Origin of the sequence: Arthrobacter sp. efr-133-R2A-63 (assembly GCF_030209795.1) — a bacterium.
GTDB classification, from domain to species: Bacteria; Actinomycetota; Actinomycetes; order Actinomycetales; family Micrococcaceae; genus Arthrobacter; species Arthrobacter bambusae_A.
This window is the reverse complement of sequence record NZ_JARVRG010000020.1, coordinates 1-57,126: the sequence shown is the minus strand read 5'-3', so window position 1 is coordinate 57,126 and position 57,126 is coordinate 1. Positions and strand designations below refer to the sequence as shown.

General features: G+C 64.5%; 53 protein-coding genes, 1 tRNA gene and 2 pseudogenes (1 of these 56 only partly in view). 17 read left to right on the top strand and 39 right to left on the bottom strand.

Going from position 1 to position 57,126, the window contains the following annotated elements; translation table 11 throughout:
- The 6 genes from ftsL to QRN45_RS20910 all read right to left on the bottom strand — a co-directional run.
- Nucleotides 1-242 carry the 5' end (the start) of a cell division protein FtsL gene (ftsL, locus tag QRN45_RS10550; RefSeq protein ID WP_284763280.1) on the bottom strand. Its footprint begins 424 nt before the window's first position, so the window shows 242 of its 666 coding nt (coding positions 1-242); it begins with the start codon at nt 240-242; its stop codon lies off the left edge, out of view.
- The gene (gene rsmH / locus QRN45_RS10545; protein WP_241710348.1) at nt 239-1,237 is read right to left on the bottom strand and encodes a 16S rRNA (cytosine(1402)-N(4))-methyltransferase RsmH; all 999 of its coding nucleotides are present in this window, start codon (nt 1,235-1,237) and stop codon (nt 239-241) included. The genes ftsL and rsmH overlap by 4 nt, the downstream gene beginning before the upstream one ends.
- A gap of 179 nt (nt 1,238-1,416) precedes the next feature.
- Nucleotides 1,417-1,848, bottom strand: a complete 432-nt coding sequence (mraZ, locus tag QRN45_RS10540) for a division/cell wall cluster transcriptional repressor MraZ (RefSeq protein ID WP_059389147.1) — start codon at nt 1,846-1,848, stop codon at nt 1,417-1,419.
- 377 nt (nt 1,849-2,225) lie between these two features.
- Nucleotides 2,226-2,588, bottom strand: a complete 363-nt coding sequence (locus tag QRN45_RS10535; protein ID WP_241710347.1) for an SCO2097 family morphological protein — start codon at nt 2,586-2,588, stop codon at nt 2,226-2,228.
- 236 nt (nt 2,589-2,824) lie between these two features.
- Nucleotides 2,825-4,027 (bottom strand): DNA polymerase IV, encoded by a 1,203-nt coding sequence (dinB, locus tag QRN45_RS10530; protein WP_284763310.1) that lies wholly within the window; start codon nt 4,025-4,027, stop codon nt 2,825-2,827.
- A gap of 182 nt (nt 4,028-4,209) precedes the next feature.
- The gene (locus QRN45_RS20910; RefSeq protein WP_350309765.1) at nt 4,210-4,509 is read right to left on the bottom strand and encodes a hypothetical protein; all 300 of its coding nucleotides are present in this window, start codon (nt 4,507-4,509) and stop codon (nt 4,210-4,212) included.
- Nucleotides 4,510-4,534: 25 nt separating this feature from the next.
- Between QRN45_RS20910 and QRN45_RS20905 the strand changes: the two genes are divergently transcribed.
- Entirely contained in the window at nt 4,535-4,723 is a 189-nt protein-coding gene (locus QRN45_RS20905; RefSeq protein ID WP_306872086.1) for a hypothetical protein, read from the top strand.
- A gap of 74 nt (nt 4,724-4,797) precedes the next feature.
- Entirely contained in the window at nt 4,798-5,811 is a 1,014-nt protein-coding gene (locus QRN45_RS10520; RefSeq protein WP_241710372.1) for a polyprenyl synthetase family protein, read from the top strand.
- 105 nt (nt 5,812-5,916) lie between these two features.
- Here QRN45_RS10520 and QRN45_RS10515 read toward each other — a convergent pair whose 3' ends face one another.
- Nucleotides 5,917-6,270, bottom strand: a complete 354-nt coding sequence (locus QRN45_RS10515; protein WP_059389151.1) for an Rv2175c family DNA-binding protein — start codon at nt 6,268-6,270, stop codon at nt 5,917-5,919.
- Nucleotides 6,263-6,538, bottom strand: a complete 276-nt coding sequence (locus QRN45_RS10510; protein WP_241710277.1) for a hypothetical protein — start codon at nt 6,536-6,538, stop codon at nt 6,263-6,265. The genes QRN45_RS10515 and QRN45_RS10510 overlap by 8 nt, the downstream gene beginning before the upstream one ends.
- On the opposite strand from QRN45_RS10510, the gene QRN45_RS10505 reads away from it, so the two are divergent.
- Both QRN45_RS10505 and pknB read left to right on the top strand, forming a co-directional pair.
- The gene (locus tag QRN45_RS10505) at nt 6,495-7,871 is read left to right on the top strand and encodes a lytic transglycosylase domain-containing protein (protein ID WP_284763279.1); all 1,377 of its coding nucleotides are present in this window, start codon (nt 6,495-6,497) and stop codon (nt 7,869-7,871) included. The genes QRN45_RS10510 and QRN45_RS10505 overlap by 44 nt on opposite strands.
- 74 nt (nt 7,872-7,945) lie before the next feature.
- Entirely contained in the window at nt 7,946-10,036 is a 2,091-nt protein-coding gene (gene pknB / locus QRN45_RS10500) for a Stk1 family PASTA domain-containing Ser/Thr kinase (protein WP_284763264.1), read from the top strand.
- A 71-nt stretch (nt 10,037-10,107) separates the two neighbouring features.
- Here the strand turns inward: pknB and QRN45_RS10495 are convergent, their stop codons facing one another.
- Both QRN45_RS10495 and QRN45_RS10490 read right to left on the bottom strand, forming a co-directional pair.
- Complete coding sequence (locus tag QRN45_RS10495; RefSeq protein ID WP_502870709.1) at nt 10,108-11,535, bottom strand: class II 3-deoxy-7-phosphoheptulonate synthase; 1,428 nt, start codon at nt 11,533-11,535, stop codon at nt 10,108-10,110.
- Nucleotides 11,536-11,601: 66 nt separating this feature from the next.
- Nucleotides 11,602-12,402, bottom strand: coding sequence for a lysophospholipid acyltransferase family protein (locus tag QRN45_RS10490; RefSeq protein WP_241710271.1), 801 nt, complete (start codon nt 12,400-12,402; stop codon nt 11,602-11,604).
- A gap of 156 nt (nt 12,403-12,558) precedes the next feature.
- Here QRN45_RS10490 and QRN45_RS10485 point away from each other — a divergent pair, with 156 nt between their 5' ends.
- Nucleotides 12,559-13,374, top strand: coding sequence for an alpha/beta hydrolase (locus QRN45_RS10485; protein WP_284763263.1), 816 nt, complete (start codon nt 12,559-12,561; stop codon nt 13,372-13,374).
- Nucleotides 13,367-13,915: a hypothetical protein gene (locus QRN45_RS10480; protein WP_284763261.1), complete on the top strand. Its 549-nt coding sequence runs from the start codon at nt 13,367-13,369 to the stop codon at nt 13,913-13,915. The genes QRN45_RS10485 and QRN45_RS10480 overlap by 8 nt, the downstream gene beginning before the upstream one ends.
- A 74-nt stretch (nt 13,916-13,989) precedes the next feature.
- On the opposite strand, the gene QRN45_RS10475 is transcribed toward QRN45_RS10480, so the two are convergent.
- Nucleotides 13,990-15,105, bottom strand: a complete 1,116-nt coding sequence (locus QRN45_RS10475; protein ID WP_241710268.1) for an ROK family glucokinase — start codon at nt 15,103-15,105, stop codon at nt 13,990-13,992.
- 207 nt (nt 15,106-15,312) lie between these two features.
- Here QRN45_RS10475 and QRN45_RS10470 point away from each other — a divergent pair, with 207 nt between their 5' ends.
- Entirely contained in the window at nt 15,313-17,124 is a 1,812-nt protein-coding gene (locus QRN45_RS10470) for an AMP-dependent synthetase/ligase (RefSeq protein ID WP_284763259.1), read from the top strand.
- A 106-nt stretch (nt 17,125-17,230) separates the two neighbouring features.
- Here QRN45_RS10470 and QRN45_RS10465 read toward each other — a convergent pair whose 3' ends face one another.
- On the bottom strand, nt 17,231-20,626 hold the full coding sequence (locus tag QRN45_RS10465; RefSeq protein WP_284763258.1) for a pyruvate carboxylase: 3,396 nt from the start codon (nt 20,624-20,626) through the stop codon (nt 17,231-17,233).
- A 312-nt stretch (nt 20,627-20,938) separates the two neighbouring features.
- Between QRN45_RS10465 and QRN45_RS10460 the strand changes: the two genes are divergently transcribed.
- Nucleotides 20,939-21,757: a ParA family protein gene (locus QRN45_RS10460; RefSeq protein WP_078105593.1), complete on the top strand. Its 819-nt coding sequence runs from the start codon at nt 20,939-20,941 to the stop codon at nt 21,755-21,757.
- A 143-nt stretch (nt 21,758-21,900) separates the two neighbouring features.
- Here QRN45_RS10460 and QRN45_RS10455 read toward each other — a convergent pair whose 3' ends face one another.
- The 5 genes from QRN45_RS10455 to gcvH form a co-directional block, all read right to left on the bottom strand.
- Nucleotides 21,901-22,494, bottom strand: coding sequence for a MerR family transcriptional regulator (locus QRN45_RS10455; protein WP_078105594.1), 594 nt, complete (start codon nt 22,492-22,494; stop codon nt 21,901-21,903).
- Nucleotides 22,495-22,736: 242 nt separating this feature from the next.
- Nucleotides 22,737-23,240 (bottom strand): bifunctional nuclease family protein, encoded by a 504-nt coding sequence (locus QRN45_RS10450; RefSeq protein ID WP_078105595.1) that lies wholly within the window; start codon nt 23,238-23,240, stop codon nt 22,737-22,739.
- A complete protein-coding gene (ftsR, locus tag QRN45_RS10445; RefSeq protein WP_078105625.1) occupies nt 23,240-23,956 on the bottom strand; it encodes a transcriptional regulator FtsR in 717 nt (238 codons plus the stop codon). Before ftsR ends, QRN45_RS10450 begins: the two co-directional genes overlap by 1 nt.
- Nucleotides 23,957-23,976: 20 nt before the next feature.
- Complete coding sequence (locus tag QRN45_RS10440) at nt 23,977-24,456, bottom strand: FHA domain-containing protein (RefSeq protein WP_241710265.1); 480 nt, start codon at nt 24,454-24,456, stop codon at nt 23,977-23,979.
- Nucleotides 24,457-24,596: 140 nt separating this feature from the next.
- Nucleotides 24,597-24,983: a glycine cleavage system protein GcvH gene (gene gcvH, locus QRN45_RS10435; RefSeq protein ID WP_078105597.1), complete on the bottom strand. Its 387-nt coding sequence runs from the start codon at nt 24,981-24,983 to the stop codon at nt 24,597-24,599.
- A gap of 163 nt (nt 24,984-25,146) precedes the next feature.
- Between gcvH and QRN45_RS10430 the strand changes: the two genes are divergently transcribed.
- Nucleotides 25,147-26,040 carry a DNA-formamidopyrimidine glycosylase family protein gene (locus QRN45_RS10430; protein ID WP_284763257.1) on the top strand — a complete coding sequence of 298 codons (894 nt, stop codon included), beginning with the start codon at nt 25,147-25,149 and terminating at the stop codon, nt 26,038-26,040.
- A gap of 21 nt (nt 26,041-26,061) precedes the next feature.
- Here QRN45_RS10430 and QRN45_RS10425 read toward each other — a convergent pair whose 3' ends face one another.
- A complete protein-coding gene (locus tag QRN45_RS10425) occupies nt 26,062-27,285 on the bottom strand; it encodes an MFS transporter (RefSeq protein ID WP_284763255.1) in 1,224 nt (407 codons plus the stop codon).
- A 174-nt stretch (nt 27,286-27,459) separates the two neighbouring features.
- On the opposite strand from QRN45_RS10425, the gene QRN45_RS10420 reads away from it, so the two are divergent.
- Nucleotides 27,460-27,906, top strand: a complete 447-nt coding sequence (locus QRN45_RS10420; RefSeq protein WP_078105600.1) for a MarR family winged helix-turn-helix transcriptional regulator — start codon at nt 27,460-27,462, stop codon at nt 27,904-27,906.
- 5 nt (nt 27,907-27,911) lie between these two features.
- Here QRN45_RS10420 and QRN45_RS10415 read toward each other — a convergent pair whose 3' ends face one another.
- From QRN45_RS10415 to QRN45_RS10365, 11 genes and pseudogenes are all read right to left on the bottom strand, one after another.
- Nucleotides 27,912-28,262 (bottom strand): zinc ribbon domain-containing protein YjdM, encoded by a 351-nt coding sequence (locus QRN45_RS10415; RefSeq protein ID WP_284763254.1) that lies wholly within the window; start codon nt 28,260-28,262, stop codon nt 27,912-27,914.
- A gap of 604 nt (nt 28,263-28,866) precedes the next feature.
- A tRNA-Pro gene (locus QRN45_RS10410) sits at nt 28,867-28,940 on the bottom strand.
- A gap of 127 nt (nt 28,941-29,067) precedes the next feature.
- Nucleotides 29,068-30,618, bottom strand: a complete 1,551-nt coding sequence (der, locus tag QRN45_RS10405; RefSeq protein ID WP_078105603.1) for a ribosome biogenesis GTPase Der — start codon at nt 30,616-30,618, stop codon at nt 29,068-29,070.
- A 10-nt stretch (nt 30,619-30,628) separates the two neighbouring features.
- A pseudogene (locus QRN45_RS10400) lies at nt 30,629-31,327 on the bottom strand (lysophospholipid acyltransferase family protein).
- 25 nt (nt 31,328-31,352) lie between these two features.
- Entirely contained in the window at nt 31,353-32,066 is a 714-nt protein-coding gene (cmk, locus tag QRN45_RS10395; protein ID WP_284763253.1) for a (d)CMP kinase, read from the bottom strand.
- Nucleotides 32,066-33,172 carry a prephenate dehydrogenase gene (locus QRN45_RS10390; RefSeq protein WP_078105606.1) on the bottom strand — a complete coding sequence of 369 codons (1,107 nt, stop codon included), beginning with the start codon at nt 33,170-33,172 and terminating at the stop codon, nt 32,066-32,068. Before QRN45_RS10390 ends, cmk begins: the two co-directional genes overlap by 1 nt.
- Before the next feature lie 3 nt (nt 33,173-33,175).
- Nucleotides 33,176-34,441, bottom strand: coding sequence for a pseudouridine synthase (locus QRN45_RS10385; protein ID WP_078105607.1), 1,266 nt, complete (start codon nt 34,439-34,441; stop codon nt 33,176-33,178).
- 159 nt (nt 34,442-34,600) lie between these two features.
- Nucleotides 34,601-35,266 carry an SMC-Scp complex subunit ScpB gene (gene scpB / locus QRN45_RS10380; RefSeq protein WP_284763252.1) on the bottom strand — a complete coding sequence of 222 codons (666 nt, stop codon included), beginning with the start codon at nt 35,264-35,266 and terminating at the stop codon, nt 34,601-34,603.
- Entirely contained in the window at nt 35,263-36,192 is a 930-nt protein-coding gene (locus QRN45_RS10375) for a segregation and condensation protein A (protein WP_502870708.1), read from the bottom strand. The genes scpB and QRN45_RS10375 overlap by 4 nt, the downstream gene beginning before the upstream one ends.
- 5 nt (nt 36,193-36,197) lie before the next feature.
- On the bottom strand, nt 36,198-37,097 hold the full coding sequence (locus QRN45_RS10370) for a ParA family protein (protein WP_284763250.1): 900 nt from the start codon (nt 37,095-37,097) through the stop codon (nt 36,198-36,200).
- A 256-nt stretch (nt 37,098-37,353) separates the two neighbouring features.
- Entirely contained in the window at nt 37,354-38,679 is a 1,326-nt protein-coding gene (locus QRN45_RS10365) for a cation:dicarboxylate symporter family transporter (protein ID WP_241710256.1), read from the bottom strand.
- 152 nt (nt 38,680-38,831) lie between these two features.
- Here QRN45_RS10365 and QRN45_RS10360 point away from each other — a divergent pair, with 152 nt between their 5' ends.
- The 6 genes and pseudogenes from QRN45_RS10360 (at nt 38,832) to QRN45_RS10335 (ending at nt 45,617) form a co-directional block, all read left to right on the top strand.
- Nucleotides 38,832-40,499, top strand: a complete 1,668-nt coding sequence (locus QRN45_RS10360; protein WP_284763249.1) for a sensor histidine kinase — start codon at nt 38,832-38,834, stop codon at nt 40,497-40,499.
- A complete protein-coding gene (locus tag QRN45_RS10355; protein ID WP_078105612.1) occupies nt 40,496-41,209 on the top strand; it encodes a response regulator in 714 nt (237 codons plus the stop codon). Before QRN45_RS10360 ends, QRN45_RS10355 begins: the two co-directional genes overlap by 4 nt.
- 118 nt (nt 41,210-41,327) lie before the next feature.
- Nucleotides 41,328-42,009: pseudogene (locus QRN45_RS10350) on the top strand (GntR family transcriptional regulator).
- The gene (locus tag QRN45_RS10345; protein ID WP_078105614.1) at nt 41,978-43,498 is read left to right on the top strand and encodes an MmgE/PrpD family protein; all 1,521 of its coding nucleotides are present in this window, start codon (nt 41,978-41,980) and stop codon (nt 43,496-43,498) included. The pseudogene QRN45_RS10350 and the gene QRN45_RS10345 overlap by 32 nt, the downstream one beginning before the upstream one ends.
- Complete coding sequence (gene prpB / locus QRN45_RS10340; RefSeq protein WP_284763248.1) at nt 43,499-44,407, top strand: methylisocitrate lyase; 909 nt, start codon at nt 43,499-43,501, stop codon at nt 44,405-44,407.
- A 70-nt stretch (nt 44,408-44,477) separates the two neighbouring features.
- A complete protein-coding gene (locus QRN45_RS10335; protein WP_078105616.1) occupies nt 44,478-45,617 on the top strand; it encodes a bifunctional 2-methylcitrate synthase/citrate synthase in 1,140 nt (379 codons plus the stop codon).
- A gap of 83 nt (nt 45,618-45,700) precedes the next feature.
- On the opposite strand, the gene QRN45_RS10330 is transcribed toward QRN45_RS10335, so the two are convergent.
- The 10 genes from QRN45_RS10330 to QRN45_RS10285 form a co-directional block, all read right to left on the bottom strand.
- Nucleotides 45,701-46,204, bottom strand: coding sequence for an 8-oxo-dGTP diphosphatase (locus tag QRN45_RS10330; RefSeq protein WP_264637702.1), 504 nt, complete (start codon nt 46,202-46,204; stop codon nt 45,701-45,703).
- Between the two features lie 47 nt (nt 46,205-46,251).
- On the bottom strand, nt 46,252-47,244 hold the full coding sequence (gene xerD / locus QRN45_RS10325; protein ID WP_502870711.1) for a site-specific tyrosine recombinase XerD: 993 nt from the start codon (nt 47,242-47,244) through the stop codon (nt 46,252-46,254).
- Nucleotides 47,217-47,879: an NUDIX domain-containing protein gene (locus tag QRN45_RS10320; RefSeq protein ID WP_078105618.1), complete on the bottom strand. Its 663-nt coding sequence runs from the start codon at nt 47,877-47,879 to the stop codon at nt 47,217-47,219. Before QRN45_RS10320 ends, xerD begins: the two co-directional genes overlap by 28 nt.
- Nucleotides 47,880-47,906: 27 nt before the next feature.
- Nucleotides 47,907-49,649, bottom strand: a complete 1,743-nt coding sequence (gene pyrG / locus QRN45_RS10315) for a CTP synthase (protein ID WP_284763243.1) — start codon at nt 49,647-49,649, stop codon at nt 47,907-47,909.
- A 211-nt stretch (nt 49,650-49,860) separates the two neighbouring features.
- Nucleotides 49,861-51,600, bottom strand: a complete 1,740-nt coding sequence (gene recN, locus QRN45_RS10310; RefSeq protein WP_284763242.1) for a DNA repair protein RecN — start codon at nt 51,598-51,600, stop codon at nt 49,861-49,863.
- A gap of 3 nt (nt 51,601-51,603) precedes the next feature.
- Nucleotides 51,604-52,626 (bottom strand): NAD kinase, encoded by a 1,023-nt coding sequence (locus QRN45_RS10305; RefSeq protein ID WP_241710245.1) that lies wholly within the window; start codon nt 52,624-52,626, stop codon nt 51,604-51,606.
- A gap of 13 nt (nt 52,627-52,639) precedes the next feature.
- On the bottom strand, nt 52,640-53,452 hold the full coding sequence (locus QRN45_RS10300) for a TlyA family RNA methyltransferase (protein WP_241710244.1): 813 nt from the start codon (nt 53,450-53,452) through the stop codon (nt 52,640-52,642).
- Between the two features lie 2 nt (nt 53,453-53,454).
- The gene (locus tag QRN45_RS10295) at nt 53,455-53,709 is read right to left on the bottom strand and encodes a hypothetical protein (RefSeq protein WP_264637698.1); all 255 of its coding nucleotides are present in this window, start codon (nt 53,707-53,709) and stop codon (nt 53,455-53,457) included.
- A 9-nt stretch (nt 53,710-53,718) separates the two neighbouring features.
- On the bottom strand, nt 53,719-54,708 hold the full coding sequence (locus tag QRN45_RS10290; protein WP_241710242.1) for an HAD-IIA family hydrolase: 990 nt from the start codon (nt 54,706-54,708) through the stop codon (nt 53,719-53,721).
- A complete protein-coding gene (locus tag QRN45_RS10285) occupies nt 54,701-55,564 on the bottom strand; it encodes a hypothetical protein (RefSeq protein ID WP_241710241.1) in 864 nt (287 codons plus the stop codon). The genes QRN45_RS10290 and QRN45_RS10285 overlap by 8 nt, the downstream gene beginning before the upstream one ends.
- A 21-nt stretch (nt 55,565-55,585) precedes the next feature.
- Between QRN45_RS10285 and QRN45_RS10280 the strand changes: the two genes are divergently transcribed.
- Nucleotides 55,586-56,620, top strand: coding sequence for a hypothetical protein (locus QRN45_RS10280; RefSeq protein WP_241710240.1), 1,035 nt, complete (start codon nt 55,586-55,588; stop codon nt 56,618-56,620).
- Nucleotides 56,621-57,126 lie beyond the last annotated feature (506 nt).

Sequence of the window (57,126 nt, the reverse complement as noted above, 5' to 3'; positions counted from 1 at the left end):
ACCAAGTCGTATTGGGCCGTGGAAACCGAGATGTTCAGCACAAGGACCGTCATCAAGGCCGCCGCCAGCACGCCGAAGCAAAAGACGACGAAGGGAGTCCGCCGTCGTCCGGGAACACTCTGCACGAGAGAGAGCGGGGTCCGCGCCTTGCGGGTCGCGTCGCGCTCCGGTCCTCGGGCGGGCAGGGCACGCGCGGTGTTGCCCACAGTGGTCGGCAGGATCTTCGCGGCAGCGGTGCTCATGCTGTTCTCCTCGCTTTGATGCGTTCCACGGCCCGCAGGCGGGCAGATGCCGCACGCGGGTTTTCGGCGATTTCTTCGGGTGTCGGCACTTCCGTGCCCTTGGTCAAGGTTTTGAATTCCGGTTTGTGCTCCTCCAGCTCCACCGGGAAACCGAGCGGGGCCGATGACTTGGACCGGGACTGGAAGACGGACTTGACGATCTTGTCCTCGAGGGAGTGGTATGACATCACCACTACCCGTCCCCCCATCGCTGAGGCTGAGAGAGCGGCAGGAACTGCTCTCTCCAGGACATCGAGTTCCTCGTTGACTTCAATCCGCAAGGCCTGGAAAGTCCGCTTGGCCGGGTGCCCACCGGATTTCGCAGCCGCCGCGGGAACAACCCCGCGGATCTGCTCGACGAGTTCGCCGGTGGTGGCGAATGGCTTGGAGGCCCTCGCCGTGACGATGCGGTTGGCGATCCTGCCCGCAAACTTCTCTTCGCCCCACTTGCGGATGATCCGGACCAGGTCTTCTTCGGAGTAGTTGTTGACGACGTCAGCGGCCGTCTGGCCGCGGCTGGTATCCATCCGCATGTCCAGGGGCGCGTCGTAGGAGTAGGCAAAGCCGCGCTCCCGCTCGTCCAGTTGGAGGGACGACACACCAAGATCCATGAGGATCCCGTGCACTTCGGGGATGCCAAGGTCGGTAAGGACATCTTCGATCTCGTCGTAGACCGCATGGACGAGGTCAGTGCGGGCCGAAAACGGTTGCAGTCGCTCTCCGGCGAGGGCGAGGGCCTCTTCGTCCCGGTCTATCCCGACAAGGTGCAGGTCGGGGAACCGCTGCAGCATCGCTTCGGAGTGGCCGCCCATTCCCAACGTGGCGTCGATGGCCACGGGCGTTTCGCCGCGGCTGCGGGCCGCTTCAAAACCGGGGGCCAACAAATTGATGCACCGGTCCTTCAGGACCGGTACATGTCGCTCCGAGGTTGGTTTTGGGGCGTCTTGCTCCTCCATGCGGCCTCCTCAGAGCTGAATTGTTCGTCTGTCAGTCGGGTGGGTCGCTTCTTGAGCCGGATCCCCATCCGCGCCTATCGCAGCGTCTGCCTGGCTCCGGGGAAGGTGAGCCAGGAAAACAATGTGATGGGCGGCTGGAGATCCCGTCCAAGAAGCATTGCTGTTTCCTGTCCCGGTTTCTAAATGAACCCGGGAAGGTTGTCGTCGTCGGTCTCCGAGAAGGCGGCTTCCTTCTCGGCCAGGTACTCGTCCCAAGCCTGGGCATCCCAGATCTCTGCGCGGGTTCCGGCGCCGATGACCGCCAATTCCCGCTCGAGACCTGCGTAGCTCCGGAGCGCCGGCGGAATCGTCACGCGCCCCTGCTTGTCAGGTACCTCGTCAGAGGCTCCGGACAGGAAAACCCGGATGTAGTCACGCGACTGCTTGGAGGAGATAGGGGCCTCCCGCATGGATTCGTGAATACGTTCGAATTCCCGCTGGCTGAAGACGTAGATGCAACGCTCCTGGCCCCTTGTGAGCACCAAGCCGTCAGCAAGTTCCTCGCGGAACTTGGCGGGAAGGATGATCCGGCCCTTTTCGTCCAGACGGGGAGAATGCGTGCCAAGAAACACTGGCCCACCGCCCCCATCCGTAAAGGTGCCCGTACCTGCCCCACGCCGCCACTACCCTCTTACTTGCTCCACTTTACTCCACAAGCCCCCACAGTCAACGCAATCCGGCGTGTTTCTACCCCACTTTCGAATGCTGGAGCCTGAAAACACAGGGATTCCAGAGGTGGTTGGCAGTGGAGGAGGCTTGGCGCGGCGCTGCGGGCAGCCGCACGACGGCGGCTTCAGGGTCGCGTAGGCAGGCTCGCGAGGCGCGGCCAACCTGGGGTTAAATGCGAAAAGACCCGGTTTTCGGGTCTTTTCGCAATCAGGCCGGAGCCTGGTGGTGCAATGTGGAGGACTCGTCATCCGTGAACGACGAGCCTGCGGATGGAGCGCTCTTACTCCTCGCCGCGGCGGCGCTCGTCCCAGCGTTCCTCGAGGTTGCTCATGAAGGAGTTCCGCGCCTTACCAGGCTTGGCACTCTTCGATTTGCCGCCGGCTGCCCTTCTCAGGGTGGCGAAGTACACGCCGGCGCCCATGACAATGAAGCCCAACACCCCAAGGAAGATGTTCTGCAAGGACACACCTACCAACAACAAGAGAATCCCGGCGATAGTGCCTAGAACGCCAATAACGATGTGCCTGGTCGACCATGAGCGAATGGGGTCAGAGCCCATTGAATTGGCAAACTTCGGATCGTCCTCATGCAGTTGCTTCTCGAGTTGCTCGAGGAGCTTCTGTTCGTGCTCCGATAGGGGCATCGCGACCTCCTTTAGTCGGCCAGCGCCTGGATACGTCGCGGCCGTTGCCTCTGTTCCCTAGAAACGGATGAACCCAAAAAAGGGTTCCCGAAGACCGGGTCTTGTGAACACGGTCTCACGGAACAGACACAACAGAGCAATTTATCCAGACGGTCTAAATCTGTGTATCTCTAGGATAGTTTGTTGGCCGCTGTTCTGAAAGACACGCCGGAGGCACGCGGGAGGCTCATCGCCGCCTAGGGAGAGCCCTCCCCGTCAGGCTCCGCATGCGGTTCCAGAAGTGCAGCCGGAAGGACGGTTTTGTTGCCGAATCGCTCGGCGACACGGTCAAGCGCCTGCTCGGCGGCACGCCAGTTGTCGTCCCTGCGATCGAGGCTCAACTGCAGCGAGGCATGCTCGGCAGGCTCGAGCTGCTCGGCCCGGACTCCAACAAGGCGCACGCTCATGGGCCGCTCCCCCAAGGACGCCAGCAACTGGCTCGCCACCTGATAGATCAACTGGGCGCTGTCCACCGGCGTATGCATTGTCTTGCTGCGGGTGATGGTCGAAAAATCCGCATACCGCAGCTTCAGCGCTATGGTCCTGGCCACCATTCCCGCAGTCCGCAGCCGTGACGCGGTTCGATGGGAGAGCCTGAGCAACTCACGGTGCAGGAGAGCGTCATCCGGGGTGTCCATAGCGAACGTTTCCTCGGAGCCGATGCTCTTTTCGAGGCGCGTGGGCGTGACTGGCCGCGGGTCCAGGCCCATCGACAACCGGTGGACATGCTCTCCCGAAGCGCCGAGGACCTTTTTCAAGGAAGAAGGCGGCGTGGCCGCAACATCGGCCACGGTCCGGATGCCCAATCTCGCGAGCACATCGGCGGTCTTCGCCCCGACGCCCCACAAGGCGTTCACGGGCAGGCTGTGCAGATAGGCCACGGTCTGTCCCGCCTCAACAAGCAGCAATCCGTCGGGTTTGCAGCGTGTAGAGGCAATTTTGGCAACGAACTTATTGGCGGCAATACCCACCGACGCAGTGATTCCCAGCTCTGAGGCAACGCGGCGCCGGATCAGATGGCCGATCTGGAGGGGCGGACCAAGCCTCCTGATGGCGCCGCCGACGTCCAGGAAGGCTTCGTCCACGCTCAACGGTTCCACGAGGTCCGTTATTGATTCGAATATTCCCATCAACTGCCGGGACACCTCGTAGTAGAGGCTGTGGCGGGGCTCGATGATGACCGCCCGGGGGCACATCCGCATGGCGTTGGCCATGGGCATCGCGGACTTCACGCCCAACGCGCGCGCTTCGTAGGAAGCGGACAGGACAACCGAGCGATCCACCGGGAACCCCACAATGACGGGCTTTCCCTTGAGTTCGGGCCGGGTGCGCAATTCCACTGAGACAAAAAAGGCATCCATGTCCACGTGGAGGATGCTGGTGCGCCTCAGTTCCCGCAGGGCAGCGGGATCCGGAGCGACTTCCTGGCGGGGGCCCCGCCCGTTGTCCTCTGCTTGTGGTCTCACAGGGAAATCCTATGCCGCGGCGCTGGTTACTGGACGCCGCGTCCGGCGTCCTAAACTGGAGGCAGCATCCGGCGTCGTCCCCAGGAGGAAATCCCTGTGAAGCTCTTTGGAAAGCCTCAACCCGTCAGCCTGGCCCTGTTGGCCACGGGCGTCGCGTTGACCATATCGGCTTGCGGGTCGTCCCCGGCAAGCACGGCATCCCAAGGGGCGGCGCCAGCATCGTCAGGGGCGGTCACTGCCTCGGCAAGTCCGGCGCCGGCTACCACGTCCACACCCGCGGCCGGAGCTGCGGCGAAAGTCGGCGCCCTGGTCCCTGGATTCCCGCAGCAACTGATTCCGTTGATGCCCCAGGCGGCGGTCGAATCCAGCAGCTTCGACAAGAACTCCTCCCCGGCGTCGGTGGCCTTGGTCGGCACTGTTTCGTCCCCGTCGGACGCAGTCGTGGCCTTTTATACCTCTGCGCTCACCGCGCAGGGCTTCAAGGAAGTTCCCGGCAACACTGTGGGAAGTATCAAATCAAAGGACTTCCTCCGTGGCGACAATGAAACGGTGAATATCTCGGTGGTGGAAACCGCGGGCAAATCCACGTTCACCATCGGTGCCAACGTGGCCGCCGGGTCGATCAAGTGACCCCGGAGAACCTCGGCTCGGAACAAAGCCGTTTCGTGGCCGATGTCGCCGCCAAACTCAACGGCTTCCTCGGTATGCAACAGGAAACCATGGCCACCATCTCCCCCGACGTGGCTCCCCTCATGGGTTCGATCACAAGCCTTGTGACAGGTGGCAAACGGCTCCGGGCCCTGATGTGCTACTGGGGGTGGCGAGGCGCTGGAGGCGAGTCCGCGCATCCGGACATCATCACTGCCGGCTGCGCCTTGGAACTCTTCCAGGCGGCAGCCCTGATCCACGATGACATCATCGACCGCTCTGATACGCGGCGTGGAGGCCCCAGCGTCCACAAGCGGTTCAGCCAGCTCCATGAGGGCGAAGGCTGGGCCTTGGACAGCGAACGGTTCGGTCATGCGGCGGCGATTCTCACCGGAGACCTGTGCCTGTCCTTCAGCGAGGAGGCCTTCACGGAGATTGGCGGCCGGGCCGCCTCCGGTACACCCGCGCGACGGATCTTCAACCTGATGCGCGCCGAGGTCATGGCCGGCCAGTACCTGGACATCCTGGAGGAAGTCGCCGGCCCGGTCAGGGACCGCGCAGGCGCCGTCCACCGTGCCCAGTCCATCATCCGTTTCAAGTCGGCGAAGTATTCGACGGAACACCCCTTGGCCCTTGGAGGCGCCCTGGCCGGTGCCAGCGAGGAACTCCTGCAAGGCTACTCAGCCTTCGCGTTGCCATTGGGTGAGGCCTTCCAGCTGCGCGACGACGTCCTGGGAGTATTCGGAGACCCCGGAACCACCGGGAAGCCCGCGGGAGATGACCTCCGCGAAGGCAAGCGGACCGTGCTGGTGGGCTTCGCCATCAACCAGGCCGGTGCCGCGGATTCGAAGTACATCGATACCATGCTCGGAAGGCAGGACCTTGGCGAGGCCGAGGTTGCCGAGATCAGGCGGATCATAGTGGATTGCGGAGCGCTCGAAGCCACGGAATCAATGATCGAGGAACTGAGCAACGAGGCTTTCGAGGCCTTGGAACGCCTCCCCCTGGCTGAGCTCCCGCTTACCGCACTCAGGCAATTGGCCGAAGCCGCCGTCAGCCGCGCCGCGTGAACTCTTGGATAAATCCAGGTTAAGGTCAGCTTAAATACCCGCCTTAAATACAGTGGTGGCGATCAGCTTGCTGATCGCCACCACTGTATTTAAGGCAGGATTCCCTTACCAGGCCAGCGATTGGGCCCTGCGTCGGATTTCAGTTTTGCGACCTTCGCGGAGCGCATCGACAGGGCGGCCACGCAGCGACTCATCCGGAGTGAAAAGCCACACAATGAGCTCCTCATCCGTGTACCCGGCATCGCCAAGCACTGCGATGGTGCCTTTCAGGCTATCCACCACATGACCGTCCTGGATAAAGAGGGCAGGAATCGAACGGATATTGCGTTCGCCCACTCTCACAGCCACCACTGCACGCTCATCCAGAAGACCGTGGACCTTGGTGATTGAAACGTTCAGCAGCTCTGCCACATCGGGCAGCGGCAGCCATTCGGAAACGAGGCTTTCTACATTACTCACGGATCAAGATTGCCACGCCCTCGCGCTTTGCGCCTAGCCAGACGGGCAGCAGGGGCCGAATTAGTGCCTTCGAATTGCCCAAGAATCGAATGCGCAGTGATTTCTTGTGCGGAATCGAAAAATGTGAGAGATTCACATTGATCACATTTGCATCACTACTCACTTTAGTAACACTGGCAACAGCGGCATTCCCAACGTCCGCTGCTGAGATGAGGATTGCTCCCATGACGACGCCCCGCTCGCCCAAGAAGACAACGAGCATGCCCATAATTGCGGCCACCACAGCGGCGCTGCCCGCCGTCATGCTCTCTTCACTGGCGCTCGCCCAGCCGGCAACCGCGCTTCCGGCGGTACAAACCCAGAAGATCCCCGCATCATTGGCTGCGGCCATCCAGGCCCAGGCTCAGGCGTCGGCCGTGCCTGCGAACGTCATTCCCGCGTCTGCGGTTGCTGCGACCATTCCGGCCGCCATGCAGCCCATGGCACCCGCGGTTCCGGCCACCTACACCATCGTCCGGGGCGATACCATCAGCGGCATCGCGGCCCGCTACGGGTTGAACACCAACACCGTCCTGCAGCTCAATGGGCTCTCGGCCAACACCATCATCTACCCGGGACAGCAGATCAAGTTGTCCGGTTCCGGGGCTGCTCCAAGCGCGCCGGCGCCCGCGCCCAGGCCGGCACCCAGCCCGGCGCCGTCGTCGGCTGCCAGCTACACGGTGGTCCCAGGGGACACCCTGGGCGGCATTGCCGCCCGCCACGGCGTCGCGCTGTCCGACGTCTTCAATTGGAACGGCCTCAACGGCCGCTCCATCATCTACCCGGGACAGAAGATCAAGGTGAGCGCGGGAACGAGCGCACCGGCTCCGGCGGCACCGGCCCCGGCGGCCCCGGCCCGCCCTGCGGCGCCGGCGGCACCTGCGCTTGCCAACACCGGCTCGTACACCATCAAATCGGGAGACACCCTGGGCGGCATCGCGAACCGCCTTGGCGTGTCCCTGTCATCGCTGCTGTCGGCCAACAAGCTGTCGATGAACACCATCATCTATCCGGGGCAGAAGCTCGCCATTCCGGGCGCTCCTGCCGCACCGGCCCCTGCTCCCGTCAGCACCCCGTTGGTCCCGAGCACATTCCTGGGCTACCGGTACCCGGACGCTGTGGTCAGTTCAGCCAACGCGAACAAGGCCCTGCTCAATGCGTCCCCGGTCCCCAGCACCGCCCAGATGAAGGGCATCGTGGCTGACACTGCTCGTCGGATGGGAGTGGACCCGTCGTTGGCCATGGCATTCGCCTACCAGGAGTCCGGCTTCAACCAGCGGGCGGTCTCTCCCGCCAACGCCATCGGCACGATGCAGGTTATTCCCTCCTCCGGCGAGTGGGCTTCCGAGTTGGTGGGCCGCAAGCTCAACATCCTGGACCCGTATGACAATGTGACCGCCGGCGTCGCCATCATCCGGGCCCTCGTCAACACGAGCAAGGACCTGCCCACTGCCATCGCAGGCTATTACCAGGGACAGTACTCGGTGAGCAAGCACGGCATGTACGACGACACCAAGGCCTACGTCGCCTCGATCCTGGCCCTGAAGAAGAACTTCAGCTAAACCACATCGCATAACCCGGGCCCGGATCGCCATGTCGATTCGGGCCCGTGTTTTTGCTCAACTAGGATCGTAGGGTGCAGGAACAAGTTTCGGACCATCTCCTCGGATCCCTCGTGGACGGGCGCTACCTGGTGCGGTCGCGCCTTGCAGGCGGCGGAATGTCAACCGTCTATCTCGCCACCGACGAGCGGCTCGATCGCGACGTGGCGCTCAAAGTGCTGCATCCGCACCTGGCCAACGACCAGAACTTCCTGGACCGCCTGCAACGCGAGGCCCGGGCCGCGGCCAGCCTTTCCCACCCGCACGTCGTCGGAGTCCTCGACCAGGGACAGGACGGCCACATTGCCTACATCGTCATGGAGTACATCAAGGGCCACACCCTGCGGGACGTCCTCAACGAGAAGGCAGCGCTTCCGCCCCGGCTGGCCTTCGCACTGATCGATCCCGTCATCGAAGGGCTGGCCGCGGCCCACTCGGCGGGGCTGATCCACCGCGACGTGAAACCGGAGAATGTCCTCATCGCCGACGACGGCCGCATCAAAGTGGGCGATTTCGGCCTGGCCCGGGCGGTCACCGCGACAACCAGCACCGGTGCCCTGATCGGCACCGTCGCGTATTTGGCTCCCGAGCTCGTCCTCGGCAAGCCCGCCGACGCCCGGAGCGACATCTACTCCACAGGCATCATGCTTTACGAAATGCTGACCGGTGGCCAACCCTACGCGGGCGAGGTTCCCATCCAGGTTGCCTACCAGCACGTCAATTCGGCCGTCGCTCCGCCGTCGCTCGCTGTGCCCGGACTTGCCGCGGACGTGGACGAACTCGTCCAGTGGTGCACCGCGAAGGAACCCGAAGAGCGGCCTGTGGACGGTTCGGCACTCCTGTCGGAACTGCGGCACATCCGTACAACGTTGAGCGACGCGCAACTGGACATCAACCCGCCGGCTGCCAAGGCGGCAATTCCGGAAGGCCATCAGGAAGCGGCCGGGGCAACCGCCGTCGTCGCGCCTTTCCACGCCGAACGCACGGAACCCCTCGAACGGATCGGCCGTCCGACGGAGATCATCTCCAGCCAGCGCAATCCAACCACGGTGCTTCCGCCGTCGCGGTTCTCCCCCGGCGCCACGGCTTTCGACATCCAAGTGCCGCAGGACCGGGAGCCCGAGGCGCCGGACGAAGCCCCGGCGAGCAAGCGCGACGTCAAACGGATGGCGCGCCAGGAAGAGAAGGACCGCGTCCGGGCCGCGGCCACGCCGTCGCGCTCGTTGCGCGAAGGCAATCCGCGCCGCCGGGCGGTGATCTGGACGATTGTCGTGATTGTCCTGGCGATCCTGGCCACTGCGGCAGGCTGGTTCTTCGGGATGGGGCCCGGCTCGCCCGGAACCATTCCGGACACCAAGAACAAGACAGTGGCGGAGGCACAGCAACTGCTGAGAACCGCCGGCTTCCAATCCGAGCCCAAGGATGTATACGACGACGACGTCACAGCCGGGTTGGCGGTTGGAACGGAGCCCGCGTCCGGCCAGGTGGTCCGGAAGTTCCAAGCGGTGTCGCTTTTCGTCTCGAAGGGCCCACAGTTGTTTCCGCTTGCTTCGATGTCGGGATTGACACTCGACCAGGCCAAGAATGCCCTGGGCGTGGCCGGAATGACACTCGGCCAAGTCACCGGGCAGTATGACGACAAAGTGCCGTCAGGCTCGATCATCTCCCAGTCCCCGCCCCAGGACACCGCAGTCCGCCACGGTACCCCGGTAGCGCTCGTGGTCTCCAAGGGACCGCAGCCCCTTCCCGTTCCCGACGTCCGCGGCATGAACCAGCAACAAGCCGTCCAGGCGATCAGCGACGCCGGATTGACCGCGAAAATTGCGCCGGAACCCGTCAATGACAAGAAGGTCCCCGCAGGCGCCGTGGTCAGCCAGAGCCCCGCCAACGGCACTTTGGTCCGGGGTGACTCTGTCACGTTGACCCTGTCCAAGGGACCGAAAATGGTGCATGTCCCCAACTTCATCGGCAAGCAGGCAGACGCCGCCCGCAAGGCCCTGGAATCGCTCGGATTCGACGTCAAGATCAACAACATCCTGGGTGGCTTCTTCGGGACCGTCCGGGACCAGAACCCCGTGGACAGCGATGCGCCGGAGGGTACCGTCATCACCTTGACAGTGGTTTAGGACGCGCGCAGACAGGAAAGGCGATCCGGAATATTCCGGATCGCCTTTCCTGTCTGCCGTGCACGTCTGGACTACCGATTGGTGAGCGCCCCGGCTACGAGGAATGCCATTTCGAGCGACTGCATGTGGTTCAGGCGGGGGTCGCACACCGACTCGTAGCGGTCCAGGAAGGCGTCCTGGTCAATGGGATCGGCGCCACCAAGGCATTCCGCGACGTCGTCGCCGGTCATTTCCATGTGCAGGCCACCCGGTACCGTGCCGAGGGCGTGGTGAACTTCGAAGAAGCCGCGGACTTCATCCACGACGTCGTCGAAGTTGCGGGTCTTGTACCCGTTGGGCGAGGTGACCGTGTTCCCGTGCATCGGGTCCGTGACCCAGAGAACCTGGGCGCCCGAGGCAGTGACCTTCCCGACGACGGCGGGCAGCTTCTCGCGGATGTTCTTGGAGCCCATCCGGGTGATGAAGGTGAGGCGGCCAGGCTCGCGGTTCGGGTCCAGCTTGTCAATGAGCCGCAGCGCGTCGTCTCCCGAGGTCCCGGGACCGAGCTTGACGCCGATGGGATTGCGCACGCGGGACAGGAAATCCACATGCGCATGGTCGAGCTCGCGCGTGCGCTCACCGATCCAGAGGAAATGCCCTGAGGTGTCGTACGGAAGCCCGGTGCGGGAGTCAATTCGGGTCAGGGCCCGCTCGTAGTCGAGCAACAATGCCTCGTGGCTCGCGAAGAACTCCACGCGCTTGAGGGCTTCGAAATCGGCACCGCAGGATGCCATGAATTTGATGGCTCGGTCGATGTCCCGTGCCAGGGACTCGTAGCGCGCATGGGCGGGGTTTTCGGTGAAGCCCTTGTTCCAGAGGTGCACCAGGCGAAGATCGGCGAAACCACCCTGCGTGAAGGCGCGGATGAGGTTCAGCGTGGAAGCCGAGGTGTGGTAGGCCTTCAGCATGCGGCTGGCATCGTGGGCTCGGGATTCCGGGGTGAATTCGTAGCCGTTGACGATGTCGCCGCGATAAGCGGGCAAGGTCACGCCGTCGCGGGTTTCGTCGTTCGACGAACGGGGCTTGGCGAACTGTCCGGCCATGCGGCCCATCTTGATGACGGGCATGGCCGCACCATACGTGAGGACAACGGCCATCTGCAGGATGGTGCGGACCCGGGCGCTGATCTTGTCCGCCGTCGCGTCCTCGAAAGTCTCGGCGCAGTCGCCGCCCTGCAACAGGAATGCCTTGCCCTGGGCCGCAGCCGCCAAACGCTCGCGCAATACGTCCACTTCGCCAGCGAAGACCAGCGGCGGAAGCACGGAGAGTTCTTTGACGGAGGCATCGAAGACACCCCTGTCGGTCCAGGTGGGTTGCTGCGAGATAGGCAGCCGGCGCCAATCGTCCAAGCCGGGATAGTTTGCCGCGCCGCTTTGCGCGGTGCTGGTCAGGGGGCTGCCCAGGGAACTGGTCAAGGGGCTCGTCACGGACGGTGCGGGGTTCGCGGATAGCTCAGTCACTCTCCAAGACTAGTTGCCTTGCCCGCTGTTCGGGGCACGGCTTCCGTAACCCTTATTCCACCGCCGTCACACTTTCCCGGCCACCGCGCCGTCGCCGTCCGGCCCCGAACCGTTGCCGGGGAGCCGCCTCCCCTTTTCACCGCCGTCGCGTGGATTCCCTTCTGACCCGCCGGCCGGCTCCGGAAGCTGCCCGGCGAGCCGCTGCTTGACGACGGCGGCGTACTCGTCCACGTATTCCTGACCGGAGAGCCGCATGAGTTCGTACATGATTTCGTCGGTCACGGCGCGTTGCACGGAATGGTCTTCCTCCTGGCCGTAATACCGGCTGAAGTCCATCGGTTGACCGAAAATGATCCCGATCCGGCGGATATTGGGCAAACGTTTGCCGATGGGCTGGACCTTCTCAGTGCCGATCATCGCCACGGGAACAACGGGCACCCGGGTCTGGAGTGCAAGTTTCGCGACCCCGACCTTGCCCCGGTAGAGCCTGGCGTCGGGACTGCGGGTGCCCTCGGGGTAGATGCCCAGCAGTCCGCCGTCGGCCAGGACGTCCCTGCCTGCCTGCAAGGACAGCTCGGACGCGGCACCGCCCGAACGGTCCATCGGCAACTGGTTGGTGAGCCGGAAGAACAAGGCCGTAAGCCTTCCTTTGAGACCGGTGCCCGTAAAGTACTCGGACTTGGCAAGGAAACTGACGCGCCGGGGCACCATCACCGGCATGAAGATCGAGTCCGAAAAGGACAAATGATTGGAAGCGAGAATCGCGGGGCCATCGTGGGGAACATTGTCGAGGCCCTTGACCCAGGGACGGAACAGCAATTTGAGAAGCGGACCCAAAAAGATCCGCTTCATGACCCAATAGAACACGTTGGTTCCTCTCCGGGGCGGCGTCTGCAAGGCGTCCGGACGGTGCCGGTCTGCATTCAGAAGCCACCCTACTCCAGTGAGAAATGTCCCGAACAGTGACACGATGGACTCATCACGGAAAGCAATGCCGCCAACTTCAGTAGCCTCGGAGTCATTATGAAAACTCTCCCCGATCCCTCGCCGTACGCCAGCGGCTTCACCGGTAGTGGACCCAGCATCGGCGTCGTGATGAGCCACGGCTTCACGGGCAGTCCGCACAGCATGCGCCCTTGGGCGGAGTATCTGGCCGCGGAGGGCTACGCGGTCCGCCTCCCGCTGCTTCCAGGCCATGGGACAACGTGGCAGGACATGGCAACGAGGCACTGGCAGGAGTGGCACCATGCGGTGGATGCCGCTTATCTCGAGCTTCAGGCCGAGTGTGACTTCGTCTTCGCCGCCGGCCTGTCGATGGGAGGAACGCTGGCCCTGCGGATCGCGGCCACGCGGCCCGTGGCCGGCACCGTCGTCGTCAATCCGGGACTGGTGATCGACGACCCGCGCGCCGCCGTGGTCGGCATCCTCAAGCACGTCATGAAATCCACCCCTGCCATCGCCAACGACATCCTCAAACCGGGCATGGATGAAGGAGCGTACCCCAGGACACCGGTTGCCGCCGCGCATGAGTTGAAAAAGATGTACAAGGACACCGTCACCCTGCTGCCCCGGATTTCCGAGCCGGTGCGCGTCTTCCGTTCCTCCGTGGACCACGTGGTTTCGGATCGAAGCATCAGGCAGTTGAAGGAGCGGGTCACGGCTCCGATGGAGTTCAGCACCCTGGAGAACAGCTACCACGTGGCTACGCTGGACAATGATGCTCCGGAGATTTTCCGGGGATCGGCCGAGTTCATCAGGAAGACAATGGCGGGAGTGGCAAGCAGTTCCGCCCCCGCTGGCCAGTCCGGCACCGAGCTCCGGGATTCACCCCATGAATAGGCCGGGGCCCGATTCCCCCGACCAGAGCGCCAACAAGGACGACGACGCCGTCTGGCTCGATCTGGTGGCCCGGCTTGAGTCGATGCCTTCCTCGGCGCTCGACGAAGCGCCGACGGCGGAGACGTCAGCGAGCGATTCCGGAACCGAGACGGGTACGGGTCCGGGTCCGCAGGACGTTCCTGGCCGGTCGTCGTCCCATTCCTTCCAGGACTTCGATCCCCTCGGGTTGTCCAAAAGGGGCGCTGCTGAAGAATCCGGGGGCAGCGGAGCTGCCGGTCCGCGCGACTACGACGTCGACGACGAAAACGGCTTCGTCCCGGAGGAGCCGCCGAGCCTGGCCGGCACCGAACCGCTGACCATGCTCGCTTGGCTCGGAGCCGTGGGCGGCCCGCTTGCCCTGCTGTTCACCGCGATGTTCTGGCGCTCGGCACCGCTCCTGGCTGTGATGGGCATCCTGGCAACCTTCCTGGCCTCCGTTGTGTACCTCATCATGAAGCTGCCCCAGGAAAAAGACGAGAACGACGACGGCGCACGCGTCTGAGCGGACTGCCGCCCTGCGCATCCCTCGCGGCTGAGCGGACTCCCCCCTGCCCATACCCTCGCGGCTGGGGCCTGCTAGCCGCGTGCCCGGCCGCTGACCCTTGACAGGTCGGCGGCACCGATCATCCCGGCCCGCGGTCCGAGTGCGGCAAGCTTGATGGCGGCCACGGGACGGAAGCCGCGGCCCGTGAGGTTCCGGGCGAAGGCTGTCCGCGCAGGGCCGACAAGAAGCTCACCGGCGTCGCACAGCCCGCCGCCGATCACAAATGTTCCTGGGTCAAGCGCAGCCGCGAGGTTTGCAAGGCCAAGCCCGAGCCAGTGCCCCACTTCTTCCAGGAGCTCCCTCGACGCGGAGTCCCCGGCTTTTGCCCGCTCCGTCACGGTTACGCCCGAGATGTTCCCGGCAGAGCCCCCGGCAGCCTTGAGCAATTCGAAGGCAACCGGTGAATTCCGCAGGGCAAGCTCCCGGGCTTCCCTGCCGAGCGCATTACCGGAAGCATATTGCTCCCAGCAGCCCCGGTTGCCGCATTCACAGCGATGGCCGCCGGGCACCACGATCTGGTGGCCGAACTCCCCCGCTACGCCGAACCGTCCACGCTCCACCCGTCCGTCCATGACCATGGCGCCACCGATGCCTGTGCCGAGCGTGATGCAGACGAGGCGGCTCTCCCCTTGCCCCGCTCCGAAGCGCCATTCGGCCCAGGCAGCGGCGTCGGCGTCGTTGGTGACGAGTACCGGGCGCCTCAACAGGTGCTGCAGGTTTTCACGCAACGGCTCGTTTCGCCAGGCGAGATGCGGGCTGAAAAGCACCGTGCCGCCGTCGAGGTCCATCCAGCCGGCGGCGCCGATCCCCACGGAGGCTATGCGTTGGCTCCTACCCAATTCCTGGACAAGCTCGACGATCACTTGCTCTACTGCCCGGGCGTCATTGCCCGGCGTGGAGCGCCACGCTTCTTCGACCACGCGGCCCGAGGGATCCACAACTCCGGCTGCCACCTTCGTGCCGCCGATGTCGATGCCGATCGCCAAGCCCCTGCGGCCGAGATGGGAACGGCGCGCGGCCCACGGCACCGATTCCCAACGAAGGCCTCCGTGTGTGGAGCCGGCGCGCCGGCCGGTTGCGTTCGAACCGGACCAGGAAATCTTCCGGACTCTTGCCGGGATCTGGTCGTTGGATGAATTCAAGGGCATGTCGCCATCCTATTCCGCGTGCCGCATATGTACTGACATGGACGCTGCGCGGAGGGAACGTTCACACGCCCGCATTGGCGGAATTCTACGCTTCACGTAAAGTTACTCATCAGTAACTTGAGTATCGTGAATTGCGACACACCCATTACTTGGCCGTATAGAGTTAGAGCAGCCCCGCAATGGTCTGTTGATATCGAAGGAGCTATCGTGCGTGAATTCAGTGTTCCGCCCCTGGTGAATGTTGCCCCCGAAACCAACATCACGGACCTCGTGGTTCGTCAGGCCGCCAAGGCGTCCAACCCGGCACTGTTTGCCAAGCTCAACAGCGCCGGCCAATGGCAGGATATCCGGGCAACGGACTTCCTCAAGGACGTGTCGGCACTCGCCAAGGGACTGATCGCCAACGGCGTCAGCGTGGGCGACCGCGTGGGCATCATGTCCAGGACCCGCTACGAGTGGTCCCTCGTGGACTTCGCCATCTGGTTTGCCGGCGGCATTTCCGTGCCGATCTATGAAACGTCGTCGCCGTCGCAAGTGGCCTGGAACCTCGGCGACTCCGGCGCGGTGGCCGCATTCGCCGAGTCCCCGCACCACGAAGACGTGATCCGGCAGGCCGTTACCGGAGAAGGCCTCGGCTCAGTCGCCCATGTCTGGCAGCTCGAAGGCGGCGGCCTTGACGCACTCCGCAACTCCGGCAGCGCCGTCAGCGACGAGGAACTCGAGGCGCGCCGCAGCAGCGCGGAACTGGCCGACGTCGCCACGATCATCTACACTTCGGGCACCACAGGCCGCCCGAAGGGTTGCGAACTCACGCACGGCAACTTCGTGGAACTCTCGGAGAACGCCTTGGCCTCCCTCGGGAACGTCGTCAACGAGAACGCCAAGACCATCATGTTCCTTCCGCTGGCCCACGTCTTTGCCCGTTTCATCTCGGTCCTGGCCGTCGCCGCGGGGGCCCAAGTGGCGCACACGCCCGATATCAAGAACCTCTTGGCGGACCTGCAGAGCTTCCAGCCCTCCTTCATCCTGGCTGTCCCCCGCGTCTTCGAGAAGGTCTTCAACTCGGCCCTCACCAAGGCAGAGGACGGTGGCAAGGGCGCCATCTTCCACAAGGCCGTGGACACCGCGATCGCCTACTCGAAGGCGCAGCAGTCGGGATCCGTCGGCTTGGTGCTCAGGCTCAAGCATGCAGTCTTCGACCGTTTGGTGTACGGGAAGCTTCGCGCTGCCATGGGTGGCCATGTCAGCCACGCCGTCTCCGGCGGTGGCCCGCTCGGCGAACGGCTGGGCCATTTCTTCCACGGTATCGGCCTGCAGATCCTGGAAGGCTACGGCCTCACGGAGACCACGGCGCCCATATCAGTCAACACCCCGTCCCTGATCAAGATCGGCACGGTGGGGGCGCCGCTCCCCGGCAATGCGGTCAGGATCGCCGACGACGGCGAAATCCTCGCCAAGGGCGTCTGCGTCATGAGGGGCTACTTCAAGCGGGATGACCTTGCCGCGGAAACCTTCGTGGACGGCTGGTTCCGCACGGGTGACATCGGCGAACTGGATGAACAGGGGTTCCTGAAGATCACCGGCCGCAAGAAGGAAATCATCGTCACCGCCAGCGGCAAGAACGTGGTGCCCGCCCTGCTGGAGGACCAGATCCGCGCGGACGCGCTGGTGTCCCAAGTCCTCGTCATCGGCGACAACCGGCCCTTCATCGGCGCGCTGGTCACCCTCGACGAGGAAGCCCTGCCCGGCTGGCTGGAGCGCCATGGCCTTCCCTCATCCACGACGACGACCGCTGCCGCGGACAACGCCCTTGTCCGGGCGGCGGTCCAGGAATTGATCAGCCACGCGAATCAGTCCGTCTCGCATGCGGAGGCCATCAAGTCGTTCCGGATCGTGCCGTCCGACTTCACCGAGGCTTCCGGCCACCTCACGCCGTCGCTGAAGGTCAAGCGCGCCCAGGTCATGAAGGACTTCGACGCCGTGATCGAGGAAATGTACTCGGCGCCCAAGGCGTCCTGACGCGACGCACGCGCCGCACGCGACGCATCGGTCAAAGCAATGAAGGAAGGTCCCGGGCTTTAGCCCGGGACCTTCCTTCATGTGTGCTCCGCGGAGGAGCGGGCCGCTATTCGACCACGATGAGCAGATCGCCGCCCTGGACCTGCTCCACGTTGTTGATGGCGAGGCGCGAGACCGTGCCGGCCACCGGCGTCGTGATGGACGCCTCCATCTTCATTGCCTCGATAGTGGCGACGGTGTCGCCGGCCTTGACGGCGTCCCCGGCTTTGACGGTCAGCGTCACGGCGCCGGCGAACGGCGCTGCGACCTGGCCGGGCTGGGACGCATCCGCCTTCTCCGCCGCCTTCACGTTGCTGACGACGGACTTGTCGCGGACCACCACGGGGCGGGACTGGCCGTTGAGCTTGCACATGACGGTGCGCATGCCCTTTTCGTCAGGCTCCGAGACTGCTTCCAGGGAAGCGATCAGGCGCACGCCCTTTTCGAGCTCCATGACGTGTTCGGTACCGAGCTGGAGACCGTAGAGGTAGTCGCGGGTATCGAGCACCGACAGGTTGCCGTAGGTATCCACGCTCTTGAGGTAGTCCTTGGTGGGGCCCGCGAACAGCAACCGGTTCAGGGTCCTCTGGCGGGTCTTCGAATCACCCTTGAGCGCCGCGCTGTCTTCGGCGCTCAATTCGACGTCGCGGACCTTGATGCTGCGGCCCTGGAGCGCCTTGGTGCGGAACGGCTCCGGCCATCCTCCGGGAGGATCTCCCAGTTCACCCGACAGGAAGCCGATGACGGAGTCCGGGATGTCGTAGTTCTGCGGGTTCTCGTTGAAGTCCGCAGGATCCGCATGGATTCCCACGAGGTGCAGGGCGAGATCACCGACCACCTTGGACGATGGCGTGACCTTCACCAAACGGCCCAGAATACGGTCCGCGGCGGTGTACATGTCCTCGATGGCCTCGAAACGCTCGCCAAGGCCGAGCGCGATGGCCTGCTGGCGCAGGTTGGACAGCTGGCCGCCCGGGATTTCGTGCTGGTAGACCCGGCCCGTAGGACCGGGAAGCCCGGATTCGAACGGTGCGTAGACCCGCCGGACCGCCTCCCAATAGGGCTCCATGGAGCTCACGCTGGCCAGGCTGAGCCCGGTATCGCGCGGCGTGTGTGCCAATGCGGCCACGAGGGCCGACGCCGACGGCTGGCTCGTGGTACCCGCCAGGGACGCTGACGCGACGTCGACGGCGTCCACGCCGGCGTCCACAGCCGCCAGCAAGGTGGCCAGTTGGCCGCCTGCGGTGTCGTGGGTGTGCAGGTGGACAGGCAGGTCGAAGCGTTCGCGCAAGGCGCTGACAAGCTTGGCTGCGGCCGCCGGGCGAAGCAGCCCGGCCATGTCCTTGATGGCGAGGATGTGCGCACCGGCGTCGACGATCTTCTGGGCGAGGTCCAGGTAGTAGTCGAGGGTGTACAGGGTCTCGTCCGGGTCGAGGAGATCGCCGGTGTAGCAGAGTGCCACCTCAGCTACCGCGGTGCCGGTGGCCCGCACGGCGCGGATGGCAGGAGCCATCTGGTTGACGTCGTTGAGGGCGTCGAAGATGCGGAAGATGTCGATGCCCGTTGCCGCGGCCTCGTTGACGAATGCCTCGGTGACTTCCTCCGGGTAGGGCGTGTACCCGACCGTGTTGCGGCCACGCAGCAGCATCTGCAGGCAGACATTGGGCAGGGCCTTGCGCAGGGCGGCCAGCCGGTCCCAGGGATCCTCGCCGAGGAAGCGCAGGGCGACGTCGTAGGTGGCGCCGCCCCAGGCTTCGACCGACAGCAGCTCGGGCAGCAGCGCGGAGACCGCAGGGCCGGCCGCGACGAGGTCGCGGGTACGGACACGGGTGGCGAGCAGCGACTGGTGCGCGTCGCGGAATGTTGTGTCGGTGACGGCGACGGCGGTCTGTTCGCGCAGCGCCTCCGCGAAGCCAACGGGACCGAGCTCCTGCAGCTTCTGGCGCGAACCGGCCGGTGCAACGATCCCTGCAACCGAAGGGAGCTTGGCCGCGGGATCCGTGTGGACTTTGAGTTCGCCGTTGGGCTTGTTGACCGTCACGTCGGCCAACCAGGTCAGCAGCTTGGTTCCGCGGTCCGCGGAGACGTGGGACTTCAGCAGTTCAGGACGTTTGTCGATGAAGTCGGTCGCCACGTTGCCGGCAATGAAGTCGGGGTCCGCGAGGACGGCCTGGAGGAAGGGGATGTTTGTGGACACGCCACGGATCCGGAACTCTGCCAGACCGCGCCGGGCACGGGCCACTGCGGCCGGGTAGTCGCGTCCGCGGCAGGTCAGCTTGACCAACATGGAGTCGAAGTGCGGGCTGATCTCGGCACCCGAGTAGACCGTGCCGCCGTCGAGACGGACACCGGCGCCGCCGGCCGAACGGTAGCCGGTGATCTTTCCGACGTCGGGCCGGAAGCCATTGGCGGGATCTTCCGTGGTGATGCGGCACTGCAGGGCGGCGCCCTTGATGGATACCGACTCCTGGCTCAAGCCGAGGTCTGCGAGTGTCTCGCCCGAGGCAATGCGCATCTGCGCCTGGACGAGGTCCACGTCCGTGATTTCCTCGGTGACCGTGTGCTCAACCTGGATGCGCGGGTTCATCTCGATGAAGACGTGCTGGCCGGCCCGTTCGCCCTCGGTGTCCACGAGGAACTCGACCGTTCCGGCGTTGACGTAGTTCAGGGCCTTGGCGAAAGCCACAGCATCCCGGTAGAGGGCCTGGCGGATTGACTCGTCCAGGTTGGGAGCCGGAGCGATTTCCACGACTTTCTGGTGGCGGCGCTGCAGGGAACAGTCGCGCTCGAAGAGATGCATGACATTGCCCTCGGCGTCCGCCAGGATCTGTACCTCGATGTGACGGGGACGCAGCACGGCCTGCTCCAGGAACATGGTGGGATCGCCGAACGCGGCGTCCGCCTCACGCATGGCCGACTGGAGGGCTTCCGGAAGGTCCTCGCGGGTCTCCACCCGGCGCATGCCGCGGCCGCCGCCACCGGCGACAGCCTTGGCGAAGATCGGGAATCCGACCTCGTCCGCCGCGGCGATGAGCTCGTCGATGTCACGGGACGGCGCACTCGACTTCAAGACCGGCACGCCGGCCTTGCGGGCGGCCTCGAGAGCGGCGACCTTGTTGCCCGCGAGCTCAAGCACCTCCGCCGGAGGGCCGACAAACGTAATGCCCGCCTCTTGGGCTGCCCGGGCGAGGTCAGGGTTTTCCGACAGGAATCCGTAGCCCGGGTAGATTGCGTCCGCACCCGCTTCCTTGGCGACCCGGACGATTTCATCCACGTCCAGGTAAGCGCGGACCGGATGACCCTCCTTGCCAATCAGATAGGCCTCATCAGCCTTCTGACGGTGGATCGAATTGCGATCCTCATACGGGAAGACCGCTACGGTCTTGGCGCCGAGTTCGTAGCCGGCGCGGAAGGCCCTGATCGCGATTTCGCCGCGATTAGCCACCAGAATCTTGGAAAACATGCTTCTCCTGCATCATTGCGGGTGTAACGGTCGGTGGTCACAGTGTGTAAGACCTCCATACCCAAACACAAATCTTTGTGGTGACTGTCACACGGGAATTCGTCACGAGCAGTGTACCTTCGCGCACGATGCAGTTTCACGTGCTAAAAGGCGATCGACTTCGGACGGCCCAAGCCGTTCCGGGCCGATAAGGCAGGAAACAGCGGCCACTCAACATATGATGTTGAAGGGCAGCGGCAGAGCCCCGGTTCCGGCAAGGCCGGAACACAAGCACCGCGACACGGCAACCGGCGTTAGGTTTTGGGTTTTCAAGTGCAAGTAGTCAGCATCAGCAGCCTCAAAGGCGGCGTGGGCAAGACATCCGTAACCACTGGGCTAGCCTCGGCCGCATTGGCCGCAGGGATCCCCACCCTTGTCGTGGACCTGGATCCCCACGCGGACGCCACCACGGCCCTCGGCGTCCAGGCCGGCGAGCAACTCGACATTGGCCGCATGCTGAAGAACCCCCGCAAGGCGAGGCTCTTGGACAACGTGGTCAGCAGCGGCTGGGTTGACCACCCCCGAGGCAATGGCGGAGGGACGGCCCTTGATGTCGCCGTCGGATCCGCCTACACCGGAATCTACGATCGGCCGGACCTTGGGCGCCGCGATCTCCGCCGCCTGACGGCAGTCCTTGCCGCGGCCGAAAAGTACGAGCTGGTACTCGTGGACTGTCCGCCGTCCCTCAACGGCCTCACACGCATGGCCTGGACCGCGAGTGACCGCGTGGTCCTCGTCGCCGAGCCGGGGCTCTTCTCGGTAGCCGGCACGGAACGCACCATGCGCGCCATCCAACTGTTCCGCCAGGAGTTCGCCCCCCAGCTGGCCCCGGCAGGGATCGTTGCCAACCGCGTCCGTCCCGCCTCGTCCGAGCACACCTTCCGCCTCGCCGAGATGGAATCCATGTTCGGCGAGCTCCTGCTGGCACCGCACATTCCGGAGCAGGCCAACTGGCAGCAAATCCAGGGGGCCGCCCACGCAGTTCACCACTGGCCGGGCGACTCCGCCAAGAACACCGCCAAGCTGTTCGACACGCTTCTGGCGAATATGTTGTCCTCCCACAACGGCACGCGGGACCGCCGCAAACGCTGACGGGAGTCCTCGGGGCAGAAGCCGCCCTTTCGAGATCATCGATCGTCGAGAAAAGCCAATGGAGCCGCCTTCCTGTTGGAAGGCGGCTCCATTGGTCTTCAGTGGCATCTTCTGTGGCCGCTGGCGGCAAACCCGACGGCGGTTCAGCCCGTCCGGCGCGCGGAGCGGCGCTTACTGAGTTCGTCGTCCGGAAATGACTGTTCTGCGGCGTGTTCGCTCGGAAGGGCGGCAAGGCTGCCCTCGACTTCGCGCCACACGCGGCCTACCGCGATGCCGAATACTCCCTGGCCGCCCTGCACCAGGTCAATGACTTCGTCCGCGGAAGTACATTCATAGACGCTCGCGCCGTCGCTCATGAGCGTGATCTGCGCCAGGTCTTCCACTCCCCGTTCGCGCAAATGTTCAACGGCCGTGCGGATCTGCTGAAGGGACACACCTGTATCCAGGAGGCGCTTGACGACCTTGAGTACCAGGATGTCCCGGAAGCCATACAGGCGCTGCGATCCGGAACCGGCGGCGCCCCGCACTGCGGGTTCAACAAGTCCAGTACGTGCCCAGTAGTCCAGCTGACGGTAGGTAATCCCTGCCGCCTTGCACGCGGTGGGGCCACGGTAGCCGGCATCTTCGTCCAGGACCGGAAGGTCCTCGGTGAAAAGCAGACCCTGGGCACCGCTTGCGGGTACAGCAACGCCTGTCGAGGCCTGCTTTAGCTCGCCTGCTTCGCCTTTGGGACTCACGTGACCCTCCTTGTCAGAAGTTCCCTTGGGGATGGTGCATACGGGGGCAACACGAAAAGGGGAAATGCACTCGTGTAATTTCAACGCGTCCGCACCTTTCAGTGTGACCTGCGCGGGTCCTGTACGCAACGGGAACTTGATATCTTCGACGTTAGGCGTGCCGGGGCCTCAGGTCAAAGACGTCCGGGCCCTTTTCGGATCGTGTCGAAACTTTCATCCTCCACTTTAACCTTAGGCTGCCTTCAGCCTTCGAAATCCTCAGGCTCCACATCGTCCAGGAACTCCCGGAAACGGCGCAATTCCCGCTCTTCGTCGACTTCGGGACCCGGTTCGGCGTCTTCGCCTTCGTCGTGTTCCGTGATCCGGACGCCGGCTTCGTCCATCACGGCGTCGGCGCACCAGATGCGGCATTTCGCCCGCAACGCAAGCGCCAGCGCGTCGGAAGCGCGGGAACTCACCACAGTGCCGTCGTCGAACTGGAGCTGGCCGTAGAAGATGTTGTCCTCGACCGCCACGATGTTCACGCTGATGATCGTGTGGCCGAGCGCCTCCACGACGTCGATCATCAAATCGTGGGTCATGGGCCGGGGCGGCACCACGCCTTGTTGAGCCAGGGCGATGGCGCTGGCTTCGGGCGTGCCGATCCAAATGGGAACATGGCGTTCCCCGTGCATCTCACGCAAGAGGACCAAGGGCTGGTTTGAAGGCAGTTCAATCCGCACTCCAACGATTTCGACCTCAATCATCATGCATCCATACGGGAGATACGGTCCTGCACCAAAGCTCGATGCAGGCTGAGACAGAGTTCGCTGATTTCCCGGGCGGCTTCGGCAGCCCGGGATTGCGATGCCGCATCCTTGCGGGACGTCAAGGGAGCGACAACCCGTTCCACCAAGCCGAACTCGCGCTCAGCTGCCGCCTGGAAGGGACGGAGGTGCCGCGGTTCAAGTCCGTGGCTTTCAAGTTGGACACACGCGCGCGCCACTTGGAGGGCGTGTTCGTCGAATTTGCCGTTGACGTGGCTGATGAGCCCATAACTGAGGAGTGACTGCAGGAGCGGAACGCTGGCGCCGGATTCCGTCCGCAGCTGTTCCTCGCTCAGGGCACGTGCGCGGCCCTGCAGCTCGGCCGCGAGTTCATCCGAGACAATACGGGGGGAAACCGACACACCCGGCGGGAGGTTTTCGGGGCGCTCTCCACGGTCGATCGCGTCGAGGTAGTCCTTGATGACTTTAAGGGGCAGGTACTGGTCACGCTGGAGGGACAGCACGAAGCGCAGGCGTTCGACGTCGCTTTCGGCGTATTGCCGGTAACCGGCGGGCGTACGCTTCGGATTGATCAGTCCCTTTTCCTCAAGAAAACGGATCTTGGACGCCGTCATGGTAGGAAAGTCGTCGCTGAGTTGCGCGAGGACCTCTCCGATGTTGAGGACCTGCGGTCCTCGCCGTTCCGGCTGGGGCAGTGCCACAGGCGTACCCGGAATCAGTCTTGGCCTGCTGCGCGGGCAGGGCTCAGGTAGTAGGTGAGGCGGAACTTGCCGATCTGAACCTCGCTGCCGTTCTTGAGCAGCACGTTGTCCACCCGGTCCTGGTTGACATAGGTGCCGTTGAGGCTGCCGGTGTCGACGACTTCGAAGCCCTCGGGGGTGCGTACGAATTCCACGTGCTTCCGCGAAACCGTCACGTCATCCAGGAAGATGTCCGCATCCGGGTGTCGGCCGGCAGTGGTGGTGTCCGAGTCCAGGAGGAACCGCGCACCAGCGTTGGGGCCGGTGTGGGCAATGAGCAGGGCCGAGCCAGGAGGCAATGCCTGCACCGCGGCGCGTTCTTCGGCTGCCAGAGGCGGGCGGTCATCCGGCTCGTGATGGCGCACCGGGGTGAGCTGGATCGAGGTGGTCTCCGAGGTTGGCTGTCCTACAGCACCGTGCTCGTCCCGGGCGTGGTTCCGCTTACCGCCAACCATGGAATTCCTCCTCATCCGCCGGCCGTTGTCACCAACTGCCGGTTACGCAACTGCCCGGTTCCCCGGGCCAAACAGGTCGCTGGCCCGCCGCCGTCGCTCCCCTGTTCCGGGGAGAACCGACTTGGCGGGCCAGATACCATTTAGCCTACCTGTTGTTCGTACTCTGATGCACTGAGAAGGGTCTCGATGGCGTCAGCTTCCGAAAGCTTTACTTCGAACAGCCAGCCGTCACCGTAGGGATCCGAGTTGATCAGGGCAGAGTCGGTGTCGAGAGCCTCGTTGCGGGAGACAATTTCGCCGCTGACCGGGGCGTATATGTCGCTCACGCTCTTCGTGGATTCCACTTCACCCACGACGTCGTTGCCCTTCACCGTAGTGCCGGGCTCGGGAAGCTGGGCATAGACGACATCGCCGAGGGCATCCTGGGCGAAGTCCGTGATGCCGACGCGCACGACGCCGTCTGCATTCGGGGCGCTGACCCATTCATGTTCGGCGGTGTAGGAAAGATCGGCAGGAATGTTGCTCATGAGTCGCCTTTCATCGGGACATTTCGGACCACGACGGCGGCCCGGTCATCCGGCCACCGCTGAAAGTATAAGCACATCCATGCCTCCTCCCCACAGGTGTCTGGAATGATTGGAAGCAGACTCGAGACGCATATTCCTGCACCGCCGTCGAAGGAGCGCGATCATGCCGGAACTGCCCGAAATCACTGCCCTGGGGGACTTTCTGGACGAGAAGCTGGCCGGGGCCCAGCTCACCCAGGTATTGCTACCATCGGCGTTTCCCCTGAAAGTAGCGGATGTTCCCCACGAATCCTTGGTCGGGCGGACCGTCGAATCCGTCGGACGGCGGGGCAAATTCCTCGTTTTCGAGATCGCTCCCGAGGCTCCGGACAGCGGAGGCTTTGCAGAGGCCCTGTACGTGATCGTCAGTTTCGCGAAGTCCGGCTGGCTCACCTTCTCGGACAAGAAGCCCGGAGACGAAGCGCCTGCTATGGGCGGATATTTCGCGGCGCAATTGGACTTTTCCAACGATGGCAGCGATTTTGGCATCACGCTTACCGACACCGGAACGTGGAAGGGACTGGCCATCTTCATCGTTCGCCAGCCGGAGGACGTCCATGGCATTGCCGAGCTTGGGCCGGATCCCCTTGACCCCGCCTTCGGCCTGGACGAGTTCAGCCGGCTTTTCACGCACCGGCAGCAGATCAAGGGAATCCTGAAGAACCAAAAGCTTATGGCGGGCATCGGGAACGCCTACAGTGACGAAATCCTCCATGCGGCGAAGCTCTCTCCCGTTGCCCACGCTTCTTCGTTGGACCCGGACGCAGTGAAGCGTCTCTTCACCACGATGCAGGACATTCTCACGGGTGCCATCAAGGGGCTGTCGGGCAAGAAACCGGAAGAGCTGAAGGCGGCCAAGAAAGCCTCGATGAGCGTGCATGGCAGGACCGGCGAGCCTTGCCCGGTCTGCGGGGACACCGTGCGCGAGGTTGCCTTCGTGGGGACTTCGCTGCAGTACTGCCCTACGTGCCAGACCAACGGCGAGATCCTGGCCAAACGCCGTTCGGGCGAAGACTGATCCTGAGGGACCTGCTTTTCGCTAGGCGACCGGTGCCTCCTCAGGTTCGCGTACGACGTCGGGGGCTGCTTGCGGGGCGGAAACGGACTGCGCCGCTCCCCCGCGCCGCGCAGCCGCCGCGGCAGCAATCATGACGAGCAGGGCCGCTACGGTGATGGCGGCACCGGCCCAGATCGGCGAGGTGTAGCCCAGGCCCATGGTGATGGTGACGCCGCCCAGCCAGGCGCCGAGGGCGTTGCCCAGGTTGAAGGCGCCGATATTCGCGCCGGAGGCGAGGGTGGGTGCGGTGGCGGCAAAGTGCATGACGCGCATCTGCAGTCCCGGAACGGTAGCGAAGCCGAAGCCGCCCATGAGTGCCAGCGAGAACAGGGTGGCCACCGGGCTCGCGGCGGTGAGTCCGAAGAACACGAGCACGAGCACCAGGCCCGCGAGGATGACCACAAGCGTGTTGTCGATGGATTTGTCGGCCGCTTTGCCGCCGGCGATGTTGCCGACGAACAGCCCGGCGCCAAACAGGACCAGGAGCCACGGGACGGCGCGGGGATCGAACCCGGAGACGTCGGTCAGGGTGAAGGCAATGTAGGTGAAGGCACCGAACATGCCGCCGAATCCGAGAATTGTGACGATAATCGACAGCCAGACCTGGCCGGACTTGAACGCGCCGAGCTCGCTGCGGAGGCTGCTGGCGACCACCCCTTCTTTAGTGCGCGGGACCATGAGGGCGATGCCGATGAAGGCGACGACGCCGATGATCGTGATGGCCCAGAAGGTGGACCGCCAGCCAAGGTTCTGGCCAAGGAAGGTTCCGAAGGGCACGCCCAGCACGTTCGCGGCGGTGAGGCCCGTGAACATGATGGCAATGGCTCCCGCCTTTTTGTGGGCCGGGACAAGGCCTGCCGCGACCACTGAGCCGATGCCGAAGAAGGCTCCGTGGCAGAGCGCTGCGACAATGCGTCCGATCAGCATTGCCTGGTAGCTGTCCGCGATGGCGGACAGGAAATTGCCCGCTATGAACAGGACGAGGAGCCCGATCAGCACAGGCTTGCGGGGCAGGCGGGTGACGGCCGCCGTAACCAGGAGGGCGCCGACCACGACGCTCAGCGCATAGCAGGTGATGAACCATCCGGCGGCCGCTTCGCTGACTCCGAAGTCGGTGGCAATTTCTGGCAAGAGGCCCATGATGACGAATTCGGTCAAGCCAATGCCGAATCCGCCGAGGGCAAGGGCGATCAACCCTGCGGGCATGTTGTTGCTCCTTTGTGGGGATGGATTCCCGTGAGACTGGAAGTGCGTCGCCGAGAACCGTAGAATATTAGTTGCAGACGCTGCATATATAGTTGCACACGCCATGTAATTGCGCAAGCAACTACTTTTGCGTGCGTCTGGTTTCTTCATCAATCGGCAGGAGTTACGGGAGACATGGGCATCAAGGACGACGCCGTTGAGGTGCGGGCGCAGGGGTGGCGGACTCTCGCGGCGCTGCACGGCAACATCGAGGCAGCGCTGGAGAAGGCGTTGCAGTCCGCCGCGGATCTTTCCGTAGTCGAGTACACGGTGCTGGACGCGCTGAGTCGCCAGGACGGCTGGCACATGCGGATGCAGCAGCTCGCCAGGGCCACGGCGCTTTCCAGCAGCGCCACGACGCGTTTGGTGAACCGGCTCGAAGACCGGGGGCTGCTGACCAGGATCCTGTGCGCCGACGACCGGCGAGGGATCTACACGGAACTCACCGAGGCCGGCCAGAAGCTGTTGCTGGCCGCCAGGCCCGTGCATGACGAAACCCTCGCGGAGTCCCTGACGGCCGCAGAATCGGTGCCCGAGCTCGAGCCCCTGGTGAAGGCGTTGGGGGCGTTGCAGGGGGCTTGAGGGCGTTAGACCTTCTTGACCACGCTTGACTTGAGCTGCATGGGTCCGAAGCCGTCCACCTTGCAGTCGATATCGTGATCCCCCACGCCGTTCACGAGGCGGATGTTGCGGACCTTGGTGCCGACCTTGATGACCGTGGCGCTCCCCTTGACCTTGAGGTCCTTGACCACCGTCACGGTATCCCCGTCTGAGAGGACGTTGCCCACGGCGTCCTTGATCTCCGTTGACTCGGCTTCCGCTTCGTCAGAAGCCGCCGGCGCCCATTCGTGCGCGCACTCGGGGCAGACCAGCAAGGCACCCATCTCGTAGGTGTATTCGCTGGCGCATTCGGGGCAAGGGGGAAGTGTTTCGCTCACCGTCCAATGATAGTTGGGGGCGGTCCAACACGGAGACGAGGACCCGGGCACACGGAGACGGCCGGCAGGAACCCCGAGATCTCGCGGAATTGAATACGTAGATTGGAACTGCAGACCACTTAATTCTTGGATTTGACCACTGAGACGGCACATGTCGGCCATAGATTGCCAATGCCCAAGACTTCGAAAGTTGGTGCATGAACCGTGCAGTTGCCTACATGGGGCCTCGTCCTGGGATGGCTGGTCGTCAGCATATATCTTCGCTCGCCCAGACTCTTCGCCCTGATGACTGACTCAAGACGAGTGAGCGCCTTCCTGACCTTCTTTGGTTTGGGAAATCGCTTACGACACGGCGAGTCACGTCATTTCAAAGCTCTGGGCCCTTCAAACAAGGTCAGGAAGGCGAGTCAGGCCGGGAGAATCATGGGGACGGCGTCGATTCTGCTGGATCACTCTCTTCGCCGAAGTTCCCGGTCCTGTGATTCCGCAGATCCATTCGAATGATTGAGCAGAATCCAACCCGCACTCGAGGCCACACCAACACTTAAACGCAAAGTCCCGGGAACGTTTACGTTCCCGGGACTTTGCTATCCATACCTTGCGGTCGGGCTGACAGGATTTGAACCTGCGACCCCTTGACCCCCAGTCAAGTGCGCTACCAAGCTGCGCTACAGCCCGTCAGTCCTGCCGTTCTCCGCCTAGGTTTTCACCTAAGCAGTCCGGCCGAACCACCTCAAAAAGCTTACACGATGTTCGAGGTTCCCAATGACACCTTGGCGGGTGTCATCTGTGATGCGCGTCTCAATTAACGCTTCTTGCCGCGCTTTTCACGGACGCGCATGTTGACCTCGATCGGCGTGCCGTCGAAGCCAAAGGTCTCGCGCAGCCGGCGAGTGATGAACCGGCGGTATCCGGGGTCCAAGAAGCCCGTGGTGAAGAGCACGAACTTCGGCGGACGGCTGGACGCCTGGGTGCCGAACAGGATGCGGGGCTGCTTGCCGCCGCGTACCGGGTGCGGGTGGGCAGCCACGAGCTCGCCCAGGAACGCATTCAAGCGACCCGTGGGGATGCGCTTGTCCCAGCTCTCCAAGGCGAGGTCCAGTGCGGGCACCAGGCGGTCCTTGTGCCAGCCGGTCTTGGCGGAAATGTTGACGCGCGGAGCCCATTCAACGTGCGCCAGGTCCTGCTCGATTTCCCGCTCAAGGTAGCGGCGGCGTTCGTCGTCGAGCAAGTCCCACTTGTTGAACGCGAGCACCAGCGCGCGGCCGGACTCGATGGCGAGCTGCAGGATGCGGACATCCTGCTCGCTGAGCACCTCGTCGACGGCCAGGAGCACGACGGCGACCTCCGCCTTTTCGAGCGCAGCCTGCGTACGGAGGGAGGCGTAGAAGTCCGCGCCCTGGGCCATGTGCTGGCGGCGGCGGATACCTGCGGTGTCCACGAAGCGCCAGGTGCGGCCACCGAGTTCAATGAATTCGTCCACGGGGTCGCGGGTGGTCCCGGCGAGGGGATCAACGACGACGCGCTCGGAGCCGGCCAGCTTGTTCAGCAAGGAGGACTTGCCGACGTTCGGGCGGCCGATGAGGGCGATGCGGCGTGGACCACCGGAGCGCTCGACGCCTTCAACGGTGGAGAACTCGGGCAGGGTGTCCATGACGTGGTCCAGGAGGTCGGCAACGCCGCGGCCATGGAGGGCAGAGACCGGGTACGGCTCGCCGAAGCCAAGGCCCCAAAGCGTTGCCGAGTCGGCCTCCTGCGCAAAGTCGTCAACCTTGTTAGCCACCATGATGACCGGCTTCTTCGACTTGCGGAGCATCTTCATGACGCCTTCGTCCGTGGCGGTGGCGCCCACGGCGGAGTCCACCACGAAGAGCACGGCGTCAGCCAGTTCCACGGCCATCTCGGCCTGCTCGGCGACGCGGGCGTGGATGCCCCTGGCATCGTGCTCCCAGCCACCGGTGTCCACCAGCGTGAAGTTGCGGCCGTTCCAGTGAGCCGAGTACATGACACGGTCACGGGTAACGCCGGGGGTGTCCTCGACCACGGCCTCGCGGCGGCCGAGGATGCGGTTCACCAGCGTGGATTTGCCGACGTTGGGGCGGCCGATGATGGCCAGGACCGGGTCAAGCTTGAGGGGGCCGTCTTCGCCTTCGTCGTCGTAGAGTCCGCTCAGCAGGGCTGCGTCGTCCTCGTCGAGGTCGTAGTCTTCCAGGCCTGCGCGGAGGGAGGCTGCGCGGAGTTCGGCTTCGTCGTCGTCCAGGGCGGCGAGGTTTTCAGCCACCTGGTCGGTGCCGGTGGGCGTGTATTCGTCGTCGCCGGCTCCGATGTTGCCGGATTTGTGAGTCGTATCGCTCATTGCACTTTCCTTAGTGGTGATCTGCCGGCGTCCCGGCTACTTCTTCTTGGCGGTGCTGCATTGGCTGTGGGCCGGCGCATTAGTCCCTCGGAAGGGACTGACCGGTGGTCTTGACGGCATCCTGGACGTGTCCAGCCAGCGCAGCGCGGATCTCCGCAGCCGCCCTGTCCATTGAAACACGCCCCGACTCGCCATTTCTGCGGGTCACATTGAAGGGGGCTCCGAAACTGACCTGAAGCTGGCGGCGCAGCCTCGGAATGTCATCACGGTGTTCGTCTCCGATCCGCGTTCCGAGGATGGCCACGGGAATCACTGTGGCTCCGGACATCAACGCGAGCCATGCGACGCCGTTGCTGATGCTGCCGGCGGTGCCGCCTCCCCGCGTTCCTTCGGGGAGAATCCCCACGCAACGGCCGGCGTCGAGCACTTTCTTTCCGAGCTGGAGCGCCGAGCGGTCGCCCGTGCGGTCGATGGAAATCTGTCCCGACGCACGAAGCACCTTTCCCAGGAACCCCTTGAACATCTCTTTCTTGACCAGGATGTGCATGGGCCGTGGAGCCGCGCCGAACATCACCGGCCCATCCAGGAAGCTGATGTGGTTGCCCGCGAAAATGACCGGGCCGGACTTGGGAACATTGGAGCGTCCCGTGATCGCGGTCCGGTACAGGACATGGTCCAACAGCCAGCCAACAGGCCGGCTCCAGATCATGGTCCAGCGTGCCGGGGGCCGGGGCTCAGTCACCGTAGATGACCTTGCCCACAATGCTCAGCGCCGTTTCGACCGTTTGTTCGAAGTCCAGCTCCGAGGAATCCAGGGTGACCACACCGTCGGCCGCCTGCGTGAAGTTCACCACGGTGGAGTCCTTGGCATCGCGGTGGATCACTTGGGCGGCCAGCTGCTCGTGGGTCTGCGTTCCGCCCAACTGGAGGCCGCGTCGCCGCAGCCTCGCTTCCTCGCTGGCGGTCAGCAGCATGCGGACCTCCGCATTGGGCGCGACGACGGTAGTGATATCCCGTCCTTCCACCACCATGCGGCGGTGGTGCTGTTCGATCAGCTGGCGCTGGCGGCGAATCAACTCGTTGCGGGCACCCAGAGTGGTTGCCACCGCGCTGACCGACGAGGAGATCCTCGGCTCACGGATTTCCTCCGTGATGTCCACCCCGGCAACGCTGACGTATTCCGCGTTGGCGCTGGTACTGAGTTCCAGCGGCAGGTCCTTTGAGGCCTGCTCGACGGCGGCGCCGTCGCTGAGGTCGATGCCGGTCTTGAGGCAGTACCAGGTCAACGCACGGTACATGGCACCCGTGTCGAGATAGGCGAGCTTCAAGCGCCGGGCCACTTCCTTGCTCACGCTGGATTTGCCGGATCCTGACGGGCCGTCGATGGCGACGACGAGCGGCTTGCCCGGACGAACTACGGTCTCCGGGCCGAAAAGTTCACGTGTCATTACTGGAGTACCCGCCATCCACGGTCGGTCAAGGCTTCAACAAGGAGGTCATGTTTGTTCGGCATGACGGAGAGTTCCACCATGCCAACGTTCTGCCCTGACGAGTGATCCAGGCGGAGATCTTCAACGTTGACGCCGATCTCACCGATCTCCGTCAACAGCCTGGCGATCTGCCCGGGCCGGTCGTCTACCAGAACTGTAAGCCATGAATATGCCTGCGGGGGTCCGCCGTGCTTTCCCGGGATCCTGGCCTGCCCCGCGTTGCCCTCGCTGATGAGCTGGGCAAGGTCCAGCCGGGCGCCGGGTGCCGTGGGATCCTCCAGGGTACCGATCAGACGGTTGAGGTCCTCGCGGACGCCATGAAGGATATGCACCATCTTGGCCGCATTGTTGCCCAGGATCTGCACCCATAGGGTGGGATCGCTGGCAGCAATCCTCGTGGTGTCCCGCAACCCGTTGCCAGCCAAAGACAGCGCGTGGAGAGGCGTCCCCTGCAGGCGGCTGGCCAGAAGCGAAGACATCACCTGGGGCAAATGCGATACCAGCGCAACCGCTTCATCGTGCTCCTCCGCCGTGAACTGGGAAACTATTGCCCCCAGGTCACCGGCGAGGGAACGCGCAGCGTGAAGCGCGTCGGCGCTGGTCTCGTCGGACGGGCAAAGGACCCAGGGCATGGACGTGAAGAGCTCGCCGCGGGCAGCGACGGGCCCCGATTTCTCGCGCCCCGCCATCGGGTGCGTCCCGACGTAACGGGACATGTCCACTCCACGGCCCCGGAGCTCGGCCTGGATTGCCAGCTTGACGCTGGCTATGTCCACCACAACGGCCTCCGGGTATTCACCCAGGGCACGCTCGACGACGTCGGCAGTCACATCCGGCGGTGCAGCGACAACAACCAGCTGGGGTGGGTTCTCAAGCTCGGACAGAGGCCTGCCCGCACCGATATCCACGGCCACGGCCTGGTTGGTTGGCGACGGGTCCGAAAGGAACACGGAGACACCCCGGCCACGCAGGCCGAGACCGATGCTGGCTCCGAGCAGGCCGGTGCCGAAAACGACCACCGGGCCGTCAAGGTGGCCCCGGCCGTGCGAGTGGAATGCCGACATGCCTTACAGTCCTACGGAGGCCAGGAGGTGTCCGACTTCCTGCTTGCCGAGGTTGCGGATGCTCCCCTGGCGCTGGTCGCCCAGGCCGATGGGACCGATCTTGACGCGCACGAGACGGAGCACGGGGAAACCGACGGCTTCGAACAGACGGCGGACAATTCGGTTCTTGCCGGAGTGCAGCACGACCTCGATCAGGACGTGGCCCGGAGTGGAGTCCACCAGTTTGAAGGAGTCGACGGACGCGATGCCATCTTCGAGCTCGATGCCTTCCTTCAACTTCGCGCCGACGCCCTGCGGGAACGGACCACGGACCTGGACCAGGTACGTCTTGGGCACCTCATAGGAAGGGTGCGTCAAGCGGTTGGCGAGTTCGCCGTCGTTGGTCAGCAGCAGCAGGCCCTCGGTGGCGACGTCGAGGCGGCCGACGTGGAAGAGGCGCTCGCCCTTGTTCTTGGCGGACTTGAGGAAGTCGCTGATGCAGGGACGGCCTTCGGGATCTTCCATCGTGGAAACGACGCCCTTGGGCTTGTTGAACACCATGTAGAGCATGGTGTCATCGAGCTGGATGCGGATTCCGTCTACGTGGATCACCGCGGTAGCGGGGTCCACGCGCATGCCCAGTTCGGTGGTGAGCTGGCCGTTGACCTCGACGCGGCCTTCCTCGATCATTTCCTCGCAGACGCGGCGGGAAGCCACGCCCGCCTGGGCCATGACCTTCTGCAGGCGCACGCCATCGGCGTCGTGCTGCTCGGACTGCGCCACCTCGCCGCGGCGGCCGCGGGGCTTGCGGATCGGGCCAAGGTTCTGGCCGAAGCGCTCACTGCCGAAGGCGCGGGAAGCGTACTGCTTCTTGTTGCTGGCTTTGGGCTTCAATGCGCCCGGCGTGCCCGGAGCCTTGCCGAAGCCGGGCTTGTTGGAGCCAGGCTTGCGAGGGGCCTTGGCCGGCCTGGGATCTTGGCGGCCGGCGTCTTCACGGCGCCCGTAGCCTCCGGCCGACGTGGGGTTGTCCGGATCGAAGGGGCGCTCTTCACGCGGACGCGTGGGCTTGAAGGGGCGTTCTCCGCCCGGGGAGAAGCTGCGCTTGCTGCCTCCGGAGGCGCCGCCGGCACGGCTTGCGCCACCCCGGCCGGCACCGAAGCCGCTGCCTCCGGCGCGGCCGGCACTGCTGCGGCCGGCATTGTTGCGGCCTGAGTCTTGCGACTCGTTGCGTCCGGAATTGTTTCGTCCCGAACTGTTACGTGGTGAACCCTGGCGTCCCGCCTGTGTCATGACCCGTCCTTTTGTTATGGTGGCCGGCTTGTTCTTTCTCAACGTAAGCCAGCCGGACAGAGAATATCTGTCCCGTGTGTCTGCCCGCTACTAGCCGGGCGTTTGTAGATCCTTGCAATATTGAGTTGTTCAGCTTGCCTGCGGCCGGCTTTCCTGCGACTACATGCGTTCGGCGTCGAAGAACTCCTCGATGCCCTCCAGCCCCGGAAGGTGGGGGGACAATTGAGGCAGTTCCGCCACCGAGCCAATGCCCATGCGTTCGAGGAAGTACGAGGTGGTCCGGTAAAGGATCGCCCCCGATTCAGGATCGGTACCCGAGTCCTCGATCAGCCCGCGTTGGACAAGGGTCCGAACGACTGAATCGACATTGACGCCGCGGATGGCCGACACCCTGGCCCTGGAAACCGGCTGCCGGTACGCGATGACCGCCATGGTTTCAAGGGCTGCCTGCGTCAGCCGCGCGGTCTGGCCTTCGAGAACGAACCTGCCCACGACGTCGGCGAAATCCGCGCGTGAATAGATCCGCCACCCTCCGGCAACGTTCCGCAACTCAAAACCCCGGGGTGCAGCGCTGGCACTTGCATCAGTGTGCAAGTCATCAGCGTCCCTGCCCGGGGCTTTAACAGTATAGCCGCTATACTCCCGCCGCAGTCCCTCCAGCAAATCCTCGACGACGGCAACCGTCACGTTGAGCCCGGCGGCCAGTTCTTCCGCGGTGGCCGGTTGGTCGATCACCATCAGGACCGCTTCGAGGGCTGCGCGGACCCCGCCCGGCAAGGCTTCAAGCTCGGCGAGGCCGTCCCCGCCGGTTTCCTGCTCGCTCACAGCGGTTCCTCTCCTTGGTCGATCTGCTCGTACTCGTCGCTCATATTGTCGCTGCTCCACCCTTCGGGGCGCCCTGTCCAGCGGACCGTCAGTTCGGCGAGCGGACCCGGTTGATCAAACGCCACCACGCGGTCGCGGAACAGCTCGAGGAGCGCCAGGAACCGGACCACGACGACGAGCGTGGATTCGGCGTCGGCGATCAGTGCCCTGAATGTTTGTGGCTGGCCCCGCTGCAGGCGGTACCCGATGATCTCGGCTTGTTCCTTGACACTGACGGGTGTTCCGTGAAGGTGGTCGAGCCCGACTTCCTCGGGCGTGTTGTCCTTGGGTGCCAGCGTCTTGGCGGCCAGCGCGGCGAACTGTTCGGGCGTATGGCGCCAGATCAGCTCCGGCAGCATTGCCGCGAAATGCCCTTCCAACGCGACTTGCCGCGGGAAGCGCCGGGCTTCCGATTCCAGGGTGCCGGACATGATCGCGGACACCTGTTTGAAGGCCCTGTACTGCAACAGCCTGGCGAAGAGGAGATCCCGGGCCTCCAGCAAGGCAATGTCCTCGGCATCTTCGACCTCACCGGCCGGCAGGAGCCTCGCGGCTTTGAGGTCCAGGAGCGTTGCGGCGATGACCAGGAATTCGCTGGCCTCGTCCAGGGCCCAGTCCTCCCCCAGTTCCTGCAGGCGCCGGATGTACTTGATGAACTCATCCGTGACGGTCGCCAGCGCAACTTCCGTGATATCCAGCTTGTGCTTGGAGATCAGGCCGAGCAGGAGATCGAAGGGGCCGGTGAAGTTTGCCAGCCTGACTTCGAAGCCGGCCTTCCGTCCGGAAGGCCGGGCTCCGGCGTCGTCCGCGTTGCCTTCAGGTGGGTTCGACGGCGGCGCGTCGTCCGCCAGGACGGTCGCGCTTTCAGGGGCGAGTGGCTCTGCCACGCTGGCTAGGGTGCGCCGCCGCGCGAAATCAGTTCCTTGGCCAGGCGGCGGTAGGCGTCGGCACCGATGTGGTTTCCGGCGTAGCTGGTGATGGGCTCCGCGGCGACCGTGGCGTCGGCGAACTTGATGGAACGCTTGATGACGGTCTCGAAGACTTTGTCCCCGAACGCCTCCACGAGCCTGGAAATGACTTCGCGGCTGTGCAGGGTACGGGCGTCGTACATCGTGGCGAGCACCCCGTCCACCTGAAGGCGCGGGTTCAACCGGTCCTGCACTTTTTCGATGGTTTCCACGAGTAGTGCCACCGCGCGGAGGGCGAAGAATTCGCAGATCAGCGGGATGATGACGCCGTGCGCAGCCGTCAAGGCGTTGACCGTGAGGAGGCCCAGGGACGGCTGGCAGTCGATGAGCACCACGTCGTAGTCGTCCTCGACGCTCTTGAGCGCGCGGTCCAGCACTTGCTCGCGCGCTACTTCGTTGACCAGCTGGACCTCGGCGGCGGAGAGGTCGATGTTCGCCGGCAGGAGGTCGATGCCTTCGACGCCGGTCTTCTGGATGGCGTCGCGGATGTCCACTTTGCGGTCCATCAGGACGTTGTAGACAGTGAGGTCGAGCTGGTGCGGGTTCGCGCCCAGGCCCGCGGAAAGAGCTCCCTGCGGGTCGAAGTCAACGAGCAGCACGCGCCGGCCGAATTCTGCGAGCGCAGCGGCAAGGTTGATGGTTGACGTGGTCTTGCCCACGCCACCCTTCTGGTTGACCATGGCAATGACGCGGGCCGGGCCATGGGAGGCCAGTGGCGCGGGCTCGGGGAAGTCGCGGTGCGGGCGGCCCGTGGGCCCCATGACGGCGTCTTCCAGATCGAAATCCGCGCCCTCCAGCGTAGTCGTTCCCCGTTCGCTGCTCACGTATCTATCCACTCTCTCCACGACGGTCATTTCCTGCGGCTGTCTCCAGCACCAGCACTGCTCCCCACCTAGGCTACAGCGCCCGACACGGCATTCTGCGGAACTTGACATTGCCCGCAGTTTGAGCCTTTACCTTCTAGCTGAGGTAGAAGGTTGGGTCCGCGTGCACCAAAACGTGCCCGCAAAACGCAGGCAAGGCAGGTCCCCGGACGGGTTCCTGCCTTGCCTGCATCGATACTCCAAACAGTATGCCGGACTAAGCGGCCACGGCCTCTTTCACCTCGGGTTCGGCATGGTGGCTGATCATGGTCAGCTCGTCGAAAGGAGTCGCACCGGACAGGACGTTGGTGACCTGCGTGCGGTCGATTTCCTTGACCCAGGTACCAATCAGCACGGTGGCCACCGCGTTGCCCGTGAAGTTGGTCAGGGCGCGGGCTTCAGACATGAAGCGGTCGATCCCGACGATCATGCCTACACCGCCCAGCAGTTCGGGCCGGTGTGCCTGCAGGCCTGCGGCGAGGGTGGCCAGGCCGGCACCGGAAACGCCGGCCGCCCCCTTGGACGCAATGATCATGAACACCAGAAGCGATACCTGGGCGCCCAGGTCCAGCGGAATACCCATGGCGTTGGCGACGAACAGCGAAGCCATGGTCAGGTAGATGGCGGTTCCATCCAGGTTGAAGGAATAGCCGGTAGGCACCGTGACACCGACAACCGGCTTGGAGACGCCGAGGTGCTCCATCTTGGCGATAAGCCTGGGCAGCGCCGCTTCGGAGGATGAGGTGGAGAAGATGAGCAGGTATTCGCGGGCCAGGTACTTCATCAGCTGGAAAATGCTGACGCCGGCAACGACCCGCAGCAAGCTGCCGAGTATCACCACGATGAAGAGCGCGCAGGTGATGTAGAAAGCGACCATCAGGGTGAGCATGCCGAAGATGGCTTTCACTCCGGTGGCGCCGACCACCGCGGCGATCGCACCGAAGGCGCCGACGGGCGCCAGCCACATGATCATGATGAGGATGCGGAAGACGAGCGCCTGCCCATGCTGGATGGCCTTGAGCACCGGCTGGCCCTGCGAACCCATGCGCTGCAGCGCGAAGCCCACCAGGATGGCAACCAGGAGCGTCGGCAGCACGGGAATGTCTCCGGGGATGATCCCCAGCAGGAAGTCGGCGGTGCTGTTCGAAGAAGCAGGCGCGTTCGGGTTGTACGGGATCAGCTTCAGCCCCTCGCCCGGGTGGATGATGTTGCCGACGACCAAACCAATGGCGAGCGCGAACGTGGACATCACCAGGAAGTAGATGAGTGCGAGGCCGCCGACCTTGCCGACCGTGGCAGCCTTGGCGATCGACCCGATGCCCAGGACGATGGTGCAGAAGATGACGGGGGCGATCATCATCTTGATGAGCTTGATGAATCCGTCACCCAAAGGCTTGAGTGATTTGCCCACTTCGGGGAAAAGCAGGCCGACGACGGCGCCCAGCACAACTGCGGCGATCACGGCGATGTAGAGGTAATGCGACTTGTCCAGCCCCTTGCGCCCGGCCTTCGCGGGTGCAATCTCTCCTCTTTGAGAGGTCATGGCTTTACTCCTTATAGATACTCTGGAAAGCGCCGTGGTCCCTGCAAAATGTCCCTGCGTCGCTCTGCTGTGATACCCATCATTAGGCGCGGCGTGACATGCATCACTGTTGCGTTCATATTGGTCACAGGATGGCCCGTGGAAAGGAGCACGTGATCCGACGCTGGAGCATTGCCCGGAGACTCTTTGTGGCAAATCTGCTGTTCATTCTGGCGCTCACCGCGATCGTGGGAACGGTGGCCTTCGTGGACGCCCGGGACCGGGCCTACAACGACGCCGGCCAGCGCATGCAGGCTGTGGCCGCGGCGATCGCAGCCAACCCCCTCGTCCTTCAGGCCGCCGGCACACCAAACCCGTCCGCCGCCCTGCAGCCCTACGCCCAAGTGGTCATGGCCAACGCCCATACCGACTTCATCACCATCATGGCCCCGGACCGGACGCGCTGGACCCATGCGAACCCCGACGAAATCGGCAAACCCTACATCGGCACCATCGATCCGGCCCTCCACGGCCAGACCTTCACCGAGGTCACCGCCGGTACTCTCGGCCCGTCCGTCCGCACCATCGTTCCCGTGGAGGATTCCTCCGGGAAGGTACGGGCACTGGTCGCCGCGGGTGTCACGGTGCGGACGGTGGACGTCGCGGTCTCAGCCCGGCTCACGACTATCATCGCCTTCTCCCTGGCCATGCTCGCCGGAGGCTCGCTGGCCTCCTGGTTGTTGGGCCGCTACCTGCGTTCGGTCACCCGGGGGTGGGGACCGGAGCAATTGGCGCAGTTGTTCGCTTACTACGAGTCGGTCCTGCATTCTGTCCGCGAAGGCGTGGTGCTGATCGACACGGAAGGCCGCGTGGTCATGTACAACGACCAAGCCGCGGAGCTGCTGGGACTGGAGCGGTCCGACGTCGATCCCGCCGCGGGAGCCGCACCGCGCCTTGCGGACCTGCCCCTCGAGCCCAGCCTCCACGGGCTCTTCGAGTCCGGCCGGACGGCGCACGACGAAATCCACCTGACAGGGTCCAGGATCCTGGTGGTGAACCAGGCGCCCGCCGTGGGACCCCCGGGAATGAGGGGCCGGCAACGACCTGCCGTGTTCGGGACCGTGGCCACGCTCCGGGACAGGACGGAAATCGAGTCCTTGGGCAGTGAACTCGAAACCATGAAGACCCTGTCCGACGCCTTGCGGGCCCAGACACACGAACATGCCAACCGGCTGCACACCATCGTGTCCCTCATGGAACTCGGGCGGACCACCGACGCCCTGGACTTTGCCACCAAGGACCTTGAACTGAGCCAACAACTGACCGACCACCTCGTGGCATCGGTGGACGAACCTGTCTTGAGTGCGCTCATCATGGGGAAGTCCGCCGAGGCGCACGAACGCGGGGCGGAGCTCACGGTCACGGTGACGGGCGGGGACGGACTCCAGGGCCTGGCTGTCCAGGACCTCGTGACGATCCTGGGCAACCTGCTCGACAACGCGCTCGACGCCGCTGCTGCCGCTCCCCCGCCCCGCAAAGTGGAACTGGGCATCGAATCGGGCCCCGAAGGAACCACGTTCACGGTGGTCGATTCCGGGCACGGGATCGATCCCGCCATCGTGGACGACGTCTGGCACTACGGATACAGCACCAAGGCGGCCGGCATCGGACAAACCGGGCAACCCGGAGCCCCGTCGCGCGGCGTGGGACTGGCCTTGGTGCGGCAAGCGGTACAGCGGCTGGGCGGTACGCTGTCCATCAGCGACTCCACGAGCGCCTTGGGCGGTGCGTTCTTCCGCGTAGCGCTCCCCGCGCCGGACTCCAGGAAAGAAACCGAATGACCGAGATCCGCGTCCTCGTTGTCGAGGACGAACCCATCGCCGCCGATGCCCATGGCGTCTACGTCGGCCGAATCGACGGCTTCACCGTTGCGGGAACGGCCCCTGACGGACAATCGGCCCTGCGGCTGCTCAACGAGTTCGCTGTTGCCGGGCAACCGGTGGACCTCGTCCTGCTGGACATGAACCTGCCGGATCTTCACGGACTGGACGTTGCCCGCCGGATGCGTGCTTCGGGACTGCTTGCGGACATCATCGCCATCACCGCCGTCAGGGAAGTGAACATTGTCCGCAGTGCGGTGTCGATCGGCGTGGTGCAGTACCTCATCAAGCCCTTCACGTTCGCGACATTCGCGGACAAGCTCGCCAGCTACCGCGCCTTCCGTGAGCAACTCGCCGCACCGGCGTCGGGCGCGCGGGCGAGCGGTGCGTCCCAAAGCGATGTGGACCAGGCGTTCGCGAGTCTCCGCGCCCCCTCCGAAGTCCCGCTGCCCAAGGGCCTCTCCGCCCATAGCCTGGAGTCCGTCAAAGACCTCCTGGCCAGCCTTGGCCGGCCGGTGTCCGCGAGCGAGGCAACCGTCGCCCTGGGGATGTCCCGGGTCACCGTACGCCGCTATCTCGAGTACCTGGCCGACGCCGGAATGGTCACCCGGAATGCCCGATACGGCACTCCGGGGCGGCCGGAGAACGAGTACCGCTGGAACCGGGGTTAGCCACAATTCATCTGGATGTATACATAGCTCGATCATTGGCCGGGCATTCTCGAGAAAAGCTAGGCTTGATGGCCATTTGTGTATACACTGAGGACGTCCACCCAGCGAAGGAGGGTCCATGCGTGCCAGCGACAAAGCCTATGCGGCCCTGCGCGAAGACATCATTGAGTGGCGCCTGGCACCCGGAACGGTCCTCGCGGAAGTGGAACAATCCGAACGTTTGGGCGTGTCCCGCACACCGGTCCGGGAGGCGCTGAGCCGGCTCAGCGCGGAAGGGCTGACGACGGCGGCAGGCGGCCGCGGCGTCGTCGTCACCGACATCTCGCTGGACGACATCGACGAACTGTTCGAGCTGCGCGAAACCCTGGAAGGCAAAGCCGCCGCCCTCGCCGCGGAACGCGGTGATCGCCCCGTGTTCGAGCAACTCCACGCCGAGCTCCTCCGGGCGCCCGAGATGCTCAACGACAGCGATCCCGCACGGCACGACTACTACGCCCTGGTGGGACGGCTCGACAACGCGATCGACGAAGCCATCTCCAATTCCTACCTCGCCCAGGCCATGCGCAGCTTGCGCGTCCACCTCGTACGGGTCCGCCGCCTCGCGGCCGACGACGCCGAACGCCTCCATGCCGCCGCGGCTGAGCACGCCGCGATCGCCGAAGCCATCGCGGCAGGCAACCCCCGGCTCGCCGAAGCCGCCACCACCCTTCATCTGCACCGCAGTCTCTCCCACGTCAAAGCCACCCACACACCTCACTAAGGAGCACCATGGTGAAGAACAACCACGTCCGCGTCTATAAGAGCGAAGAAAACCTTGCCCGCGAGGAGCAACTGGCGCACAAGATCGCCACCGTTGCCGCCGACCCCGTCGAGGTGACTCCCGAGGTCACCGACATGATCATCAACCGGATCATCGACAATGCTTCCGTCGCCATCGCTTCCTTGAACCGCGCCCCGATCGTCGCTGCCCGGGCTCAGGCTTTGACCCACGCGCCGACCACCAACGGCAAGGGCTCGTCCGTCTTCGGCATCAGCGACAAAGTCTCCCCCGAGTGGGCCGCCTGGGCCAACGGCGTCGCCGTCCGCGAACTCGACTACCACGACACATTCCTGGCCGCGGACTACTCCCACCCGGGCGACAACATCCCGCCGATCCTCGCCGTGGCGCAGCACGTCGGCGCGGGCGGCAAGGACCTGATCCGCGGCATCGCCACGGGCTACGAAATCCAGGTGAACCTGGTCAAGGCCATCTGCCTGCACAAGCACAAGATCGACCACGTAGCGCACCTCGGCCCGTCCGCCGCCGCCGGTATCGGCACTCTCCTGGGCCTCGACGTCGAGACGATCTTCCAGTCCGTCGGCCAGGCCCTGCACACCACCACGGCCACGCGGCAGTCCCGCAAGGGCGAAATCTCCACCTGGAAGGCCCACGCCCCCGCGTTCGCCGGCAAGATGGCCGTCGAGGCCGTGGACCGCTCCATGCGCGGCCAGACCTCCCCCGTGCCGATCTACGAAGGCGAAGACGGCGTCATCGCCTGGATGCTCGACGGCCCGGACGCCTCCTACGAAGTCCCGCTGCCCGAAGCCGGAGAGCCCAAGCGGGCCATCCTGGACACCTACACCAAGGAACACTCCGCCGAATACCAGGCCCAGGCCTGGATCGACCTCGCCCGCAAGCTGAACAAGGAGCACCCGGAGGCCACGGACCCGGCCAACGTGAAGTCCGTCCTGATCAAGACGAGCCACCACACCCACTACGTGATCGGCTCCGGCGCCAACGACCCCCAGAAGTACTCGCCCACCGCTTCACGCGAGACGCTGGACCACTCCATCCCGTACATCTTCACCGTCGCCCTGCAGGACGGTTCCTGGCACCACGTCGACTCCTACAGCCCGGAACGCGCAGGACGGGCGGACACCGTGGAACTCTGGCACAAGGTCACCACCGTCGAGGACCCGGAATGGACCCGCCGCTACCACTCCCTGGACATCGCGGAGAAGGCCTTCGGCGGCACCGTGGTCATCACCCTCAACGACGGCACCGTCATCACGGATGAGATCGCCGTGGCCGATGCCCACCCGCTCGGCGCCCGGCCGTTCGCCCGCGAACAGTACGTGAACAAGTTCCGCACGCTTGCTGCCGGTTTGGTCGAGGAGGCCGAGATCGAAAGGTTCCTCACCGCCGTCGAGCGCCTCCCGGAGCTCGGCCCGGGCGAGCTGGACCAGCTGAACATCACCGCCGCTCCCGGCGTCATCGACCTCGCTGCCGCACCGAAGGGGTTGTTCTAGATGTTGTACTCCAAGACCACGCCTGAGCAGAAGCGCCTCGCCCTCCGCGAGATGCTCGCTTCCGGGACCATCGTCCAGTTTCCCGGCGCCTTCAACCCGCTCTCGGCACGGCTGATCGAGGAGAAGGGCTTCCCCGGCGTCTACATCTCCGGTGCCGTCCTCGCCAACGACCTCGGCCTGCCCGACATCGGACTCACGACCCTTACCGAGGTCGCCACCCGTGCAGGGCAGATCGCCCGCATGACCGAACTTCCGTGCCTCGTGGACGCGGACACCGGATTCGGCGAACCGATGAACGTGGCCCGCACCATCCAGGAGCTTGAGAACGCCGGACTGGCCGGTTGCCACATCGAGGACCAGTTCAACCCGAAGCGCTGCGGGCACCTTGACGGCAAGAACGTCGTCGACGTCGACACCGCCGCCAAGCGCATCCGTGCGGCAGCCGACGCCCGGCGCGACCCTAACTTCCTCATCATGGCCCGGACCGATATCCGCGCCGTCGACGGGATCGAGGCGGCCCAGGAACGCGCCCGGGCGCTCGTCAACGCCGGCGCCGACGCGATCTTCCCCGAAGCCATGAAGGATCTCAGCGAGTTCCAAGCCATCCGTGATGCAGTGGACGTGCCGATCCTGGCCAACATGACCGAGTTCGGCAAGAGCGAGCTCTTCACCGTGGAACAGCTCCAAGGCGTGGGCGTGAACATGGTGATCTACCCGGTCACCCTGCTCCGCATTGCCATGGGGGCTGCAGAGCGTACGCTGGAAACGATCAAGGCCACAGGAACGCAGGAGGCGCAGGTGGAGAACATGCTCACCCGTGCGCGGCTCTATGACCTCGTGGACTACGAGGCTTACAACCACTTCGACACGAGCGTTTTCAACTTCCAGGTTCCTGGGCTCAGCCGGTAACTGGATCAACCAAGGGATGCAGGCGCTCCGGCTATTCCGGAGTGCTTGCCGATGAACGAAGGAGAACAGCATGGTAGCTGTTGAGATCAAGAAGGGCCTGGCCGGCGTCGTGGTTGACTACACCGCGATCTCCAAAGTCAATCCGGACACCAACTCGCTGCTGTACCGCGGCTATCCCGTGCAGGAACTCGCCGCCAAGTGCAGCTTCGAAGAAGTTGCCTTCCTGCTATGGAACGGCGAGTTGCCCACGCCGGAGGAGCTCGCAGAGTTCACAGCCCGCGAGCGCGCGGGCCGCGCCCTTGACCCCGTGGTGAAGCAGGTCATCGATGCTCTGCCGACGACTGCCCATCCCATGGATGTGTGCCGGACGGCGGCTTCGGTGCTGGGAGCACGGCACCCCCTGGCCGAGGATTCCACGCCCGAGGCCAACATGACCAAGGCAATCGACTTGTTCGCCGCGATGCCTGCGGTGGTCGCCTACGACCAGCGACGCCGGCGCGGCCAGGGAGTGGTGGATCCTCGCGAGGACCTCGGCTACTCCGCGAACTTCCTGTGGATGACCTTCGGCGAGGATCCCGTGGACGAGGTCGTGAAGGCGTTCAACGTCTCGATGATCCTCTACGCGGAGCACTCCTTCAACGCCTCCACCTTCACGGCGCGGGTGGTCACTTCCACCCTCTCGGATCTCCACTCCGCGGTCACCGCGGCGATCGGCGCCCTCAAGGGTCCGTTGCACGGTGGCGCCAACGAGGCCGTCATGCACACCTTCGAGGAAATCGGCATCCGCACCGAGGAATCGCTGGATGAGGCCGCCAGCCGGGCGAAGACCTGGATGGAGCATGCCCTTGCCCAGAAGAAGAAGGTCATGGGCTTCGGGCACCGCGTCTACAAGCACGGCGACTCCAGGGTTCCCACCATGAAGGCAGCGCTGGATAAGATGATCGCCCACTACGGCCGGCCCGAAATACTGGGCCTCTACAACGGCCTCGAGCAGGCCATGGACGAGGCCAAGGCAATCAAACCCAACCTCGACTACCCCGCCGGACCGACCTACCACCTCATGGGCTTCGACACCCCGACCTTCACCCCGCTGTTCGTCGCCAGCCGGATCACCGGCTGGACCGCACACGTCATGGAGCAACTCGGATCGAACTCCCTGATCCGTCCGCTCAGCGAATACAACGGCGTGGACGAACGGCACCTGCCGTAATTTTCTGAACGTACGACGTCGGGCCGGTCACCCCAGGTACTCGCGAGGACCGGCCCGGCGTCGTTCTGGTTTCTGCCAGGAAGTCAGCGCGCGGCTCCCGAATCCAGCCACTCGGCCGTGTGGACTTCGGCGACGCTTTCATTGTCATGGGCAAGCACGACTTCAACGGCGATGCGTTGGCCGGAAATCATGGCCGGCAGCCAGTGTTCGGCGTCGGCCCACATCTGTTCGACTGGGAGTCCCTCCACCCGATACCACTGTGGCGCTATTTCATCGCTTTCGGCGGGTTCGCCGGTCCATTGCCCGGTCAGATACACCGTGGTGAACATGTTCCATTCGGGCTTGGCGGGGAAGACGAAATCCACAGTGCCCGCGGGGATAAGGTCCTCTTCTTCCACGTGGACGAAGATCTCCTCGTGGACTTCCCGGCATACGGCTTGGGCCGCCGTCTCTCCGGCCTCCACGTGTCCGCCGACACCCACGACCTTTCCGGTGCCGAAGCCGGTCTTTTTCCGGCCCAGGAGCACCTCCTGTCCGGCGTTGCCGTCGCGGAGCAGGAAGCACAGGGTGACGTGGGCTGCGGTCATTGACCAAGCCTAACCCTGCAGCCCCGCATCGGGTTCAGGGCGACGCGTCAGCCGAGCGCCCGCGGATGCGCAGCGGCGTACACTTCGCGCAAGGTGTCGGCGGTGACCAAGGTGTACACCTGCGTGGTGGTCACCGAGGCGTGGCCCAGGAGCTCCTGCACCACCCGGACATCGGCGCCGCCCTCCAGGAGATGCGTGGCGAACGAATGCCGGAGGGTGTGCGGCGAGACATCCTTGGTGATGTTTGCCTTCTCCGCCGCTGTCTTGAGAATGGTCCAGGCGCTCTGCCGGCTGATCCGGCCCCCGCGGGCATTCAGGAACAGTGCCGGGGTGCCTTTGCCTTTCGCGGCCAGCGCCGGCCGTCCGCGAACCACGTAGGACCCGACGGCGCGGGCACCATAGGACCCCAGCGGCACCAGGCGCTCCTTGGAACCTTTTCCGAAGAGCCTGACGATCGCGGGGCCATCGGATTCCGCTTCGAGGGAGACATCGTCGACGTCGAGCCCCACCGCTTCGCTGATGCGGGCGCCCGTGGAATAGAGGAACTCCAACAGGGCCCGGTCCCGCAATCCGGTGGCGGTTTCGGCGCCGGCAGCCTCGAGGATCCGGGTCACTTCGCCGACGCTGATGGCCTTCGGCAGCCGTTTGCCCGGCATGGGCGGGTGGACATCGCTCGCCGGATCGGCCGTCGTCGTGCCCTCCAGGGCCCAAAACTTGTGGAGCCCCCGGACGGCGACCACGGTGCGTGCAGCTGAGCGGACCCCGAGGGGGGCGCCACCATCCGAGCCGTCGGACAGTGCCTGGACAAAGGCCGTGACATCGTGGCGGGAGATGTTGCCCGGTTTGTCCACGCCGGACGCGGCCAGGAAGTTCGAATAGCGGGACAAGTCCCGGCGGTAAGCGGACAAGGTGTTGCTGGCAAGGCCACGTTCCACGCCGAGGTGTTGCAGGTAATCCGTGACGGCCCGGTCAATGGAGGTCTGGACCCGGGTCTCCGCGAGCTGGGGCACGGTCAGCGCTGGCTCGGGTGGGCGGGCCAGGGAGCATTGGCGGGGCGCAGGTTCCTGAAGCCGTCCGCGCGCGCGGCGGCGGCCGCGAGGATCCCGACGACGGCGGACGGGTTGTGCAGCCGGCCTTCGAGCACCGCTGAAACGGCTTCGTCGAGTGTCACCCACACGAGCTCGATTTCGGCTTCTTCATCCGTGCGGACGTGCCGTTCCGCCTCGGGAACGCTTCCCAAACCGCGTGCCAAATAGATGCGAATCGCCTCGCTCGAGGAGCCGGGCGAGTTGAAGAAGTCCGCGAGGACATTCCACGTGGCCGCGGTAAGATCGGCCTCTTCCGCGAGCTCCCGGGCTGCACCGACGACGAAGTCTTCGCCGGCCACGTCAAGAAGACCGGCCGGAATCTCCCACAGGTCCATGCCCACGGGATGGCGGTATTGCTTGAGCAACAGGATTTCGCCGTCGACATTCATCGGCAGCACCGCAACAGCACCGGGGTGGTCGATGTAGTCGCGGATCAAAGTGCCGGTGTCTTCGCCCAGTTCGAACGCGTCACTGACGACGTCCCAGATCCGGCCTTCATAGACCTTGCTGGACGACAAAAGACGGCGCGGGCTCGGCATGTCCGAAACCTTCCGAAAAGTGCTGGGGGTTTCAGAAAAACCGGGCATCGCGCCGTCCTTCGTTTGTGTGAGCGATTACTTTGCAGCTACCTTGCGGGCCGACTTTGCTCCGGCGTCCACGCCCGCCTGACGCTCCAGCGCAGCCTTCACGAGGCCGGCAAACAGCGGGTGGGGGCGCGTGGGGCGGGAGCTGAGCTCGGGGTGGGCCTGCGTTGCCACGTAGTACGGGTGTACTTCGCGCGGCAGTTCCACGAACTCGACCAGCTTGCCGTCGGGGGACGTTCCGGAGAACACGAGCCCCTCGGCCGCAATCTGCTCGCGGTACTTGTTGTTGACCTCGTAGCGGTGGCGGTGACGCTCGCTGACCGTCGTGGCACCGTAGGTCTCTGCAACCACGGAGCCTTCATCCAACGTGGCTTGGTAGAGGCCCAGGCGCATCGTGCCGCCGAGGTCGCCCTTGCCGTCCACGATGTCCAGTTGTTCTTCCATCGTGGCGATGACCGGGTACTTGGAGTCGGGTTCGAACTCGCTGGAGGACGCCCCCTCGAGGCCGACCACATTGCGGGCGTACTCGATGACCATGCACTGAAGGCCGAGGCACAGGCCCAGCACCGGAAGCTTCGTCTCGCGGGCAAACTTGAGTGCGCCGAGCTTGCCCTCGAGGCCACGGATGCCGAAGCCGCCGGGAACACAAATAGCGTCGACGCCTGCCAAGGACTTCGTGGCGCCTTCGAGGGTTTCGCATTCGTCGGACGGGACCCACCGGATCTTGACCTTGGTTTCGTTCGCGAAACCACCGGCACGCAAGGCCTCGGTCACGGACAAGTAAGCGTCCGGGAGGTCGATGTACTTGCCCACCAGCGCAATTTCAACGTGGTGCTTGGGGTTGTGGACTGCTTCGAGGAGCTTGTCCCAGCTGGTCCAGTCGACGTCCTTGAACGGGAGATCCAGGGCGCGGACGACGTAGGAGTCAAGGCCCTGGGAGTGCAGCGTCTTGGGGATGTCGTAGATGCTGGGAGCATCGGCGGCGTTGATCACGGCGTCGATATCGACGTCGCACATGCGGCCGATCTTCTCGCGCATGGCGTCGGGCACTTCGCGGTCCGAGCGGATGACGATCGCTTCCGGCTGGATGCCGAGCGAACGCAGCGCGGCAACAGAGTGCTGTGTTGGTTTGGTCTTCAGTTCCTGCGAGGGGCCGATGTAGGGCACCAACGAGACGTGCAGGAAAAAGACGTTGTTCCGGCCGATGTCCTGGCGGACCTGGCGTGCGGACTCGAGGAAAGGCTGCGACTCGATGTCGCCAACGGTGCCGCCAATTTCGGTGATGATGACGTCAGGAGCGTTCTTGCCCTCAGCGGGGAGGCGCATGCGGCGCTTGATCTCATCCGTGATGTGCGGGATGACCTGGACGGTGTCGCCGAGGTACTCACCACGCCGTTCCTTGGCGATAACCGTCGAGTAGATCTGGCCGGTTGTGACGTTGGCCGAACCCTCGAGGTTCTCATCGAGGAACCGCTCGTAGTGTCCGATGTCGAGGTCGGTTTCGGCGCCGTCGTCAGTGACGAAGACTTCGCCGTGCTGGAAGGGGTTCATCGTGCCCGGATCCACGTTGAGATAGGGATCGAGCTTCTGCATAGTTACAGACAAACCGCGTGCCCGCAGCAGGTGGCCGAGGCTCGAAGCCGTCAGTCCCTTGCCGAGCGAGGACGCCACACCGCCAGTGACAAAGATGTGTTTGGTCGTCTTGGACGAGCCCGGAAACCGGGAATTTACACGGGAATTTGATCGCTGCACCACGGAATTCGAGCCTATCATCAATTGCGCCTCCAAAGGATCCGCTAGCCGTTTTCCCAAATGCTCAATAGTCCCCTGCCATCGGGCAAGGATCAAGAGTAAAGCCCACCCGGAACGGCAAAACAGCTCAGCCGCCCGGGAATCAGCTGCTTGGCCCCAGGTACCGCAGAAGGAGCCTCCCTGTCCGGCGAAAGCGCGCATGTGACCGATGTCCCAGGCCGCAGCCGGGTAGCTACGCCTGCTGCGGGAGAAGCTTCGCGTCGTCCAGCAATTCCTGGGCATGCGCCCGCGCGGACTCCGAGTCTTCCTGGCCTGCCAGCATCCTGGCAAGCTCTTTCACGCGTTCCTCGTCATCGAGGAGCTGCACGTCGCTGGACGTGAAGCCCGTGGCGGTCTTGCCGTCGCTTCCCCTGACCGAGGTCTTGGTGACGCGGATATGTTGGTCGGCGAAGGCAGCCACCTGCGGCAAGTGGGTTACCACCAGCACCTGGACGTGGCGGGCCAGCATGGCAAGCCGGCGTCCGATCTCCACGGCCGCGCGCCCGCCAACTCCGGCGTCCACCTCGTCAAAGACGAACGTCGGCACCGGATCCACGGCCGCGAGGACCACTTCGATGGCGAGCATCACGCGTGACAACTCGCCACCGGACGCCCCCTTGCCAAGGGGGCGGGCAGGGGCACCCGAGTGTGGCTGCAGGAGGAAGGAGATGTCGTCGACGCCGTGGGGGCCCAACTGTCCTTGGCTGTCCACCTCGATCACCAGGGTTGCGTCGGCCATCGCGAGGGCGGTGAGTTCCGCGCTCACGCGCGTGGAAAGTTCTTTGGCTGCCTTCGATCGCGACTTCGAGATGCGCGCGGCTTGCTTCCGCAGCGTGGACTCTGCGGCAGTCGCTTCGGCCTCGAGGGCTTCGATCCGGCTCGAGTCGTCCTGCAGTTCGTCGAGCCGGGTCCTCGAAGCTGCGGCCCATTCCAAGACCTCGTCGATGCTCGGGGCGTACTTCCGGATGAGTTTGGCCAGGGCAGCGCGCCGTTCCTCGATCTCCGAGAGCCGTTCGGGTCCCTCGGAGTCCAGGGAGGCCTGGTAGCTGGACAACTCCCCCGCGATGTCGTTGATGAGGAAGCCGATCTCGGCGAGCCGTGCAGCAGCTCCCGCCAACGCTTCGTCATGCTCGGAAACCTGGTCCAGCGCCCGTTTCGCGGAGTCGATCAGCGTGGTCGCGTCGGCTGTTTCGCCGAATTCCTCCGAAATCAGTGCTTCGTGCGCTGCCGCGGCGGCAATGCGGAGCTCTTCCACGTTCGCCAGCTTCACTGCCTCGGCCTTGAGGGATTCGTCCTCGCCCGGCTGCGGATCGACGTCGTCGATTTCACTGAGCGCGACCGCGAGCGATTCCGCCTCGCGCAGCCTTTCCCGCGCCTCGCTGCGGAGGGTATCGAGCTCCGCCTGGCTGGACTTCCAATGGGTGTAAAGCTCCTGGTATTCCGTGAGCGTCGCGGCGAGATCGGCACCGGCGAAGCGGTCCAGCGCGTGCCGCTGCGCCACGGCACCCTTGAGCCGGATCTGGTCCGACTGGCCATGCACCACCACCAGGCTCTCGCCAAGTTCCGCCAACACGCCTACAGGCGCAGATCTGCCGCCCACGAACGCACGGCTGCGGCCGTCCGCACCCACGGTGCGGGCCAGCAGGAGCTGGGTGCCGCCGTCGTACTCTTCCGCGTCGCCGCCCGCCTCCACGGCCCTTTCCACGGCACTGTGCGCCGGATCGAGCAAGAGCGTGGCCTCAGCAGAGGCCGACTTTGCACCGGAGCGTACCGCACCGGCGTCGGACCGCGCTCCCAGAAGGAGGCCGACGGCGGTGACCACCATGGTCTTGCCGGCGCCGGTTTCGCCCGTGACGACGCTCAAGCCTGGCCCCAACGGCAGGGTGGCGTCGGTGATGACGCCGAGATCACGGATCCGGAGTTCCTCGATCATGGTTTACATCTCCTTTGTGGGATCGGCCGCTCTACCTGTCCGCACGTCGTGGGGCGTCGGCAAAGGACTGGGCTTGAAGGTCCTGATCACGGGGGTCGGGCCCGTGTGGATGTCGGCCGAACGGGGTGCCGGACCCCGCCAGCCGTGGATGGGGAGCTCAAACTTCCGAACGAGCCGCGCTGAGAACGGGGTCTGGTGCGTGCGCGCAAGCCGCACAGGCCGGGTGGACCGGGTGACTTCGATGCGGGCGCCGGGCGGCAGGTCCACGGAACGGCGGCCATCGCACCACAGTACGCCCTGGGCATCCGTCCGGGTGAGGATCTCCACGGCCAGCTTGGACCGCGGCGAAACCACGAGGGGCTTGGCGAAGAGGGCGTGGGCGCTGATGGGGACAATCACTAGTGCCTCAACCTCGGGCCACACTACCGGGCCGCCGGATGAGAAGGCATAGGCCGTGGAGCCCGTAGGGGTAGCCAGCACCACTCCATCGCAGCCGAAGGACGTCAGCGGACGCTCATCCACTTCGGTCACCACTTCGATCATGCGCTCCCGGTCCGCCTTTTCAATGGCGGCTTCGTTGAGGGCCCAGGTATGCCAGATCTTCTGGCCCCGGACCCACACCTGGACGTCGATGGTCATGCGTTCTTCCACGGTATAGTCGCGGCTGGCAATCCACTCCACAGTCTGGGCGAGATCGGCACGCTCGCTCTCGGCGAGGAAGCCGACATGCCCGAGGTTGACGCCCAACAGGGGAACATCGACGTTGCGGACCAGCTCGGCCGCGCGCAGGATGGTGCCGTCGCCGCCAAGAACCATGACGAGTTCGACGTCCTCCAGCCGGACATCCTCATGGAGTATCTCAATCGGCTTGTCCACCACGCCATAGAACCGTTCGATATCGTCCAGTTCGGACTTCTGCATGACGGGGATCAGGCCGGAGTAGTGGAGCTGCCCGCAGGCATCCCAGGCCGCGCGAAGGGAGTCCTCGCGCCCGGTGTGGGCAAGGACCATAACGCGCCTGCTCATGGTGTTCTGCTTTCTAGTGGGTGGTCCAGATTCGTTCCATCAGTGCAGCAACTTCCTCGTCCCGCTCTTCGATCTTAGGCAAGTCCACCTGCATCCTGCGTCTTATCCACAGGAAGTACTCCACATTTCCGTCCTGCCCGGGCAAGGGGCTCGGTGCAAGGCCGCAGAGTTCAAGCCCTGCATCCACGGCGGCTTGCGCGACTTGGGCCACCGCGCGCCGCCGTTCATGGTCCGAGGTGACCACGCCGGTGCGGCTCAGCCGCTCCTTGCCCACCTCGAATTGCGGCTTCACCATGAGCACCAGGTCTCCCCCGGGTTCTGTGCACGCCGCGAGCGGGTGCAGAACCAGCGTGAGGGAAATGAAGGACAAGTCTGCCACAGTGAGCGCGGCCGGCCCGCCGATCTGCTCGGGCGTCATGTAACGGACGTTGAGGCCCTCATGGACTGCCACACGGGGATCGTTCCGCAGGGACGGCACCAACTGGTCATGCCCGACGTCGACCGCCACCACGTGCGCGGCACCTTGCCGGAGCAGCACGTCGGTGAAGCCACCGGTGGAGGCTCCGGCGTCGAGGCACCGCTTCCCCTCGACAACGACGGAAGGGAACGCCGCCAGCGCTCCGGCAAGTTTGTGTCCGGCGCGGCTGACGTAAACGTCCTCGGCATGGGCCTGAACGTCGATGTCCGTTTCTTCGGAGACCTGTTGCGCTGCCTTGGCGAGAACGCTGCCTCCGGAGCTGACTTTCCCGTCCGCAATGAGTTTCGCGGCATGGGTCCGCGATCTCGCCAATCCACGGCTGACGAGTTCCTGGTCGAGCCTGGCCATGCTCAGCGTTCGTCGGCGTCGAGGGCCGCCAGCAACAAGTCGTGGACCTCGGCATAGAGCCCGCTGTGTTCGGCCACCGGCGCAGCGGAGACCCCGGCCAGTCGCCCCAACGCGGAATCCACGGCGGCGTCACCTGTGGCGACCGTGTCGTCCGGCCATGGGGCATCGTGCGGCTCGACGCTTTGCGGCTTGAGGCCGTCCAGATCGATGGCGCCCATTTCGGCTGCGCTCTCCGGATGATCGTTCAACTCGCTCATTGGACCAGTCTAGTTTTCCAGCCATTCGAGCCGCGGCAATGTAGCCTCTGCAGCGTCGGGGGTGGCCGCCCACCAGGCTGCGCATGCAGCGCGCCAGGCGTCCAGGTCCTTCTCGGACCCGGAGACCTTGATCAGGCCATCCTGGACTTCGGCAGTTGCCTTTCCGCAGCGGAACGTGCTGTCCTCCTCGACGATCTCGGGGTACGGCTCGTACAGTTCCGTGAGGTCAGCCAGCAAGTATCCCGGGCGTTCAGAGCTGCGCGCAGCAAGGATGGACTCGGGCGTGTCGACGCCCGTGAGGACGGCCGCCGTCGCGAAGCCCGCACGGTTACCGCCAAGGATGTCAGTGTCCAAGCGGTCTCCCACAACGATCGGCCGCTCGGACTTCAGCCTCCGGGCGGCCGAATGGAAGAGCGGGGCCTCCGGCTTGCCGGCGACCCGCGGTTGCTTGCCCGTGGCAGACGCCACGGCAGCCACGAGGGTGCCGTTTCCCGGGGCAATCCCCCGGGCCTGGGGTATGGACATGTCCGTATTGGTAGCCACCCAGAGGGCTCCTGCGGCAACAACATAGGATGCCTCGGCCAGGTCCTTCCATGCGATTTCCGGGTTGAAGCCCTGGACCACAGCCACAGGCTTCTCTTTGGCGCTGTGGACGGGGGTGAGGCCCACGAGTTCGATCTCGTGGGCCAAGGCCGCGCTTCCCGTGATCATGACACGCGAACCCGGAGCGAGGAGTTCGGCCAGAAGATCCCCGGCAGCCTGCGAAGAACTGACCACTTGGTTATCTTCGGCAGGCGCGCCAAGTTCACGAAGATGGGCTGCAACCTGTGCCGGGGTACGCGAGGCGTTGTTGGTGACATAACCCAGCCGCACCCCGACGGACTCAAGCCGCTGCAGGGCTTCCACTGCGCCCGGGATGGCGTGCGGACCTGCGTAAACTACTCCGTCCAGATCGGACAGAACGGCGTCAAAACGCGAAACCAGTGAGGCTTCAGTCATTCCCGGACTCTTCGCCGGCGTGGGAAGCCTCTTCTCCGTCTTCTTCAGCGTCGTCGTCTTCCTCCACGGAATCGCGGTCCGACTCGGCGTCGTCGGAGTCAAAGTAGTCAGACTCGGCGTCGTCGAGTTCCACTTCGTCCTGTTCGGGGGCTTCAGGGGCGATAACTGTCTCTGCGCGTGCCGGCGCCTCCGCGGACTGGCGCTCCTCGGCTCGCTCGGGGGTCCCTTCGAGGTTCCGGAAACGAGGTTTGCGTGCTTCGTCTTCGTCGTCTTCGCCGAGGTCGATGATGTCCGGGTCCTCGAAGTCTCCAACGCCGAGGGCGTTTTCGGCCACGACTGCCTGGCGCTGCCACTTGCCGGCTTCTTCCGTGCGACCCACTGCCGTCAGGGCGTCGGCATAGGCACGGAACAAGCGCGGGCTGTAGGAGAAGGCGCGGTTGATGTCGAGCTGGATGATCTCCAGTTCGGCCACGGCAGCGTCCAACTGGCCAAGATCGCTCCGGGCGCCGGAAGCCACAATGGCGAGCTCAACCTTGCCGGGAGCGTCGAGATCCTGGGCCTCGGGTGAACGGACGACGTCGAGCGCACGGTCCGGCCGCCCCAGGCCGCGTTCGCAGTCGGCCATGAGGGGCAAATGGACGTTGGAGCCGCTGATCCGCCGGTAGGTGCGGAATTCGCGAAGAGCCTCGCCATAGTGGCCGGCGGCATAGGCGGTCAGGCCCACGGCTTCACGGACGGCTGCCAAACGCCCGCCGCGACGGCTCGCGGCCAGGGCGTGCTGGAAGGACAGCTCAGGGTCGATATCGATGAGGCGGCCGGCCATCACCAGGTGCTTGGCGACCCAATCGGCATTCATGCCTTCAAGGGTCTTGATCTGGTGCTTCGTGACCCGGTCGAGTTCCTGGCCCGTGACGTCGTCGTCGATCTCGGGGGAACGCTCGCGGTCCGGGCGGTTGGCGCTGCGCAGATCCGCCGCGTTCGGAACCCGCGCGGGACGTTCTTCCCAGGATCCGCCGCCGAAGCCGCGTCCCTCGGTACGTGGGCCATCAAACTTGCGGGGACCGCGCTCCGGCCGGTCGCCGAAGCTACGACGCTCTCCGTCGCCATCGCGGCGTGGACGGTCACCGAAAGGCCTCCGGTCACGATCACCGAAAGGCTTCCGGTCACGATCACCGAAACTCGGGCGCGCATCCCCATCACGACGAGGACGATCACCAAACGGCTTACGATCACGATCACCGAAACTCGGGCGCGCATCCCCATCACGACGAGGACGATCACCAAACGGCTTACGATCACGATCACCGAAAGTCGGGCGCGCATCCCCATCACGACGAGGACGATCACCAAACGGCTTACGATCACGGTCGCCGTCGCGGCTCGGGCGATCACCAAACGGCTTCCGGTCACGATCACCGAAACTCGGACGCGCATCCCCATCACGACGAGGACGATCACCAAAGGGCTTACGGTCACGGTCGCCGTCGCGGCTCGGGCGATCACCAAACGGCTTACGATCCCGGTCACCGAAACTCGGACGCGCATCCCCATCACGACGAGGACGATCACCAAAGGGCTTACGATCGCGATCACCGAAAGGCTTACGATCCCGATCACCGTCGCGGCTCGGGCGATCACCAAACGGCTTACGATCCCGGTCACCGAAACTCGGACGCGTATCCCCATCACGACGAGGACGATCACCAAAGCTACGGCGCTCACCATCGCCGACCGGCTTCCGATCCCGGTCGCCGCCGGCGGCGCCGTCACGGTTGTCCCTGGAACGGAACCCTCGGGGGTCGCCCCCGGAATTGTTGTTGGCGCGGAACGGGCCGCGCTCGCCACGGCCACCGCCGAAGTTGCCGCGATTGCCGCCGTTGTGCTCAGCCATGATGGATTCCTCCTGTTGTGAGCTGACCACTGGCGCATGCGCAGCCGCTCTTATCCGTATTTTGTTCTCACGCCGCCGGGATCCGGCTCGTATCTCTTATGCAATTCTAGGTGAACAGCCATCGGCGGACGCATTCGAAGGCCGCGTATTCAGCTTCCCGTGGGAATCATCACAACCTGATGCCTCGGCAAACACCCTTCGGCCCTCCGGGAATCCAAGCCCACGGCCGGCGTGTCAGTTCTTAGAAGCCGTCAAGTCTACCCAATCCCTACAACAACGCTCGCTCACATATAGCGGTCCCGGGCCGGACGCGCGCTCACATATCCAGGGGGTTCCGGGCCGGACTGATGTGAGCCGGGGTTGTGGAAAACGGGCCATATGTGAGCCGGCGTTTGTGGAAAGGGGGTGATATGTGAGCCGGGGTTGGTGGAAACCGGGTGATATGTGGGCCGGGGTTGGTGGAAACCGGGTGATATGTGGGCGGGGGTTTGATCCGCCGAACCCCCGCTCACATATGACGGTTTCTG

Bases quoted from the DNA above. Each gene is read 5' to 3' on its own strand.
- rsmH (WP_241710348.1), bottom strand. From the start codon at position 1,237: ATGGAGGAGCAAGACGCCCCAAAACCAACCTCGGAGCGACATGTACCG.
- QRN45_RS10535 (WP_241710347.1), bottom strand. From the start codon at position 2,588: ATGCCCCTATCGGAGCACGAACAGAAGCTCCTCGAGCAACTCGAGAAG.
- QRN45_RS10520 (WP_241710372.1), top strand. From the start codon at position 4,798: ATGCAACAGGAAACCATGGCCACCATCTCCCCCGACGTGGCTCCCCTC.
- QRN45_RS10505 (WP_284763279.1), top strand. From the start codon at position 6,495: ATGACGACGCCCCGCTCGCCCAAGAAGACAACGAGCATGCCCATAATT.
- QRN45_RS10510 (WP_241710277.1), bottom strand. From the start codon at position 6,538: ATGGGCATGCTCGTTGTCTTCTTGGGCGAGCGGGGCGTCGTCATGGGA.
- QRN45_RS10485 (WP_284763263.1), top strand. From the start codon at position 12,559: ATGAAAACTCTCCCCGATCCCTCGCCGTACGCCAGCGGCTTCACCGGT.
- QRN45_RS10480 (WP_284763261.1), top strand. From the start codon at position 13,367: ATGAATAGGCCGGGGCCCGATTCCCCCGACCAGAGCGCCAACAAGGAC.
- QRN45_RS10475 (WP_241710268.1), bottom strand. From the start codon at position 15,105: ATGCCCTTGAATTCATCCAACGACCAGATCCCGGCAAGAGTCCGGAAG.
- QRN45_RS10465 (WP_284763258.1), bottom strand. From the start codon at position 20,626: ATGTTTTCCAAGATTCTGGTGGCTAATCGCGGCGAAATCGCGATCAGG.
- QRN45_RS10450 (WP_078105595.1), bottom strand. From the start codon at position 23,240: ATGATTGAGGTCGAAATCGTTGGAGTGCGGATTGAACTGCCTTCAAAC.
- QRN45_RS10440 (WP_241710265.1), bottom strand. From the start codon at position 24,456: ATGGTTGGCGGTAAGCGGAACCACGCCCGGGACGAGCACGGTGCTGTA.
- gcvH (WP_078105597.1), bottom strand. From the start codon at position 24,983: ATGAGCAACATTCCTGCCGATCTTTCCTACACCGCCGAACATGAATGG.
- QRN45_RS10430 (WP_284763257.1), top strand. From the start codon at position 25,147: ATGCCGGAACTGCCCGAAATCACTGCCCTGGGGGACTTTCTGGACGAG.
- QRN45_RS10425 (WP_284763255.1), bottom strand. From the start codon at position 27,285: ATGCCCGCAGGGTTGATCGCCCTTGCCCTCGGCGGATTCGGCATTGGC.
- QRN45_RS10420 (WP_078105600.1), top strand. From the start codon at position 27,460: ATGGGCATCAAGGACGACGCCGTTGAGGTGCGGGCGCAGGGGTGGCGG.
- der (WP_078105603.1), bottom strand. From the start codon at position 30,618: ATGAGCGATACGACTCACAAATCCGGCAACATCGGAGCCGGCGACGAC.
- cmk (WP_284763253.1), bottom strand. From the start codon at position 32,066: ATGACACGTGAACTTTTCGGCCCGGAGACCGTAGTTCGTCCGGGCAAG.
- QRN45_RS10390 (WP_078105606.1), bottom strand. From the start codon at position 33,172: ATGTCGGCATTCCACTCGCACGGCCGGGGCCACCTTGACGGCCCGGTG.
- QRN45_RS10385 (WP_078105607.1), bottom strand. From the start codon at position 34,441: ATGACACAGGCGGGACGCCAGGGTTCACCACGTAACAGTTCGGGACGA.
- QRN45_RS10365 (WP_241710256.1), bottom strand. From the start codon at position 38,679: ATGACCTCTCAAAGAGGAGAGATTGCACCCGCGAAGGCCGGGCGCAAG.
- QRN45_RS10355 (WP_078105612.1), top strand. From the start codon at position 40,496: ATGACCGAGATCCGCGTCCTCGTTGTCGAGGACGAACCCATCGCCGCC.
- QRN45_RS10345 (WP_078105614.1), top strand. From the start codon at position 41,978: ATGGTGAAGAACAACCACGTCCGCGTCTATAAGAGCGAAGAAAACCTT.
- prpB (WP_284763248.1), top strand. From the start codon at position 43,499: ATGTTGTACTCCAAGACCACGCCTGAGCAGAAGCGCCTCGCCCTCCGC.
- QRN45_RS10335 (WP_078105616.1), top strand. From the start codon at position 44,478: ATGGTAGCTGTTGAGATCAAGAAGGGCCTGGCCGGCGTCGTGGTTGAC.
- QRN45_RS10330 (WP_264637702.1), bottom strand. From the start codon at position 46,204: ATGACCGCAGCCCACGTCACCCTGTGCTTCCTGCTCCGCGACGGCAAC.
- QRN45_RS10320 (WP_078105618.1), bottom strand. From the start codon at position 47,879: ATGCCCGGTTTTTCTGAAACCCCCAGCACTTTTCGGAAGGTTTCGGAC.
- pyrG (WP_284763243.1), bottom strand. From the start codon at position 49,649: ATGATAGGCTCGAATTCCGTGGTGCAGCGATCAAATTCCCGTGTAAAT.
- recN (WP_284763242.1), bottom strand. From the start codon at position 51,600: ATGATCGAGGAACTCCGGATCCGTGATCTCGGCGTCATCACCGACGCC.
- QRN45_RS10305 (WP_241710245.1), bottom strand. From the start codon at position 52,626: ATGAGCAGGCGCGTTATGGTCCTTGCCCACACCGGGCGCGAGGACTCC.
- QRN45_RS10300 (WP_241710244.1), bottom strand. From the start codon at position 53,452: ATGGCCAGGCTCGACCAGGAACTCGTCAGCCGTGGATTGGCGAGATCG.
- QRN45_RS10295 (WP_264637698.1), bottom strand. From the start codon at position 53,709: ATGAGCGAGTTGAACGATCATCCGGAGAGCGCAGCCGAAATGGGCGCC.
- QRN45_RS10290 (WP_241710242.1), bottom strand. From the start codon at position 54,708: ATGACTGAAGCCTCACTGGTTTCGCGTTTTGACGCCGTTCTGTCCGAT.
- QRN45_RS10285 (WP_241710241.1), bottom strand. From the start codon at position 55,564: ATGAATGCCGATTGGGTCGCCAAGCACCTGGTGATGGCCGGCCGCCTC.